The organism is Enterococcus sp. LJL128 (assembly GCF_056924295.1).
On the sequence record NZ_JBXPBP010000021.1, the window covers coordinates 1 to 55296 of the forward strand.

General features: G+C 39.6%; 48 protein-coding genes. 9 read left to right on the forward strand and 39 right to left on the reverse strand.

Features of this window, described 5'->3' with window-relative positions; all coding sequences use genetic code 11:
* Window positions 1-134 (forward strand): IS3 family transposase (locus AC1Z3K_RS16965; RefSeq protein WP_461732511.1); only part of this gene is annotated, 134 nt, incomplete at its 5' end.
* A gap of 339 nt (window positions 135-473) precedes the next feature.
* On the opposite strand, the gene AC1Z3K_RS16970 is transcribed toward AC1Z3K_RS16965, so the two are convergent.
* The 8 genes from AC1Z3K_RS16970 to AC1Z3K_RS17005 form a co-directional block, all read right to left on the reverse strand.
* A complete protein-coding gene (locus AC1Z3K_RS16970) occupies window positions 474-968 on the reverse strand; it encodes a GyrI-like domain-containing protein (RefSeq protein ID WP_461733391.1) in 495 nt (164 codons plus the stop codon).
* Between the two features lie 50 nt (window positions 969-1018).
* A complete protein-coding gene (locus AC1Z3K_RS16975; RefSeq protein ID WP_461733392.1) occupies window positions 1019-2185 on the reverse strand; it encodes a M28 family metallopeptidase in 1167 nt (388 codons plus the stop codon).
* Between the two features lie 336 nt (window positions 2186-2521).
* Complete coding sequence (locus tag AC1Z3K_RS16980; RefSeq protein ID WP_461733393.1) at window positions 2522-3961, reverse strand: ABC transporter permease subunit; 1440 nt, start codon at window positions 3959-3961, stop codon at window positions 2522-2524.
* Entirely contained in the window at window positions 3958-4707 is a 750-nt protein-coding gene (locus AC1Z3K_RS16985; protein WP_461733394.1) for an ABC transporter ATP-binding protein, read from the reverse strand. Before AC1Z3K_RS16985 ends, AC1Z3K_RS16980 begins: the two co-directional genes overlap by 4 nt.
* Before the next feature lie 408 nt (window positions 4708-5115).
* On the reverse strand, window positions 5116-6411 hold the full coding sequence (locus AC1Z3K_RS16990; RefSeq protein WP_426081977.1) for a sensor histidine kinase: 1296 nt from the start codon (window positions 6409-6411) through the stop codon (window positions 5116-5118).
* 7 nt (window positions 6412-6418) lie between these two features.
* Window positions 6419-7153, reverse strand: a complete 735-nt coding sequence (locus AC1Z3K_RS16995; RefSeq protein ID WP_426081978.1) for a LytR/AlgR family response regulator transcription factor — start codon at window positions 7151-7153, stop codon at window positions 6419-6421.
* A 601-nt stretch (window positions 7154-7754) separates the two neighbouring features.
* Window positions 7755-10466 carry an FtsX-like permease family protein gene (locus AC1Z3K_RS17000; protein WP_461733395.1) on the reverse strand — a complete coding sequence of 904 codons (2712 nt, stop codon included), beginning with the start codon at window positions 10464-10466 and terminating at the stop codon, window positions 7755-7757.
* 14 nt (window positions 10467-10480) lie between these two features.
* Window positions 10481-11182 (reverse strand): ABC transporter ATP-binding protein, encoded by a 702-nt coding sequence (locus AC1Z3K_RS17005; RefSeq protein WP_426081980.1) that lies wholly within the window; start codon window positions 11180-11182, stop codon window positions 10481-10483.
* A 176-nt stretch (window positions 11183-11358) separates the two neighbouring features.
* Between AC1Z3K_RS17005 and AC1Z3K_RS17010 the strand changes: the two genes are divergently transcribed.
* Window positions 11359-11910, forward strand: coding sequence for a TetR/AcrR family transcriptional regulator (locus AC1Z3K_RS17010; protein WP_461733396.1), 552 nt, complete (start codon window positions 11359-11361; stop codon window positions 11908-11910).
* 170 nt (window positions 11911-12080) lie between these two features.
* On the opposite strand, the gene AC1Z3K_RS17015 is transcribed toward AC1Z3K_RS17010, so the two are convergent.
* From AC1Z3K_RS17015 to AC1Z3K_RS17050, 8 genes are all read right to left on the reverse strand, one after another.
* Window positions 12081-13061, reverse strand: coding sequence for a serine hydrolase domain-containing protein (locus AC1Z3K_RS17015; protein WP_461733397.1), 981 nt, complete (start codon window positions 13059-13061; stop codon window positions 12081-12083).
* A 211-nt stretch (window positions 13062-13272) separates the two neighbouring features.
* Window positions 13273-13659: a ribosomal maturation YjgA family protein gene (locus AC1Z3K_RS17020; protein ID WP_461733398.1), complete on the reverse strand. Its 387-nt coding sequence runs from the start codon at window positions 13657-13659 to the stop codon at window positions 13273-13275.
* A gap of 258 nt (window positions 13660-13917) precedes the next feature.
* A complete protein-coding gene (locus tag AC1Z3K_RS17025; protein ID WP_426081984.1) occupies window positions 13918-14838 on the reverse strand; it encodes an LCP family glycopolymer transferase in 921 nt (306 codons plus the stop codon).
* Between the two features lie 298 nt (window positions 14839-15136).
* A complete protein-coding gene (locus AC1Z3K_RS17030) occupies window positions 15137-15631 on the reverse strand; it encodes a hypothetical protein (protein WP_461733399.1) in 495 nt (164 codons plus the stop codon).
* Window positions 15632-15668: 37 nt separating this feature from the next.
* Window positions 15669-16403, reverse strand: coding sequence for an ABC transporter permease (locus tag AC1Z3K_RS17035; RefSeq protein ID WP_461733400.1), 735 nt, complete (start codon window positions 16401-16403; stop codon window positions 15669-15671).
* 614 nt (window positions 16404-17017) lie between these two features.
* Window positions 17018-17320 (reverse strand): hypothetical protein, encoded by a 303-nt coding sequence (locus tag AC1Z3K_RS17040; RefSeq protein WP_426081988.1) that lies wholly within the window; start codon window positions 17318-17320, stop codon window positions 17018-17020.
* Window positions 17321-17375: 55 nt separating this feature from the next.
* The gene (locus AC1Z3K_RS17045; RefSeq protein WP_426081989.1) at window positions 17376-17912 is read right to left on the reverse strand and encodes a thioredoxin family protein; all 537 of its coding nucleotides are present in this window, start codon (window positions 17910-17912) and stop codon (window positions 17376-17378) included.
* Window positions 17913-18017: 105 nt separating this feature from the next.
* Window positions 18018-18728, reverse strand: coding sequence for an ABC transporter ATP-binding protein (locus AC1Z3K_RS17050; RefSeq protein WP_426081990.1), 711 nt, complete (start codon window positions 18726-18728; stop codon window positions 18018-18020).
* A 97-nt stretch (window positions 18729-18825) separates the two neighbouring features.
* On the opposite strand from AC1Z3K_RS17050, the gene AC1Z3K_RS17055 reads away from it, so the two are divergent.
* Both AC1Z3K_RS17055 and AC1Z3K_RS17060 read left to right on the forward strand, forming a co-directional pair.
* Window positions 18826-19575, forward strand: coding sequence for a polysaccharide deacetylase family protein (locus tag AC1Z3K_RS17055; RefSeq protein ID WP_461733421.1), 750 nt, complete (start codon window positions 18826-18828; stop codon window positions 19573-19575).
* A 2-nt stretch (window positions 19576-19577) separates the two neighbouring features.
* Window positions 19578-20549: an ABC transporter substrate-binding protein gene (locus tag AC1Z3K_RS17060; protein ID WP_461733401.1), complete on the forward strand. Its 972-nt coding sequence runs from the start codon at window positions 19578-19580 to the stop codon at window positions 20547-20549.
* 211 nt (window positions 20550-20760) lie between these two features.
* Here the strand turns inward: AC1Z3K_RS17060 and AC1Z3K_RS17065 are convergent, their stop codons facing one another.
* Window positions 20761-21513 (reverse strand): MerR family transcriptional regulator, encoded by a 753-nt coding sequence (locus AC1Z3K_RS17065; protein WP_461733402.1) that lies wholly within the window; start codon window positions 21511-21513, stop codon window positions 20761-20763.
* Window positions 21514-21587: 74 nt separating this feature from the next.
* Here AC1Z3K_RS17065 and AC1Z3K_RS17070 point away from each other — a divergent pair, with 74 nt between their 5' ends.
* Complete coding sequence (locus AC1Z3K_RS17070; RefSeq protein ID WP_461733403.1) at window positions 21588-22952, forward strand: MATE family efflux transporter; 1365 nt, start codon at window positions 21588-21590, stop codon at window positions 22950-22952.
* 289 nt (window positions 22953-23241) lie between these two features.
* On the opposite strand, the gene AC1Z3K_RS17075 is transcribed toward AC1Z3K_RS17070, so the two are convergent.
* The 8 genes from AC1Z3K_RS17075 to AC1Z3K_RS17110 form a co-directional block, all read right to left on the reverse strand.
* Window positions 23242-25899 carry a cation-translocating P-type ATPase gene (locus AC1Z3K_RS17075; protein WP_461733404.1) on the reverse strand — a complete coding sequence of 886 codons (2658 nt, stop codon included), beginning with the start codon at window positions 25897-25899 and terminating at the stop codon, window positions 23242-23244.
* Between the two features lie 355 nt (window positions 25900-26254).
* Window positions 26255-26644 (reverse strand): DUF805 domain-containing protein, encoded by a 390-nt coding sequence (locus AC1Z3K_RS17080; RefSeq protein WP_461733405.1) that lies wholly within the window; start codon window positions 26642-26644, stop codon window positions 26255-26257.
* Window positions 26645-27388: 744 nt separating this feature from the next.
* Window positions 27389-27991, reverse strand: coding sequence for a YczE/YyaS/YitT family protein (locus AC1Z3K_RS17085; RefSeq protein ID WP_426081998.1), 603 nt, complete (start codon window positions 27989-27991; stop codon window positions 27389-27391).
* Window positions 27991-29421, reverse strand: a complete 1431-nt coding sequence (locus tag AC1Z3K_RS17090; protein ID WP_461733406.1) for a glycoside hydrolase family 1 protein — start codon at window positions 29419-29421, stop codon at window positions 27991-27993. The genes AC1Z3K_RS17085 and AC1Z3K_RS17090 overlap by 1 nt, the downstream gene beginning before the upstream one ends.
* A gap of 79 nt (window positions 29422-29500) precedes the next feature.
* The gene (locus AC1Z3K_RS17095) at window positions 29501-30301 is read right to left on the reverse strand and encodes a histidine phosphatase family protein (RefSeq protein ID WP_426082000.1); all 801 of its coding nucleotides are present in this window, start codon (window positions 30299-30301) and stop codon (window positions 29501-29503) included.
* Between the two features lie 21 nt (window positions 30302-30322).
* On the reverse strand, window positions 30323-30667 hold the full coding sequence (locus AC1Z3K_RS17100; protein WP_461733407.1) for a PTS sugar transporter subunit IIA: 345 nt from the start codon (window positions 30665-30667) through the stop codon (window positions 30323-30325).
* A gap of 20 nt (window positions 30668-30687) precedes the next feature.
* A complete protein-coding gene (locus AC1Z3K_RS17105) occupies window positions 30688-31974 on the reverse strand; it encodes a PTS sugar transporter subunit IIC (RefSeq protein WP_426082002.1) in 1287 nt (428 codons plus the stop codon).
* A gap of 24 nt (window positions 31975-31998) precedes the next feature.
* The gene (locus tag AC1Z3K_RS17110; RefSeq protein ID WP_426082003.1) at window positions 31999-32313 is read right to left on the reverse strand and encodes a PTS sugar transporter subunit IIB; all 315 of its coding nucleotides are present in this window, start codon (window positions 32311-32313) and stop codon (window positions 31999-32001) included.
* A gap of 189 nt (window positions 32314-32502) precedes the next feature.
* Between AC1Z3K_RS17110 and AC1Z3K_RS17115 the strand changes: the two genes are divergently transcribed.
* Window positions 32503-34422, forward strand: coding sequence for a BglG family transcription antiterminator (locus AC1Z3K_RS17115; RefSeq protein ID WP_461733408.1), 1920 nt, complete (start codon window positions 32503-32505; stop codon window positions 34420-34422).
* Window positions 34423-34571: 149 nt separating this feature from the next.
* Here AC1Z3K_RS17115 and aroD read toward each other — a convergent pair whose 3' ends face one another.
* The 5 genes from aroD to AC1Z3K_RS17140 form a co-directional block, all read right to left on the reverse strand.
* The gene (gene aroD / locus AC1Z3K_RS17120; RefSeq protein ID WP_426082005.1) at window positions 34572-35327 is read right to left on the reverse strand and encodes a type I 3-dehydroquinate dehydratase; all 756 of its coding nucleotides are present in this window, start codon (window positions 35325-35327) and stop codon (window positions 34572-34574) included.
* Window positions 35328-35354: 27 nt separating this feature from the next.
* Window positions 35355-36596: an MFS transporter gene (locus AC1Z3K_RS17125; protein WP_461733409.1), complete on the reverse strand. Its 1242-nt coding sequence runs from the start codon at window positions 36594-36596 to the stop codon at window positions 35355-35357.
* A gap of 11 nt (window positions 36597-36607) precedes the next feature.
* Window positions 36608-37486 (reverse strand): shikimate dehydrogenase, encoded by an 879-nt coding sequence (locus AC1Z3K_RS17130; protein WP_461733410.1) that lies wholly within the window; start codon window positions 37484-37486, stop codon window positions 36608-36610.
* A 69-nt stretch (window positions 37487-37555) separates the two neighbouring features.
* Window positions 37556-39607: an oxidoreductase gene (locus AC1Z3K_RS17135; RefSeq protein WP_461733411.1), complete on the reverse strand. Its 2052-nt coding sequence runs from the start codon at window positions 39605-39607 to the stop codon at window positions 37556-37558.
* A gap of 254 nt (window positions 39608-39861) precedes the next feature.
* Window positions 39862-41133 carry an MFS transporter gene (locus AC1Z3K_RS17140; RefSeq protein WP_426082009.1) on the reverse strand — a complete coding sequence of 424 codons (1272 nt, stop codon included), beginning with the start codon at window positions 41131-41133 and terminating at the stop codon, window positions 39862-39864.
* 130 nt (window positions 41134-41263) lie between these two features.
* Between AC1Z3K_RS17140 and AC1Z3K_RS17145 the strand changes: the two genes are divergently transcribed.
* Together AC1Z3K_RS17145 and AC1Z3K_RS17150 are read left to right on the forward strand one after the other, a co-directional pair.
* Window positions 41264-42160 (forward strand): LysR family transcriptional regulator, encoded by an 897-nt coding sequence (locus tag AC1Z3K_RS17145; protein WP_461733412.1) that lies wholly within the window; start codon window positions 41264-41266, stop codon window positions 42158-42160.
* A gap of 408 nt (window positions 42161-42568) precedes the next feature.
* The gene (locus AC1Z3K_RS17150; protein ID WP_461733422.1) at window positions 42569-45136 is read left to right on the forward strand and encodes an HAD-IC family P-type ATPase; all 2568 of its coding nucleotides are present in this window, start codon (window positions 42569-42571) and stop codon (window positions 45134-45136) included.
* Between the two features lie 530 nt (window positions 45137-45666).
* Here AC1Z3K_RS17150 and AC1Z3K_RS17155 read toward each other — a convergent pair.
* The 4 genes from AC1Z3K_RS17155 to mafR form a co-directional block, all read right to left on the reverse strand.
* Window positions 45667-46359, reverse strand: coding sequence for a hypothetical protein (locus tag AC1Z3K_RS17155; RefSeq protein ID WP_461733413.1), 693 nt, complete (start codon window positions 46357-46359; stop codon window positions 45667-45669).
* A gap of 94 nt (window positions 46360-46453) precedes the next feature.
* Window positions 46454-46933, reverse strand: a complete 480-nt coding sequence (locus AC1Z3K_RS17160) for a hypothetical protein (RefSeq protein ID WP_461733414.1) — start codon at window positions 46931-46933, stop codon at window positions 46454-46456.
* Window positions 46934-47359: 426 nt separating this feature from the next.
* Window positions 47360-47815: a hypothetical protein gene (locus tag AC1Z3K_RS17165; RefSeq protein ID WP_461733415.1), complete on the reverse strand. Its 456-nt coding sequence runs from the start codon at window positions 47813-47815 to the stop codon at window positions 47360-47362.
* Between the two features lie 771 nt (window positions 47816-48586).
* Window positions 48587-50044, reverse strand: coding sequence for a global transcriptional activator MafR (mafR, locus tag AC1Z3K_RS17170; protein ID WP_461733416.1), 1458 nt, complete (start codon window positions 50042-50044; stop codon window positions 48587-48589).
* Between the two features lie 603 nt (window positions 50045-50647).
* Here mafR and AC1Z3K_RS17175 point away from each other — a divergent pair.
* Entirely contained in the window at window positions 50648-51277 is a 630-nt protein-coding gene (locus tag AC1Z3K_RS17175) for a hypothetical protein (protein ID WP_461733417.1), read from the forward strand.
* Window positions 51278-51426: 149 nt separating this feature from the next.
* Here the strand turns inward: AC1Z3K_RS17175 and AC1Z3K_RS17180 are convergent, their stop codons facing one another.
* The 5 genes from AC1Z3K_RS17180 to AC1Z3K_RS17200 all read right to left on the reverse strand — a co-directional run.
* A complete protein-coding gene (locus AC1Z3K_RS17180; protein ID WP_426082031.1) occupies window positions 51427-52152 on the reverse strand; it encodes an ABC transporter permease in 726 nt (241 codons plus the stop codon).
* On the reverse strand, window positions 52136-53068 hold the full coding sequence (locus AC1Z3K_RS17185) for an ABC transporter ATP-binding protein (RefSeq protein WP_426082032.1): 933 nt from the start codon (window positions 53066-53068) through the stop codon (window positions 52136-52138). The genes AC1Z3K_RS17180 and AC1Z3K_RS17185 overlap by 17 nt, the downstream gene beginning before the upstream one ends.
* Before the next feature lie 82 nt (window positions 53069-53150).
* Window positions 53151-54104, reverse strand: a complete 954-nt coding sequence (locus AC1Z3K_RS17190; RefSeq protein ID WP_461733418.1) for a sensor histidine kinase — start codon at window positions 54102-54104, stop codon at window positions 53151-53153.
* A gap of 5 nt (window positions 54105-54109) precedes the next feature.
* Window positions 54110-54805, reverse strand: coding sequence for a response regulator transcription factor (locus AC1Z3K_RS17195; RefSeq protein ID WP_461733419.1), 696 nt, complete (start codon window positions 54803-54805; stop codon window positions 54110-54112).
* Window positions 54806-55097: 292 nt separating this feature from the next.
* The coding region (locus AC1Z3K_RS17200) for a hypothetical protein (RefSeq protein ID WP_461733420.1) at window positions 55098-55296 on the reverse strand (199 nt) is incomplete at its 5' end.

Sequence of the window (55296 nt, forward strand, 5' to 3'; positions counted from 1 at the left end):
ACATAGAGCCAAAATACTCTACCACTACTGTAATAGATATTGTCACAAATTACATTAAGAATTATAATACCCATAGAATTCAACGGAAGTTGGGTTATCTATCACCGATAGCCTATCGAAAACAGACCGTTTAATCGCCTCTCTTTTGCCCTCTCACTTTTGGGGGTCAGTGCCAAAACGCTTAGCATCAAGCACCAAATAAATACTTTTCAGCATCTTAATCTAGGGCATAAACGAAATCCCAGACTTTGGACATCCTTAAAACCGAATAAATGGTATTCCAAAAGCAGCTCCCTCGAAAACAAGCCGGAATATGCGAAAATGTGTATAGCCATTTTCGCATATTCCGGCTTATTGCTTGAAGCACATATCTTTTTCCCTAATCTTCTCTGCTACAGTTCTCAAACAATGACTTAATATCGAACAAGCAATGAGCATTATATTCCTTCATTTTTATTACTCACTGTGAAAAATCATATTTTTTCTACAGCTACAAAAATTTCAACATCCCCCTCTTGGGTATAAACTTCGATATCGGGTGCCCCAGCTGCGATATATCCTGTTTCATATCCGCTATTTCGTCCGCGATAGCCGGATGCTGGCATCCATTTACTAAAAATATCTACCTGTACTTGATCCATGTTTTCTCTTGAGCAAGGAAAAACGGCCCACTCAGCAGCAGGAACTGTATACTCCTCCATCCCTTCCGGAACAGGTTTAGATGTTGCGCAGGCAATAAAGTAGTCAAATACTCTGGCATCGTTTGCATCACTGTTATAGACACTTACACCTAGAAGTCCCGAAGGTATGGTATCCATTAGAGTAGCTAGCTGTATCTGCTGTTTCTGCTCCATCACTTCTCCCCAAAAAACAGGGATATCTTTCATGCCTTTTCCCCCTTCGGTAGTGGTTGTCAACTTAACTCCCACAACTCGAAAAGCGTCCATTTTTTCAATTCTGCACTCCATAGCCATTCCTTCTTTCTTTTTTATTAGATTTTTTACAATAAAGCGTATTTCTAAATGCAGCCCAGAAGAAAACTCACAGCTGCTTCAATCTTATCACTATCAACAATGGTCAAATTGTCTGCTGGTGTATGCATTACTGATTCCATAAGCATGAAGATATTTGATGCAGTAACAGCGACTGTTGGAATACCACATCCAGCAAATAACATGTGATCTCCCATCGGCCAAGGATCAATTTGCTCAACATCAGGAAAGTCACGGGCAAAGGAAGAAACAAGCTTCTCAAATTCTTCGCCGCATTCATAAAATGAATAAGAGGTTTTGCTATCCTGCATTCCCAGACCATCTACATTGAAAGCACAGATGAATTTATCTGGTTCCTGCAAATAAGTCGACATGTATGCCTTTTCACCAGGTGTAGAGTAATAATCTTCACCATTGAATAGGACAATTTCAATTTGATATGGAGTTACTATATTGGTTACACTGGAAGCCAGTACTAACAATGCTGCCACCCCGCTGGCATTGTCTAACGCACCTGGTGTATTAGGTTTTGTATCAATGTGTGCAGAAAATGAAATTTTTTGAGGTCCCTCTCCATAATGAGCAATTACATTTTTTCCATTGGATTCTTTACGCTCTGTAAAAAGTTGAAGTTTCGCAAACGTTGCTTCTCGCAAAATGTGGTCACTTTCTCCTTTTACAGCTGCACATGGAATATTGAAATCCCCATCCTGAATGATTGGCACTGCAACATCCGGTAAAAAACTCACCGTTATGATTGCTAATGGTTCCTTTTGCTCTAGCAGCCGAATAATTTCCTGATGCTTTTCGGGATTCCAGAAAGTAAAACTTTTAGGCATAAGCGGCTCTTCACACAGCTCGCCACTCATGATACAAATTTTTCTATGCAGTTCACTTGCTCGCAGACCTTCTATCGTATCCACATATACAATTTCACCTGCTACATCACAAGGTAACGAGTATTCTGCAGCTATGGTTTCTACTACCACACCATCGACCTCTAACCTTGCTCCTTCGTCTTTCCACGCTAGACAAGGAAATTCTTGTAATGTAACTTCAAACCCGATTTTCTCAAGCTCCGCTGCTGCATAGGCTACCGCTGCTTTGTTCGCCTCTGAGCCTGTCGGACGAGCACCAATATCCTCACACAGTCTCTTTAAATGCTTTTGGATCAACTTCTTTTTTACCGTCAATTTCCACACTCCTCTTTAAATATTATTTAAACTGCTTTTTAACCTCTTCAAACTTATCAAAAAGCAGATTTATTGCCATTCTCCTTGATAATTACAACAGTGGAAGCCAATATTTTTCCCCAATTGAATAGCCCTAATTTCGATTGCTCTGTTACCTTTTCACCCCTCACCACCTACCATTTTTATACACCTGCTATATTTATCGACCACAACTGTCACAGTTACTTTTCGAAACCTCCTTTTTTAGAACGTTTTACTAATTCCACACGATTAGAAGGCCGTTTTTCCCTGACAACATAGAGAATCTCCGAATCGGCTTATCAGTATCAAAATGAATCATAATTTTGTCATCAATTCATCACGACTGACATTTTTGACTCGGTTATATAGGAAAATGTTCACAAATAGTAGGACAATAAAGTAGACAAGTGACCATCCTAAACTGGCATTCGTTTGGTAACTAATGACTGTAGCTGGCATGAAGAACACGAAACCTAAAAAAGTAGAGTAGTATAGACCTTTTCGGGGAGTTTTAGCTTTCAAACTTAAAATGGTCGATACTAAAACCATACTAAAGCTAGTCGCAAGCCCCACACCGATAAGCAGCACAAGCTGACTGGGCGTGTAAAATAAAAGCTGAGTCCCTTCAATCACAGAAAATAGGTTTGCCGCAATCAGATGAAGTGCTGCAGATACCAACAACATCACGATGGATACAAAGCATGGTACTATCGCTTTGCCCCAAAACAGAGCAGACACCAATACAGGAGTAGAAAGGATTGTCTCTCCAGTATTATAGGCCTTTTCTCCGCCAATCGAATAGGCAATCAAATTGGTAGGTATCCGAGGCATAATCAAAATAAGCAACAGGACAGAATAACTCAAATCATTGAGCCCATACATAAGCCACATTGTTAATTGTAATCCTGCCGGGCATAGGGTAAGTATCCCAAATTGAAATTGCAGCATTTTTAGGCTTTTCAGGTAATGTAGCTCATGGAAAAAAACGGCTTCTACTTGATTACGTATTCGAGAATCTCCCAAATGTTTGCGACCCCTACTTGAAATCGTTATCATTTCATACTTTGACTGTTTCTCAATTTCAATAATCGAAGGTCTGTCTATATGGAGGATTTTCAAAACCGAGTATAGGATGACACCTCCAGATGAACAAAAGAAGCCGATAGAAATCACTAATAGCCCCCTCGATTGATTGATTTCATGATTCGTTAAAACTGTCAGTAAAATAACGAAAAAGAGCGAAAACACATAGCACAAAATTGTTGGCCTTCTTCCAGCTCGTTGAATTGTTTCTGCTTTTGAGCTACATAAAACGCCATAAAACGCAGCAACCAGTATCACAAATAAGAAGCCGCATAGAATGACTATCCAGCTTACAGGTGTCATTTCTTGAGACGTATCGGAAAAATTGCGAACGATAAAGATACATACTCCCATAGCTCCAGCATATACAAGCGCACAGATGACATTGTACAAGGCTTTACCAAGTAAAAATCCACTGGTAGATAGAGGAGTAGTCATAACAGATTCCAATGTTCCAGCTTCTCGTTCTCCTGCTATACTTTCAGCTGTCCATTGCTTTTGCATAGTAACACACATAAAAACTGCAAGCGTAAACTGCAACGCAAGCTCTTTGAAAAATAAAGGAAATACTCCGCCAATCCCCAGTATGCTTAGACCATAAAATATCAACAATCCCTTGTCTTTGAAAAACAGTTTTCTTTGGGTACGCATCACCGCTGATAGAACTTTCATGTTTTCATACCACTTTCCTGTGCCAAATACAGCTTTTCAAGATTAAAAGTGCCATTTTTCTGATAATTCGGATCATTTTCCAGTATGTCGATGTCACCGGTAAAAATATTACGTCCATGTCGAAAGATAATGATTCGATCACATATCTTCTGAACCTCAGAAAGGTTATGGGTGGTGAGTAAAATAGTCGCTCCACTTTCCTTTGCAAGTTTTTTGAGCATCTCACGTAATTCCAAAGTAGCCTCCGGGTCCAAGCCATTAGTGGGTTCATCCAGCATTAGCAGTCGTGGACGATGAAGCATGGCACGGATAAGTGCGGTCTTCTTTTTCATCCCTGTAGAAAACCCCTTGACCGGCAAATCACGCTTGTCAGCAATTCCGAACTGCTCTAAAGCCGAATTGATACGAAGATTCGCTTCGTTGCGAGGCATACCATAAATATCTGCAAAATACATCAAATTATCATAGACTGATAAAGGCTCGTATAACCCAACCTCTTCGCTTAGAACACCACACATCGCGCGTATTTGATCACCATTCTTTCTCGGATCTAGTCCAAATACAGAGATACTCCCTTTATCCTGTCGAACCAGCCCTAACAACATCCGCAGTGTCGTCGTTTTGCCGGCGCCGTTATGTCCAAGAAATGCACATACCTGACCTTCTTGTACAGTTATATCCAACCCATTGATAGCTTTGATATTGCCAAAATTTTTCTCGACCTGGTTCATTTCAATCGATTGCATCAAACTACTCCCTTCCCCAGGTAAAAACAAGTCTTTTATTCAGTAACTGTTTCTACAATGATTTACGTTTTGAGCGGATAATTTACTTATAAGATTGCTGAGTTTAGCGGCTCTTTAGTACGTAGTAGTATAACATAGCAAAAAAAGCAATTTGCAGTAATCGACATAAACAGAGGGGATTCCTGTCATAAACATCCAGCAAAAAGCTTCCTTCATACTTTCCCGTCTCAGACCTGCAAATAAAAAAACAGTTAAGCAACACGAGCTGCTCAACTGAAAAATTTGTTTCTTTTAATAGGTTATTTTTAATTTCGATCATTGAGTACAAAACTAGAAGCTTTACTTGTCCTATAATCTCATAGGAGTGCTTCCTCTAAATGGCTTTTAAACAGATATCTTCTTTTTCCACTACAAAAATAACGTAAATTCCAAGACAAAACGTTGATCCTCAAAGCGATATTGCAAATCACCACTGTATTTTTCTACAATTCGTCGGATTATTTTCATGCCAATACCATGATTTGTATAATCTTTCTTGCGTGTGCTGAGCGTCATTGCTTGACCATCTATGCTATTTTCACACCATAGAACCACTACATTGTTTCGTTTTACCATATCAAGTCTGATATAAGATGCACTATCGCAATGATAACAAGCTTCTAGCGCATTATCTAATATATTTCCTAATAAAGCGGCAAAGTCGGTATCTTCAATTTCGATTTCCCGAGGCAAATTGATATCAAACTCACAGGTAATCCCTGCCTCCTGTGCTTTTTTGCATACGGCAGTCAAAAGCCCATTGATACCAACATGCTCTGTAAAAAAATAACCTTCATTTTCATATAACTGTTCAATCAATGTATTGATTTGTTCACCGGCTCTCTCTATTAATCCGGACTTCATATAGGCATTCATAACAATCAACTGATTCTTGATATCATGTCTGATAGCACGGATTTCATTCTGATGAGCTTCCAATTCTCGATAATGTGCATCACGAAAGCTGTCAAGCTGCCGCTGTAAAGCGTACTTCTGATTTTGCTTATAGTACAGCTCTTGTCGTATATACACCAGCAAAGCAATCACGTTGATGGCCAAAAATATCAAACCGATATAAGAAAAGATATATGAACCGAATTGCAGCAGATAACTGCAGGCTATCATACTTAAAATAGGAACAGTCAGTTCCAACGGATAGGTTCTAGTTGCAACCACCTTAAAATCAAATTTACGATACGTTATCCGAATAACAACTACAAACATAAAACACAAAACACCAGCTAATATGTTGATTAGACTAAACAGTTCACTCTCCAAAGTGATATCACCCATGTTCGTTTGGTAAATGGACAACATAAATGAACTAGCAAGTATTTCAGAAGTAAAGATTGGGATAAAGAAAAGTACTGCCAAAAAAAATTTTTTTCTCATGTTCCCATAAAACGACAGAAGAACGATCGCAATCACAATATACGTATTAGATAAGGCTAAGAGAGCGCGAATAAAGCTGTAAATAGGAAAATTCGTATTCAGAAAAATCCCGATTTGATTTCTGACTGCACCAGTCACTAAAAGAATCAAGATAATCCAGCTAAGCCGCCACTCCTTTTTCCGGACTAAAAAAATGCTGCAGTAAAAATCAAAGGTCCACATTGTAAATGCTCCAAAAGTCACTCCTTGCAAATAATCAAAAAAAACTGCCATATCTTTTTTACACTCCTCGTATGAAGGCGCGATACCCAGAATGGAAGGACGCATGGTATCGTTTGCCGATAGCAATTTTCGTACCTGATTGCAGCTGTACCTGCCAACTCTCCAATAATGCAACCTGCTCCAGATTGACCACAAAAGAATTATGTGCTCGAGCAAAAGGAATCCCTTCCACCTTGCTCATAGTCTCCTTCAGCGAGCCATTATATTCCATTTTTTCCCCATTTGACATATGGATTACTATTTTCCTGCCAAGGCTTTCAAAATATTCGATCTGGGCAAGCGGGACTGAATAAATTCGTTTCCGTAGGGAATACGTATATATCGCTTTTCTTTGCCTTAATAGACGAATGGCAGAATGAAGTGTAGCAATAACAGATTCATCATTTAACGGCTTTACCAAGTAACCAAATGCAAGTACATGAAATGCTTGAGACATCCGTTCCACGTGACTAGTGATGAAAATGATTACTGCATCTTTATCCTTCTTACGAATCTGTTCGGCAGTTTTCATACCATCAATCCCCTCCATTTCAATATCTAGCAAATACACCTGAAAAGCATGATTACCACTGTTCAGATGAGCTAAGAGGTGTTCTCCTGAAAGAAATGAATGATAGGAATATTCATAATCTGTGCCTAAAAAAGCAATATCCACCAGATGGGCTAATGCTTCACAAATAATGTGTTGATCATCACAAATTGCAATATGTAATGAAGAATTTTTCTGTTCCATCCTCTATCTCTCCTTCATAGTATTAGTTTCTGTTCTCGTCAATCAAATAACTTCAATAGAAAATAGATAGAATGTTCTCTTAAGTATCAAGAAATCTGTACATAACTAACCGCTTCTGGAAAGCTTGTGAAAATACTTGAATCTCTGTACTCTTTTGGTATTTTTCTACTATGTAAGTATAACATTAACCATATTTACTATCATTCTATTTCTTATTCAAACATTCCTTTCTCGTTGCATATCTTCATTTTTAGAATCGATATTTTGTACTTAAAAATTACACTAAAAAACTTCAACATAAACAGCTTATATCCCATCACTATAACTAAAATGAACCTAAATTATTAACGAGTAAACGATACTTATATTTCCACAGTGTGTGTGACAAATTTTCGTTAACCTTTTTCATAAAGATTTCTCTTAAACTTTTTGATGCGGCGGCTGAGAAAACAACTTCAGCTAAACAGTTTAAGCGGCTTTTTTTACTATCACGCTGGAAGCTCTCTAGAGGGGTGTTTGTCACAATCTTGCATCACATACTAAAAAACCGACTATTCTTCCAATGTTCTCAGAAATAGCCGGTCTCTCCTATGCTTATTTTCTATTCATTTGCCTTCAAGGAGTCAATCATATCAATATGCTTCAGCTTGAAATGCGTGACAAGCATCACGATAATTGTAAAAGAAATAGTTAATACAGCAGAAATCACATAGGCTGGCCAATGAATAACCAGTGGAAAAATCAGATTTTCCATGGATGCCTGACGAATAATAAAGCCGGTCAGTACATATCCAATCCCGTATCCAACGACGATTCCCAACAATGTAAAAATAATATTTTCTCTAATAATATACATCGTTACTTCCTTATCAAAGAATCCCAGAACCTTGATTGTGGAAAGCTCTCTAACTCGTTCTGAAATATTTATATTCGTTAAATTATAAAGAACGACAAACGCCAAGGAGCCTGAAAGTACTACAAAAATCAGAACCACCGGATCCAAATTATCAATCATGCCCTTTTGCGTCTCAATTTGACTGGACAGGAAGCTGGTATTCTGTACCTCTTTGGTTTCCAATAGCTTGCCTGCTAAGGTATTTTCTTCTTTTACTGTCATTTTTTTAGTCTTTAAAAGAAAAGCATTTTTTTCAAAGCTCTGACCGACAGCTGTTTCATAGTAGTCTTGAGAAACATAGAGGAAATGGCCCAAATAATTCTGTGTGATCCCAGCAACCTTGATTTTAACAGGTTCCTGATTCTCATCAAAGAACGTCAGTTCATCGCCTACCTCTACATTAAACAGCTCCGCCAATTTTTCGGAAATGATTCCGCCGCTTTTCGGCAGAGAAAGCTTTTCTCCGGATAAGCTGCTTAAGTGGATATATTTTGAAAAATCAGCTTGATCTCCCGGCACCATCATCGTTACACTTTGTGTCGCTTGTCCTGCTTTTTTTAATTCCAGCAGCTGATTAACAGCCGGCATAAAAGAAGTAATTTTGGCTTCCTTATCAAGCACTGCTTCTGCCTCGTCTGTGTTTCCATCGTCTAAGGTGACTACTGCCTGATAATCAATGATTGGACCAAACTGTTTATCAGTTACTGCCTCCAATGAATTCTTAATCCCAAAACCAGCTACCATAAGACCTGTACAACCAGCAATCCCAATAATTGCCATGACCATTCGGGACTTATAGCGGAATAAATTCCGATAGCTTACCTTTTGATTAAAGCTCAGTCTAGACCAGAGAGGAGTGATGTATTCTAGAAAAATTCGTTTACCAGGCTTCGGTGCCTTAGGCTGCAGCAACGCCGACGGACGTTCAGTTAATTCCTTCAGCAGAACGAGCAAGGCAGAGCCTAAAGTTGCAAACAGAAACGCAATACTAGCCTGAATAACAGGCACAGCTTCATAAAAGATGTGAACATCTTTAAAATTATACTGATCGCTGGAAAGCTCAAACACGATTCGCGGTAAGGTGTTGGTTCCGACAACAACGCCTAATAGTACACCAATAATCGAGGCTGAAAGTGCATATAAGACATATTTTTTAGAAATCTCAAACTTGCTGTAGCCTAAAGCCTTTAAAGTCCCAATCTCTTTTCGATTTTCCTCTACCATTCGAGTCATCGTGGTGAAGGTAATCAGCGCAGCAATAAAGAAAAAGAAGACGGGAAAGACATCGGCAATAGCTGCGATACGGTCAGAAAGATCGCCGTATCCTTGAAAACCGATATTTTCTGTACGTTGATTATAGAAATAGGTAGGCGTTTTTAATGTCCGAAGTTCCTGCTCACCTTCCGCAACCTTTGCTTCTGCCTGAGTTAGCTCTTCCTGTTGTTCTTCTAAGAGCTTTTTGTTTTCATCCAGCTCATTTTGTCCAGTGATAATTTGCTGTAACGCAGCGGTCTTTTGTTCTTCAGGAAGAGGCAGCTGCTCCAGCTGTTGTTTCTGTTGATCCAGCTCATCTTGTCCAGCTTGAAGCTGAGTCTGCGCATCTGTCAGAGCTGTTCTTCCTTCTGAAATTTTTTCTTTGGCAGGTGTCAGCTCATCTTCAATTAAATTCTGCAGCTCCTTTAGACGGGCTTCAGGTCGACCGGAAAATTTTTTCTCAATCAGCTCCTGATTTTTCTGCATTTGCTCTTTATATTCTTTTTCATAAGTGTTTAACCCTTTAACATTATCAAAGGACAGATATAAAACAGCTTGTATATCCGCTGCAAAATTGGCTTTTGGCACATAGGCAAAATAATCTACATCTCCATCACCAATCGTGGTCATGCCCCGATCAGTCGTGTTGATGAACAATGGGGAATTTACAAAACCAACAATTGTATACTCCTTATTAGTTAGCTGTTCAGAATCATCAATTAAATAATTATCGCCAATTTTATAACCTGATTTTTCAGCCGCACTGTCCAGCACAACTTCTTTATCCACTTGAGGCAGCCGTCCTTTTACGACAACCAGCTGATTTTGTTTTTGCTCTTTATCATAGGAAAAAATCTGCACAACCTCATTTTTTTCGGGTTCTGCGTAGTAAAACTGCTTTCCTGCTTCTACTTCAATTCCAGAAATTCCTTTTAGTCGTTCTTCATCGGCTGCAGTCAATCCGCCAGTGGATAGGATCTGTAAGTCAGATAAGTGCTGCTTTTCGAAATATTGGCTTCCAGAAGTATTCAATACCGGTCCAGTCGTCTTCACTCCCACAAATAGAAGTGTTCCTAGAAAAATAATCAGAATAATCGCAATGAAGCGCCCTCTGGATTTTATTATTTCACGAAAAGCAGCTTTTAGATATGTTTTGTTTTTCATTCCTATTCAGCCCCTTACCAGATAATTTCATCAATCGACATCGGCGAATCATTGGTTTCGATTGAGCGGACTTTCGCATCATTGATGCGAATCACACGATCTGCGATTGGCGCTAATGCGGAATTATGAGTGATGATAAGTACTGTATTTCCTTGTTCTCTACTGGCATTCTGCAACAGCTTCAGGACTTGCTTCCCTGTCTCGAAATCCAGTGCCCCAGTAGGTTCATCGCATAAAAGCAGCTTAGGATTTTTTGCTAAAGCCCGGGCAATAGAAACCCGCTGCTGCTCTCCGCCAGAGAGCTGTGAAGGAAAATTGTTTAGTCGATGAGATAAGCCAACCTGGGCCAGCACCTCTTCCGGGTTTAATGCTGCTGGAGACACCTCTGTGGCCAGCTCCACATTTTCTTTGGCTGTCAGATTAGGCACTAAATTATAAAATTGAAAGACAAAACCGACATCTGTTCTTCGATAAGCTGTCAGCTGCTTATCAGAAAATTGAGCAATATCTGTTCCATCAACGATTACTTGACCTTCATCCGGCGAATCCATCCCGCCTAAAATATTTAAAACTGTTGATTTGCCAGCACCGCTAGGTCCTAAAATAATGGCTAACTCACCTTTTTCAATAGAAAAAGAAAGGTCTTCGTTGGCTACGATTTCCGTTTCCCCCATTTTGTATCGTCGATATTCATTCTTTATTTCAACATAACTCATTTAGGTATCCCTCTTTTAACACATCATGAAATAGACATGATGTTGATTTTTTAACATGATGTTAGTATACTCATTGTGTACTTTTGGAGCAAGCCTCAAATTTTAAAATTTTGTCATTAAATAGACAGATTCGAAAAATATGTTCATATAATTAAGAAGAGAGAGAAGGGATTGACATGGCTGGTACCCCTAATAACCGCCGGACACTATACACAAAAAAAGTCATCCGCAAAGAGTTTCTAGCTTTACTGCAAACCAAAGATTTATCAAGGATTACGGTTAAAGAAATCTGTGAACAAGCAGATGTCAATCGCGGCACCTTCTATAAATATTATTCTGATCCTTATGATTTGTTTCAGCAAATTGAGAACAATTTGATTGAAGAAATTATGAGCAGCATCCAAATCAATGAAAAGGCTCTGGATAGCTGGCTCGTCACTATTTTAACTATTTTAAGTGAAAACAAGGATGCCGTTCGTATTATTCTCAGCGGTAAAAATGAAAGCCGGCTGCTCAGTTCCATACTTGAACGGGTGCGTCCTCAAGCCTTTGAGCAATTTCGACATATCTTTGCTGACTCCTCTCCTGACAGGCTGGATTTGTACTTCACTTATTTCGTTGACGGAACAATTGGGCTTATCGAAAATTGGCTAAAACGCTATTCTTACCTAACACCTGAGGAAATCTGCACAATGATTCTGACTCTTTTCTCCACAAAGATTCAATAGCATGCGGGGAAGGACTGGCAAACTTTGGTTGTTGATCTTCCCTTTTGACAACATAAAACAGAGAAAAGGATTTTATTAATATCCTTCTCTCTGTTTTCGTTAACCTTCAAATAAATGGCGAACTTACCTATATTTCCGCCAATAAGCTTTTATTCTATCAGCAGAAAGCATTATTCCTCAAAAGCTGGTTCCACATATTTTTGGATAAAATCAATGCGGTCCTTGGCTTCCGGCATAAAGAGCGCCGTCATCGCAATCACCAAGTTTTTGCGGGAATTAACATAGATGATATTGCCGCCATCGCCCATTGCTGCGTAGCTATGAGCTGCTCCATCTATTACCCACCACAGGTAGCCGTAAGCCAGATTCGGCTCCAGCCAGCGGCTATGCTCTCTCGTGCTTTCCCCTATCCAGCCGGCTGGTATAATCTGTTGCCCTTCCCAGACACCATCATTTAAATAAAGCTGACCGATTTTTGCCATATCTGCAGTGGTTAACGTCAACCCCCAGCCGGCAGCATTCACTCCAGAAGCATCTGCCACCCAGCCACTGATATTCCGTGCTTCATAAAATGCAAGCTGTTCTTCCTGACTATGAAAAACCACGTCACTTTTTACTGAGATTCCCAAAGGTGCAAACAAAGCTTCCGCTGCAAAACTTCGTACAGATTTTCCAGTTGCTTTTATTAAAATTCCAGTTAAAATATCCGGTCCCACAAGAGGTGTATAGCGAAACGTCCCTTGTGAATCTTGACCGCCTAACAAATCTAAAGAAAATTTCACCCAGCTAGAGCTAGTAAAATACTCTGTATACGGTTCAGTCTGATGCTTATAAGGTGCAGTCATCGTCATCAACTGCTTCACTGTTATCTGTTGTATTCCTTTTTCCCCGTCCTTAACTACATATTCCGGGAAAAAGTCCAGTACTTTCTGATCGATACTTTTAATGTAACCTCTTTCTACAGCAATGCCAATTAATGCGGAAATAATACTTTTAGTCACAGAAAAAACATGAAGAGAGCTCTCAGCTGTACACTCATTGAAATACTCTTCGTATACGTTTTCGTCATTTTTCTGCACAATAATACCTGCTGTATTTCCGTATTCCTGATTGATTAATTCTCTTAAATTTGTTATTTTTTCATGCTTCATCCGAATTCCTCCTTTGATTGAAGGCGCCTTCTCATAAAGCATAACTTCATTAAAAATCCTTTTCAAGAGCTATTTTAAAATAAACTAAAAATATTTTTAGTTTGCTTAACCACGCAGAAAATTACCAAAAAAAACATTTTACAATGTTATAAATTAATTGTTTCCCTTTGACCTACCTCCAATAACTTTTTTATCTCTATCAATTTCTTTATTATTTTCGTTTTCCCAATTGCCAATCAATTAGAGTACCTGCACCAACACCTAGCGTATACGCCAGCATATCCGACCAAAGGAAGCCGTGACCTAAAACCAAACTCCCCAAAGTAGTCGTTCGAATTGTATTGATCCAATCAGCCTGATATAGCTGACTGATTTCAATCAACCAGCAAAAAAGTAGCGCTCCTATAAATAACACCAACCTTCTTTGTTTAGGAAAAAAGACACATCCTATTAAAAAAATCATTAGTGCCCACAGGCTGTCGCCTAAATACTGATTGACAAATGCTGGAAACAGCTGGGAAAAACGCCGTGAAAATAATCCCGCTCCCATCACAAGGAGTACGCCTATGCCGTAATAAATTCTATTTCTTTTAATCATTTATGCAACCTGCCTTTTTTCTTTCTACTCTTAAACTTTACTTTAGATTTAAGCCTTCAACAATCATCTCAATAAATGAGTACTGAATAAAATACAACTAAAAAAGAGCAACAGTCAAAAGCTTACGAAGTGCGTCCCCAGCCAGATTTAAAAATCTAACAATTAGTCCTCACTTCATTTTTCTTTTTGACTATCACTCTCTTAATTACCGTACTTTATTTTTCTTCGTCATTTAAAGCTAGACTCTTAGCAGTCTAGTTACTGCTCCATTTGCTTTTTCAGCTCATTCCGAACCCGTGTCAATTCTTCTTCTGTAATACGCTGGTAGGAAATTTCGTTCTGCATGAACCCTTCTCCTTTTAACTGATCCTGCTTTACAGCACTAAGAATCGAACGATAATCAAATGCGATGGTTTTCATCTCATCAAAGGTCAAGTCTGTTCTCATATGCTCGCCTAAAGCATCTAGTACATTCCCATATTTGGTAACTCCGGAAATAGTAAGAATCTTCCTCACCAGACCATCAAGCACTTTTCTTTGACGTTCCTGTCTGCCATAATCCCCGTTAGGATCATCATAGCGCATCCTGGAATAGGCCAGCGCCTTATCGCCATTTAAATAGACTTCACCGATATTGAAGCCATAGCCATCTTGAGTAAAGTTTATTGTATTACTGATATGAATGCCGCCTACAGCGTCAACTAAGTCCTTCAGCCCTGCCATATCAATCGAGACATAATGGTCTACTGGAATATCCAGCAGTTTTTCCACCGTAGCCATAGACATGGCTGCTCCGCCAAAAGCGTACGCATGATTAATCTTATCTTCCATATCCTTACCGACGATTTCTGTATACGTATCCCTCGGAATGCTGACGATTGTCGTCTGTTTCTGTTTAGGACTGACCGTTACAAGCATCATCGTATCAGACCGCCCCTGATCTACACGATCCTCAGTCCCATTATCAATACCTAGCAGCAGCACCGAAAATGGCTCCTGCTGTTTTAAATCAACTGGTTCTTCACGCTTTGAGCTATCATGCCGTTTCACTTCTTCATAGCTCTTACCTGCGGCCTTTGAAATATCTGAATAAAACTTAGCAGCCAATCCGGCAGTCGAAATAATCAACAGCACAAAAAAGCCAATTAAAATAACAACAATTTTCCCCTTCCTTGTCACTCCATATCCCCCTTAGTTCAATCAAAATTAATAAAAAAACGAGCGTTCTCTCTTATAATTCTACTTTTACCGCTGAAGGAAAGCAATAGCTTCTTAATTAGATATCTCACTAACCAGATACAAGACTAAAAAATAAATAACATAAAGAAAACAAAACAATCCTCTTGGAAACTCAAGAGGATTGTTTTATCTATCTAAAAACTATTTATTTTCGTTTTCAAGAATAATAAAATACTCATATTTTATTTATGCATATTTTTGGAAAAATGCTTTCTTTTTTCTATTACCCACTCAAGATTTATTGATCATTGCAAGCATGACAGCCATAAATACTCAATAATAATCCGTGGTAGGGACATGTAGGATACGCAGCTGCTGACAGAGCACTCTCCTCCTCAAAAGATAACCAAGTAATCTGTTCTATTGTCAGTTCTTCAAGCAAAGCAATTAGCTGATTGACTACAGGAAACAGCAGTTCCTCTGATGGACAATAATCTAAGCTTTTCCAGCCGATTCTTTTTTTTATGCTAGTTACTGCCTGCAGTAAAAAACGTTTATCCTCTTCGAAGGACTGCTCAATCCACGATAGTCCAGAAAGCTTCAACAGAATTGTTCCTAATCCGATGCAGCTTTGATCATTCTCTAAAATGGAAATCGTTAAGCTCTTTTGGGCAGCTGTTTCAGCTAGTGAAGATGCACTTAACCCGAAGGTCGTTAATAAAACAGCTGTGAGGCCATTTGACAGTTGTATGCTTTCTGCTTGATTTTCCGATAAAATGATTAAATTACTCATTCACTAATTCCTCCGGTAATTTCCATACAGACTGGGATCATTTATACGTACACATTTTTCTTTCCAAGCTATCAAAAAGACTAAAAAGAGCAAAGCCCAGCAGTCCTATCATTACAATTCCCGCAAACATTTCTTCGTAATTCATTTTTGTCCATGCACTCAAGATAAGATAGCCTAAGCCAAACGTAGTATTATAATTCTCTGCAAAAAATAAAGCAGCTAAAGAAATACCCGTACTTACTCTAAGACTCGAAATTAAAGCTGGAATCAGCGCTGGAAAAAGCAGCTGCTGAAAAACTTGAAGCTTCGTACTATGGTAGTTTTCCATTACCTGATAATAGCCTGCAGGAATTTGATTCACACTATCTCGGATTGAAACAATCACTTGAATCGATATGATTGAAAAAATCAACAGAACTTTAGACAGATTCCCTAGACCAAAAAAAATCATAAATACAGGTAAAAAAGCGACTTTGGGTAAGGGATATAAAAAATACAGGATGGGGCCGAACAAACGACCGAACCAGCGGCTGCGGCTAAGTAAAATACCTAGAGGAAGACCGACTATCAAAGCAAATAGCAGCGCCACAGAAATTCTAGCTGCACTAGCTCCTGCATGAAGCAGCAACGGCTGTTTTATTTCCCATATTTCTTTCATCACCTGCATAGGTGTTGGTACAGCTCGATTACCTGTTATGACTGCCAGCAGCTGCCACAGCAGACCGATAGAGACAATACCAAATATACTAGTGCCTACTCTTTGCTTGATCATTTTGATCTCCTTATAACTTTTATTTAAGATTCTATTTTTTACTCCTAGCGGCTTTTTTACAAGCTTTAACAACGTCCACTCAATCAATTTTAATCAGCACACTTACTATGCGAAACGATAAGAAAGTACCGTAAAACATCTACATTAGCTATTTACTCTCGATACTTTTGTCATTTGCTATCAGCATTTTTCAAATAAAAAACGATTGCCACATAAAGTGTAATACAGTTTGTTTTAAATCACCAGAATGTTTTAGCAAAAAAGTGTTGAACAGATGCTTACCTAGTTAGTAATTAAATATGTGTGCGTGACCTTCTCAATTTTCATTCTATAATCTAAATACAAATAAATAGTGTTCCAAATCCCCACCCATGCGTTGATAATTAGTGCAGAGCGGGAGTCGTAAACTTCATAACAACTCTTCTGGAAATCGTCGACCTTTTCTCGAACTCCACGGATGAAAAATTTCAACTTGCAGCTGTCAAATCCTTATTTTTATATAAAAAAACTTCCTGAAATGTGACAATCATTTATCGTCTCTTTTAGGAAGCTGTTTACTAAATTAAACAGTATTGAAGGTGTAGCCAAACGTAGTAACCTGTTATAAGGATAGTTTATTTAAAGAAACTATCTATAATCTCCTTAATTTTATCCCCTTGCTTATCTAATAGCAGATGTGCAGGTACTTTTATCTCCGGGATATTTTCATTATTTTCAATCGGCGGAAAAGGCTCTGGAACAACTAATGCATCAACATTTCCAGAGTTTTGAGCTTCTTCCCATTTAAAGGTGATTTCATAGGTATCATCTAAGGCTTCATGAAGCTTTTTTTCTAATTTTGAGGTGTTGGGAATCCCCCCTAAATAATTGACGCTCAACAGCTGCTTAGCATATAAAACAAATGCGATTTTTTTCATTAATAATCCCTCCTAATAATTTTTTACTATTGCAACACTTAGACTTTCTACAAAATCATTTTATTTCATCAAGGATTTCTTGGTTGTCAATCAGCCAACTCTCAAAGCTTTCTTCTGAAAGCCCCTCTGAAGCATCCCATTCAATCTTACTAACGACTTTTTGTTCTTTGTAGATAATAAATGCAGGTGTTTGCATAAACTCGTATTTTTCTTTAAAAGCCAGCCATTTTTCTTTATCCTCTCGCAGATAGGAGCCTTCAACATAGAATAATTTATTTGCCAGCTGATACTCTCTCATTTTCTGCTCCAGAACTGGATAAAAAATCGAGCAATCCGGGCACTCTGCATTACCAATGTAAGCAAATACCAAATCTTCGGAATCAACTTTTTTCTCAAAGGATTGAACAGGGTAAGAAATTAAGTCTTTAAAAATCAAACGATTACTTTGTTCGACTGCCAACTGATCGCTCAGATAATCTGCTTCTGCTCTTTTTTGGCTAAACAAAATACCAAAGGTAATGCCGATTACTGTGAGAATTGTACCGATAAAATACATACTTTTCTTAACTTTATACTCTTCCTTAGTTTTCATTATATAATTCTCTAGGTGCTGCTTTTGGGCCTCCGTTTATTCGAGTTTTAGGAGTAGAAAGAGGTGAAGATTTATTTATACCCGCTCTCATTTTACACAGTAAATTCAACTTTTCAAGAATTTTCTGAGTGTAATACAATAGTTATAGAAATCAACAGAATCTCGCCGGTTGACTAAGTGAAAAACCGGATTTTTATGAACAGATATCCCGTCTCTATCCATAATCAGAATGGTCTCACCTAAAAATGCCGCTTCTTCTATATCATGGGTGACAGTAATCAATGTATTGCCTCTTTTCTTTTGCTCAGACAAAATGAAGCCCTGTGCTCTTTCTTTTGTTTCCTGATCAAGAGAAGAGGTCGGCTCATCCAATAGTAGAAAAGCCGGTTCCGTAATCAATCCTCTAGCCATTGCCGTTCGCTGCTGCTGTCCGCCGCTCAACTGTCCGGGAAAGGAGTTAGCAAGGTCCGACAGCTCCAGCTCTTCCAGCAGCTTAGTTACTCTTTTTGTTCGTTCTGCTTTTGATACTTTTTTTAATTTCAAGGGCATTTCAACTGTTTGATAGACTGTCTGCCAAGGGAACAGCTGCAGATCCTGAAAGACAATTTCAATATTGCTTTCGGTAAGTCCATCATACTGAATTGTCCCTGCTAATGGCGTTTCAAACCCTTTCAGCAAAGACAAGAGTGTACTTTTTCCAATACCTGATTTTCCCAGTAAGGCATAGGTCCGACCTTTTTCAAAAGTAAAGGTTAGCTTATCAATCACACGTTTGTCTTTATAATCAAAAACAATTTCTTTTAATTTGATTTCCACGTTCATTCTCCTTTTGTGACTATTCTCACAACTGCTTCTACCTCATTCTGTGGTATACTGTATCCGGTATTATTTTGAAGAAAGTTAGGTGAAGCTAGTGTTTAGAACACTTGTATTCCATGAAGTCCGGCCTGCTGAAGAACTAACAGACAGTCCCCGTCCTATTTTAGTTAGCGACGGTTATCAAGACGCTCTGCCGCTGCCGCTTTTTGATAGTTTACCTCTATTTGAGGAAAAAATGAACTATCTGAAGGAACAAGGTTATCATACCTTAAGTATCGAGGAGGTGAAAGCTTTTTACGAAAAGCAGCAGCCCTTACCGGAAAAATCAGTTTTACTTACATTTGACGATTGCTTCCAATCTATGAAGGAGTACGTGTATCCTCTATTGAAGAAAACTGGATTCAATGCGGTCGTCTTTGCTCCAACCGGCTGGTTATTTGATAAGCCTGCTCCCTATCAGGCAGAAGTCTCGCGGGCATTAAGCAAGACAGAGCTAGAAGAAATGAAGGATGTGTTCGTTTATGCAAATCATACGAATCATTTTCATCAGCGCAGAGGACGAGAGCTTTCCAGGCCCATGTGGGAGACACCGGCAGCCTTTGCTGAAGATTTGGCTGAGTGTAATACCTGGGTTGATCTAAAAGATGTCTTTGCTTACCCTTTTGGTTTATATGACCAGACGACTGTTGATTCCTTAAAAAAACTGAATTACACATTAGCATTTACAACAATTCCCGGCATTAATACGGAAGCAACGTCACCATTAGAGCTGCGGCGCGATGTGATTCCGTATACGCTGTCGCTAAATGATTTTAAAAAAATGATGGAAACTAAAGGAGAATAAGCATGAAGAAAATTTTGAGCAGTGCACTCATTCTGCTGAGCTTGGCAGGATTGGCGGCTTGCGGTAATAATGACAAAGACACAGAAGCAAGTACCTCCTCCAGTGCCGCAGAAGCAAAAGTTACCGACCAGACACTGACGATTGGTGTTTTGCCTGCTGAGTCGGCCATTCCGATTATCTTAGCAAAGGAAGAGGGCTTCTTTGAAAAACTGGGCTTAAACGTAGAGATTAGCTCATTCGCTTCACCAAATGACCGTAATGTTGCAATTCAGGCAAAAGAGCTGGATGGTACAATCAGTGATGTGATGACGGAGGCAACGTTTAAAAAGAACGGCATCGATATGACTATTACTTCTGATATCTTAGAAGATTTTAAAATCCTGGCCTCTCCCGCTTCCGGTATTACGGATATGAAAGGTCTTAGCGGTAAAAAAGTTACCTTGGTTCCGAATTTTATTTTGGAATATATCATGGATGATTTTGCTAAAATGGATGATTTCACCTATGAAATCGTGGAAATTCCTTCTTTCTCAGCACGTTCTGAAGCTCTGCTGAACAACCAAGTAGACGGCGCTGTGTATACTGAGCCGCAGGCAAGCATGCTGGCGGATCAAGGTGCTATCGTTCTCGGCAGCTCCAAGGCTCAGGGAATTAAAGGTGGAACCATTCAATTTATGGACACCGCATTAAAAGACCGTCCGCAGGATATCGCAGCCTTTTATGAAGGGTACAATCAAGCAATTGACTATATGAATGACCATCAAGCCTCTGAATATGCAGATATTCTATCTGACTATCAATTTCCGGATGCGATGAGTAAATATCTAGATACACAGTCCGAAAAATATCCGTATGCGCAAGAAGTTCCCAAAGACCAGCTTGAGGCAATCATTTCTTGGACAAAGGAAAAAGGGCAGATTGAACAAGATTATACGTATGCTGAGCTGACAGATTTCAGCTACTTAAAACAATAAAAATTTTTAATTGAATGGTGTACCAAAAGCGTTTTTTCCTATTCCAAAGAGGTAGAACACTTCTGGTACACCGTTTGTTAACTATAGGGGATGAGGCAGACAGATGTCTCCCCTTATTTTTTTCAATACTGAAGAACTCTAAAAATAATTCATTTTTTATTTGTTCAACGCTGTTTATTTGCTGTTATTTGCCTAACCTGCCCACTTACAGCTAAGAGAGCCTTCGAGAAAGCTTAATAACAAACTTATCTGAATAACCAGCAAGCTCGCTGCAATAATCCTCATGGTACAACGGACCTATCATTTGATAGTCTGCTGTTCTGTTCAAAAATTCCGGAACACAGTTCATAATTTCTTCGTTGCTCAGTACATGAAGAATACTGACATAGCTTCCAGCCTGCTTGATATGATTACTCTTCTTTTTACTCACCTTTTGAAAAATAAAGGAATGTTTAGGAACCGCCATCTTTTGTTTCAGTTCCTTCTCTTCAAACAACACCCCATACTGATACCCATAATTCAAATAATTGACGGATACCGGCTGCCCGCTTTTATCTTCTACAAAATAGTATTCCTCTCGTTCAAGCGGTTCTTCAAATAATTGATCCGTTCCGATTGTTCGAAAATGATTGAACCGGTCGGTCATAAATCTCAGCTGCTTATTCATTGCTTTCAATTCTGACAGCTTATTTTCAATAACAAGCTGCTGCTCTTTTAAAAGCTGCGCTTTTTGCTCCATATCCTCAGACTGCAGCATTTCGCGGATTTCTTTCAATGAAAGTCCCAGCTCTTGAAACAGCTTAATCGTACTAACTGTATCGCATTGATACAATCCATAAAAGCGATACCCGTTAACATCAACAAAGGCAGGCGCCAGGAGACCAATCTTTTCATAGTGAAATAGTGTTTTCTTGGATACTCTGCATAGTGCTGAAAACTCTCCAGTAGTATATTTCTCTTTCATTCTTCTCACCTCTTGACTATTCCCTTAGGGTATACCTTATAACTAGTATATCAATAATAAAGCAGGTGAGCGATATGTCAACAACTGAAACAGCTTTAAATAAAAAACTCTTCTTTTTTTCTCTGCCGCTGATTGGCAGTCTGCTGACTCAGCAGCTGTACAGCGCAGCCGATATGGTCATTGTTGGACAGCTTCTAGGTGCAGCTGAACTGGCAGCTGTCGGCAATGCTAGTACGATTGTACTACTCTTCATTGTTATTTCAGGCGGAATCGAACTAGCAGTAGAGATTATCTTCTCCCGTTATCTCGGACAAAAAGATGAACGAAGTCTCGCTAAAGGCACAATGAACATCTTGACCTTTGGACTGCTCCTAGGTATTCTTTTAGCGGTAATCGGTGTTTTTGCCCTGCCTTCTCTTTTTGATTTATTGAAAATTCCGACAGAGCTAATTCCACTAGCAAGAAGCTACAGCCTCATCTATTTACTGGGTGTTCCTTTCATTTATGTTTATGATATTTCCCGGGCAATGCTGATTAGTTTAGGTGAAGCAAATAAAAGTTTTTATCTGATCTTATCTTCTTCACTGTTAAATATTTTTTTGAATATTTTCTTCCTTCAAGTTCTACATTTAGGCGTTGCTGGCGCTGCCTGGGGAACCATTCTTTCCCAAGGTCTTTTAATGTGTGTTAGTATCCGACTGCTTTATCAAAAATCCCGAAAAAATCCTTATTTTAAATTCAGCTTTGTGCTGGATTTTGCACAGCTAAAAGAATTAAGCCATATCGCCGTTCCATCTATTTTTCAGCAGTTTGTTATTACAGTCTCTTCCATGTTCCTTCAGGCATTTGTTAACCCTTTTGGCAACGAAGTCATCATTGGCTTTATAGCAGTAACGAAGGTATTATCCATTTCTCGAATCGTGATTTCAGGCTTTTCTCAGACTTTGTCCATCTTTTCCGCCCGGATGTTTGCAGGAAAAAAATTGACGCAGCTTAAACAAACCTATACATTTTTAACTAAGATTTCTCTACTTTATTCGGGTGTTGTCATTATTATTTTTTTCCTCCTTTCCCGTCCCCTTTGTGACTTGTTCTTTGACAGCAGCAGTCATTCAGCCGGATTCCATTTTTTTAGAACCTATTTACTTTTTTCTTCCGGATCACTGCTGATGACCGTTTTCAAATTTATGAATGAAGGTCTTTTGAGAAGCAGTCTACGGATGAAGGAATATCTTCTCTGTAATCTTGGGGATTTACTTATTAAAATTGGCGGAACCTGGCTGCTGCTTCAAGTAGTAAGTACGCAAGCTTTCTGGCTTGGTGAATCATTGGGCAGAGCCTTTTCCATGATTCTCTCCTTCTATCTCATTTTCCGTTTTCAAAAAAATGAGCTTCTACCCTCACCAAAAAAGACAGGTTCGTATTCTGTCGAACCGTAGTTTTTTTATGAGTACCCTATGCTTTTCTGTCTTACAACTACTATGCGCCATAATAATAAATAGGGGCTGTGACATTAGTATGCCTCAGCCCCTTAACAATGGAAGCAGCACTTTAACTGCAGCTAGTAACAGGAGTGTGCCCTTCGGAAATAAGAGCGGCTCCAGGAAGATATCACTCAACCTCTACTCAATTCCCGCACTATACTTCTTGGTAATTTTCTTCTCATCAGTGTTTTTCCTCAAGGCAGAATCCTTCTGTCACTTCCGCATTTTTTCGATACGCCTTTTATTACTTTTGAATGGCCTTAAGGATTAGCTTAGTAATCTCCATCAAAACGACTGCGCCAATTGCCAGCCCTAAACAAATCATGATTTGATTAAATCCAAAATAAGCGGGAATCGCAAAAATTTCTCTTAAGCCGGGCAGCAAAGTCAAACTATATAATCCGCCACAGACCACAATCGCTAGTAGAACCATCTTATTTGAAAACAAACCCGCCTGAAACGCTGTTTGAGTATTTGATCTGGCTGGTAGCGTTTGTAGGGTACGGCTTAAAATTAAGGTGGAAAAAGCCATTGCAACCCCCATCTCTGGGGAATGCTGCATTCCCAGCCATTGAGCAGTGATTACGCCGCAGGCAATGATAATTCCCCGATATGCAACTGAAATCAACGTCCCCCCAGCGAAAATACCAGCATTGGGATTGACTGGCTGGCGCTTCATAATGGTTGGCTCAGCTTTTTCCATTCCTAATGCAATCGCTGGTAGTGAGTCGTTCACTAGATTAATGAACAGTAGCTGCAGTGCGGTAAATGGATTTACCCAGTTTGCAATTAGTGCGAAGATGATTGCAATAATTGCACCCAGGTTTCCAGCGAACAAGTAAGCAATCGCCTTTTTAATATTATCAAAAACGTTTCTGCCAACCTCCACGGCACTAACAATAGAGGCAAAATTATCATCCGTCAAAATCATCGCTGAGGCATCCTTAGCCACATCTGTTCCTGTACCCATTGCAATCCCGATATCCGCCTGCTTCAATGCGGGCGCGTCATTAACACCATCTCCCGTCATGGCTGAGATATGTCCCTGCTGCTGCCAAGCCTGAACAATACGGATTTTATTTTCAGGGGAAACCCGGGCATAGACTGTCACCGATGATAAAATGGCAATCAGCTCTTGTTCACTCAAATCATCCAGCTCAGCACCCGTCAGCGCCCGATCTCCCTCTGAAAAAATACCAATATCCTGTGCAATTGCAACAGCTGTTGTCTTGTGATCACCAGTAATCATGATTGTTTTAATCCCAGCGCTTTTGGCATCCTTGACGGCTTGAAAAACTTCTTTCCTAGGCGGATCAATCATTGCCAGCAAGCCGACTAGAATCAAGTCGTTTTCATCAGAAAGCGTAATCGCTTCATTTTTTATCGGTTTATAAGCAAAGGCTAGAACGCGCAGCGCCCGCTGGGAGAACTGTTCATTTTGCTGTTGCAGCTGCTGCTTCATCTCAGCTGTCAATGGAACGACTTGCCCATTTAATAAAACCTGGCTGCTGCGTGCAAATACAATATCTGGTCCGCCCTTAGTCATTAATAGCAGTTCTCCATCAATGGTATGAAGTGTAGACATCAGCTTCCGGTCAGAGTCAAACGGCAGTTCTGCCATTCTAGGATAGTTTTCCCGTATTTCCTGATAAGGCTGATTACTCAGCTCACTGAAATCGATTAACGCAGTTTCTGTAGGGTCACCAAGTTTGCTGCCGTCTTCAGCGTAGACTGAATCATTGGCCAGAACACTAATTTCCATCAACCGTTTTTCATCTTCTGACCAACTATCAGGCATTGAATTAAAGGTTCCCGTTTGTCCATTTACTAAGTAATAATCCACCACAGTCATTTTATTTTGAGTCAGTGTTCCTGTTTTATCTGTACAAATAATGCTGGCAGAGCCCAAGGTTTCCACTGCCGGCAGTTTTCGGATAATGGCATTCTTTCTTGCCATAGTCTTCGTTCCAATCGACAGAACAATGGTTACAATAGATTGCAGCGCCTCCGGAATTGCTGCAACCGCAACCGCTACAGCAAACATAAAGGCTTGAACGATATCTTCAGTCATATTGCCTGAGCTATTTCCTAAAAACAAACGAGCCAGCTGAATTCCTAGAATAACAAGCGATAAACCTAGAATTGCCAGACTAAGCTTTTTACTAAAGCTGTCTAATCCTTTTTGCAGAGGGGTTTTCGGTTCAACTGCTGATTGCAGCAGCCCTGCTACTTGGCCAATTTCTGTCCGGCCTCCCGTTGCCGTTACTAAAAACTTGCCTCGTCCATACGTAACAATAGTTCCGCTGTGCACCATGTTTATCCGGTCGCCAATCGGCACATTGCTCTGAATTTCTCTCACTTCTTTTTCAACGGGTACAGATTCACCTGTCAGCATACCTTCATCAATTTTCAAAGCACCTGTTTCCAGCAGCCGTCCATCGGCGGGCACATAGTCCCCAGCTTCTAAAAGAACCAGATCACCAGTGACTAACTCTTTTGCCGCCACAGTTTGTTCCTGTCCATCCCTTAATACACGGGCATCAGGAGCCGACAAGCTTTTTAATGCCTCCAATGATCCCTCTGCTTTCTTTGTTTGAACCACACTAACCACTGAGTTAAGGAGCAGGACAGCAAAGATAACCAATGATTCTACATAAGAGCCCATAACCATTTGAACAACGGCCACAATTAATAGAACAATCACCATCGCATCCTTAAAGGTTTCAAAAAACAGCTGCAGGCTGGATTTCTTTTTTGCCTCTTCCAACTGATTAAAGCCGTCTTCTTCCAGCTTCAATTTGACCTGAGCTGAAGACAGCCCTTTTTCGCTGCTTTCTGTTTCTTTTAGTAATGTACTCAGACTCTGTCGGTAAGCACTCTTTTGCTCTTGTTTGTCAGTCATTCTAATTCCTCCAATAAAGTAATTGTTTAAACTCTGTACGAATCGATTCCAGCAGTCCTACATTGTTCTCCCCTTTCTAAATCAAAAGAGACCTGAGACAAGTAATGTTTTACTTGTCTCAGGTCTCACCATTTCATACAATACCAGAAGACCATCTTCATGGTCGACTTACTGTTGATATTATCGCAGCATACTTCTACTGCTGGTTACTCCCCCGAGGGAATCATTCGATTGATAATCAGTTTACCTGAACAGAAATAGTTTTGCAAGTAGTCTGTTTAACAATTTTTCATAAGGTATAAATTTTCCTCTCCATAACAAGCGCTACATCAGAAGATGGGTTAGCCTAAACAGCTTAGGATAATTCCGATTGGTTCACCTGCCAGCGGGAAATCGACTTACTTGGCAGTACTAAAAAGATAAACATAATAATTGGTCCAAAGAACGGTATGATATACAGTAGAATCCACCAGTTGCTCCTGTTCGTATCATGGAGACGGCGTGCCCGAACAGTAAAATTAGCTAGCCAGACAGCAAAAGACAACCCCATAAAAATAAATGCATAAATGTTTAATTTCGTAAACTCCTGCGTATCAAAATTATAATACTGAGTAATATTTGTCAGTAAACCGTAAATAAACAACACAAGATAATTCAGTAGCTGCGGCCACCAATATTGCCCTCTAGTTGCTCTGGCATCCATCACTGTGATATTGCTCCAATATTCTTTATATGCCTGTATCATTGTGAATCCCCCCTTGAAAATAACATATCATCATTTTCAAAGTAGCTCAATTAATAGGCTTAACAAGTTGGGACGATAAGTAAATGCCCAACTTTTCTTTCTCTAAAATTCGGTTATTCGTTCCGCTAGCATCACTTTCTAAGTGCTAAAAAAACTAAGCGTTAAAGTTTTGGGAAATGAGATGAACTACCTCAAAATAGGAGAAGCTCCAGATGTGTATCAATCAGCAGCTACTCGGTTTCCTTGTAGTGTTTCTTGATAATTTTCATATGCGTCTTCTTAGTGCTGAGAAATACAGTTAGAGACGAGCTGATATTGAACAGTACTTGCTTAGTTCCCGGTATGTAACACTTTTGCCTCGTCCTTTATTTGCCTATTCTATTTGGCAATAACGGAGTTAAGGGAGAGCTATAAGAATTTTTTGCTACCCCAAAATTACTTGAACCTTTCTTTCTTTTTTTCCGAAAACAGTTCTCTATAGTTTTTTCTGCATAGAGAACTACAATAATAAGCAACCCCAAACTGTTTCATCCATTACAAATATTTGCCTATTTTTTAGCTAATCCTGCTCACCATGCATTTGGTTAAAGATGAATACAGAAACAATTTCTTCAAAAATAAACTGAAAGGAGCTGTGACATTAGTATGCCTCAGCCCCTTAACACCGGATAAACGATGTTTCAGCTTATTTTTTCATGACTAAACCCTTCCATCCCATTATTGACTTTGGCCAGCTGAGTACTTTTATTCCTTAATAGCGGCTAATTTGATGCTGCAATACTGACTGGTTACCTTCAACAATGGCCCAATCAACAAAATACCAACTAAAGGTCCCAACATTAGTTTGCCTCCTAAAAGCATACCGCTTATAAAACAGATTAAATCAAGCACAATTCGAACTTTGGCTAAATCAATCATTCGCTTGCTACTCAACGCAAAGCACAAAGCAATATAGCTCTCTTTGCCAACATTTGCTGCAGCTGCCATTCCTGATCCGATACCAATAAATGAAACTCCTATAAGTACAAGAAGTAATTTAAAAGGAAAAGCTAGTTCTGGAAAAGCTGCCTGACGAATGACTAAATCTGTGCAAATACTTGTTGCTATTGGATTCAACACAGTTGCCGGCCCCAGCTCCTTCTTATCAATAAAGAAAACCAGTACCAAACAGCAGCTAGTCACTAGTAAAGAAGCTTGTCCAACTGTTAGCGACAGCTTATCAGCTATTCCTTCCCATAATACACCTAATGCATCCGCACCCAAGCCCGTAAGTACACATAATCCTACGCCAATACCGACTATGGAAGATCCGGCTATTGAAACAAAATACCGTATTATTCGCTTCATTAATCTAAATCTGTACCATCAGAAGCAATAACCTTTTTATACCAATAAAAAGAATCTTTTCTGATACGGCGGCATTCTTTCTCATTTTCATCAGTACGGTCAACATAAATTAACCCGTAGCGTTTCTTGTAACCATTGCTTGTAGATAGTAAATCAATTGCCGACCAAGGCATATAACCGATAACCTCTACGCCAATATCCATAGCGCGTTTCGTTGCTTGTATATGCTCTCTTAGATAGTCGATGCGATAGTCGTCGTGAACTTTTTCATCTTCGGTTAATTCATCATAAGCACCAAGCCCATTTTCAGTAATCATAAAAGGAATTTTATAGCGTGTATAAAGGTCACGGTAGACATATTCCAAGCCGATAGGATCGATTGCCCAATCCCAGTCCGTTGTCCGAAGCTCAGGATTTGAGCACATTTGGTAGAAACCGGGATGGGTTTCAAAGCCGGACATTTCGCCTTTTTTACCGCTTAGATTATAGCCCGACCAGCTTCTTTCAGCACCTTCCGGACATGCATGTGCACACTGACTATCATAATAATTGATTGCAAAGAAATCGGAAATATTCTCTGCAAAAAATGCTTCGTCTCCATCTTCTATCTCAGGTGCAAGCCCTGCCTCTTTCAAATAGTTAAGTGCTGCAACATTATAGTACCCCTTAAAGTAGACATCTAGATAATAGGCATTTCTCAAATCATTGGCATTCAATGCTGCCAGCTGATCTTCCGGCTTACAAGTTCTAGCATAAACCGGCGCATACCCTAAGGCAGGTCCAGCCAATCCGCCAGCCTCATGAATATATTTTACTGCTGTTGCCTGTGCTAAGTTCATATGATGATTAATTTGATAACGCAATTGATTATTATTCTGATATTCAGGAAGAACATAACATTTTTGTGTCCAGTACTGGACAATGATACTTTGCTCATTTAGAGTAATCCAATACTTGATGTCATCCTTAAATTCATTCACGACATATTTAGCAAAAATTTCAAAATCCTTAACAACTTCTCTCGAAAGCCAGCCCCCATATTTTTCGACCAACGCCCAAGGCAAGTCATAGTGATACAGCGTAGGTATTGGTTCAATCCCATTTGCTTTCAGTTCAGCAATTAAGTCACGATAAAATTGAACCCCAGCTTCATTTACTTGATCGCCGCCATTTGGAAAAATACGTGTCCAGGCAATGGAAAAACGATAGCTTGTAAAACCCATCTCCTTAAATAAAGCAATATCTTCTTTATACTTATGATAATGATCACTGGCAACAGAAGCATCAGCAAAGCCGTACACTTCCTGTCGTTCCTTATTAATGATATCTTGCTGAGACAGCCCTTTACCATCTGCTTGCGCTCCGCCCTCCACTTGATAGGCACTAGTTGCTGCTCCCCATAGGAAGTCTTTTGGAAATTCTTTTTTCATTATATTTTCTCCTCATCTTTTTTATAAAAAAACTGAAGGATGAGTCAATAACGGACTGCTTCAGATTTCTGACTATTCTTTAGTCCAACTGGTCAATAAATGTTGTATCACCAATTGTTTCAATTGAATATTTATCGTTCTTATACGTCAGTGTGGTCACACTGCAATTGGCAATTTTTTCGCCTTTATACTCGCCTGGAGCAACTACTTCTAAAAGAATGGGGATCAGCCCTCCAGAAGAGACAACGAGCACATTGCCGCCACCCTTGCGTTGCGCTTCTTCAAGCATTTCTGTCATTACTTTCTCAGCGCGTTCTTCCATTTCACCGTAAGTTTCTGCTGCTTGCTCAGGATCAACCTCAGCGACTTTATCAGCCAACTCCTGCTCTGTCAGTGTTTCCTTTAAAAAATCCCACAATTCATCACTATCTGTCGGATAATCCAACTCTAAGGCTTCGGCTACAGCTATATTCATCGCATCGTTGGATTGACCTTCAAAGCTGCCAAAGTTTTTTTCTCTGAAGCCCTTAAGCTCGGTAACTTCAGGCACTTCAGCACTATTTTCATTTAGTATTAATTTAGCGGTATTTTTTTGACGAGCCAAGTCACTAGAAAATGCTGATGAAAATTTAACATCTTTTAGTCCCTCTCCTACTGCTGCTGCTTGAGCCTCACCGGTCTCTGTTAACGGGCTGTCACTATATCCTTGTACCTGATTCATCGTGTTGAACCAGGTTTTTCCATGTCTAACCAGATAAATCCTAATTTCTTCTGTCTTTTCTTCTGTATCTTTTGAGGCAGTTGTTTCTTTTGTAGCAGCACTGCTGCACCCTGCTATTAGAAAAATTGCTGCTATTGCCAGCCAAACTGTTTTTTTCACTTTTATCCCCCTTTACTATAGCTACTCATGTTCTATTACTATTTCAAAAAGATCAATCAATTCACGAGTCATTGTCACCTCGCTGGAAATGGTCATAAGATGATCCTGTGCATGAGTGAATAAGAGACACGGTTCATAACTCTTACCCGCTGCTTCATTTTGAATCACTGCCGTTTGCGACTGGTGAGCCAACACGATATTCTTCTTTGCTTCAGTCAAACAAGCTCTTGCACCGGCAAAATCTTTCTGTTTCGCACATTTTACTGCTTCCTGTGCCTTTGTCCGACCATTTCCTGCATGTAGAATAATCTGCATAGCTACTGAAATCAATTCATTTTCTTCTTCAACTTGTTTTTTATGTTCCATCTACTTTCACCTCATCAATTTTACGAAATTACTTCTGCACCAGCAGTCACTTCCTGTGTCTGTTCCTTTATTGCTTCTTTCTCAGCTTTTACCTCTTCTGCCAGTAATTCTTTCTCATATACTTTGAAGAATGGATACCAAATGGCTAAATAAATTAGGAACAGTACTATATACCAAATAACAGCTCGAAAATCCTTAGTTAAAATTACACTAGAAACCGGTGCTGGAATTTGTGCAAGCTGCATCAATTCAGACGGGATATTGAGCAGACCGCCTCTCATTGCAAACCAAACGACGCAGCTTCCCACAATTGAATTAATCCACATTGGCATCATCAATAAAGGATTCATAACGATTGGTGTACTGAAAGCAATAGGTTCATTGATATTAAATAGAGATGGACCAATACAGATACGTCCAAGGGTTTTTAATTTTTTTGCTTTGGAAAAACACATTAACAAATTCAAAGTAAGGGTCGCTCCAGTCCCGCCCATCATAATCAGACCAATACTGTAAACTGTCTCATTTGTCACTATATTTAGCGGGCTATTTCCTTGCTGAACAGCTAATGTGTTAGCCGCAATCCCAGCTATAAAAATTGGGTTTTGAATTGCTGACCATAACCATGTAGAAATCCCCATAGAATAGAAAAATGCTGGTATCAATACTAAAAGAATCAGCCCCGGAAGAGATTGTCCAAAGTTCTGTATCGGTTCAAACAAGCTTAAAATTACTTGGAAAATATCAATTTTCATTCCAAATATGAGTGTTGACCACAATGCTAAGCTCAAAAAAATGGGAATGATGTTATTAATCCATTCAATAATAAAGTCCGGAAGCTCGCTGTTTTGAAATAGCTTTAACTTGCTGTAAAAATGAAAAATGACACTGACAACCGCCCCGGTAATCACACCAATTAAAATACCAGTAGGACCAATGCGTCCCATATCATAAACTCCTTCTTCTGATGCAATTGGATGGAGACTCATCATCAGAGAACAAATTGAAACAATTCCAGCAGTAATTGAATACCCGGGATGCTTGAATTTTTCCATGTATTGATTTGCTACCATAAAAGCTGCAATTAATCCAATCATTCCAAAAGAATAATTTGATATGTTTCCAAGATCAGGCAGTTCTTGAATGTATGAACGGAAAACATTGTAGAAAAATACGATTGATCCAGTCATGATGAACGGAATTAACTTTTGCATTGCACTGGAAAGTCCAGCGACAGCAGGCTTTTGTGTTAGAACCTTGGCTTTCGGTGCAAAAGAATTTGCCAGCCAATCCATAAATTTTTTCATTATTGCTCCTCCTTTTCTAAAAAATCAGCCCTTTAACTTCTGAATAGCAAAGTCGATTAGCCCATCACCGTCCAGCATACCGTAAATATCTTGGGGAATAACATCGACCACAACATTGTAAGGCGCTGCCTGCTCTGTCATTTCTTCTTTGAATGCTGCGTAATGCGGACCTAATAATAAAATGTCAATAGAATCTAAATATTGAGCGATTTCACTTTCACTTCGTGCTTCAATAGTTCCAGATATCCCTCTTTTTTTGGCAGCTTTCCTCGTTTTTTGTGCCAAAAAACCACTTGACATTCCCGCACCACAGCAAAGCATCATATTGATTGTTTCCATAATTAATACCTCCCATTTTTCAGCAGCTTTCCGTTTTGACCAGCTGCTTTTCTGTACCTCGATTATTTCTTTTTTCCGGCTTTTTCTCAACTGAACATTTGCACTCCCCTAGTGCAAATTTCTATTTAAAATCGCTTTCATAACAGCTATACTAAATTAAAGATACTTATCAGAAAGGGACTGTCCCAAATGAAAAAAAAGCAGGAACAACTTTTAACTTTTTTACTTCAACAAAAGCAACCTACATCCTCCAGAGTTTTGGCGAATGTTTTAGATGTTTCTATACGGACAGTCAAAAATTATGTTTCTGAGCTAAATCATACTGGCAGTCAACCGTTGATTTTTTCGTCAAATCTTGGCTATACAGTAAACCGCGATTACGCCCGACAGCTGCTTAACAAAAAAAAAGATACAGGGAATTTGCCCCAAACTTATAAAGAGAGAGCCTTCTATATTATAAAAAAAATCCTAATTGATCATCAGCAGCTGGATACATTTGATTTAACAGAAGAATTATATGTCAGCTATTCCACTTTAAAAGGGGATATTTCACGGATGAACAAGTCGTTTGAAAAATATAATGTGCGGTTCGCGATAAAAAATGATTTGATTCAAATCAGTGGGGAAGAAAAAGAGAAGCGGCGGTTAATATCATATATTATTTTTGAAGAGATGCCTTATCATTTTATGAATCAGGAGATTTTAAAACAGAATTTTGCTCCAGAAGATGTGGTTAAGCTATCTATTATTATCCAAGCTACCATGAAGGAATCTAACTACCATCTAAATGATTTTTCCTTCATGAATTTGATGCTCCATCTGCTGATTCTGATAGAATCCGTTCGAAACGGAAAATCTTTGGTTTCCAGAGACTGGTTCAGCTCATGGCTGAGGCAAGATAAAGCACAGCTTGTTACCTGTCTCATTGAAGAGCTGGAAAACTCCTTTGATTTGCAGTTGAATGAACTGGAAAAAGAAGAAATACACATGCTTTTTCAAGCAAATGCCAACTACATTCCATCGAACAACATTAAAGAGCTGGAGCAGATTGCCGGCGCCGATATACTAACTGCGATGAATACAATCCTTCATAATGTCCATCAAACTTTTGGCATCAACTTAAGTAGCGAAAGTTTTATTGTTCCGTTTGCACTACATTTAAGTGGTTTATTCTCAAGGGCAAAACAAGATTCGTTCCTAAAAAATCCGATGTCGGAATCATTAAAAAAGGATTATCCGATTGTGTATGATATTGCTATATTTATTTCTCTACAGCTAAGCGAACATTTTGATATCAAAATTACAGAGGACGAAAGCGCCTATATCGCTTTGCATATTGGTGCAGAATTAGAAGGACAAAAACGGAATTTTTCAAAGATAAGGACTGTTGTTTTATGTCCTAAATACATGAAGCTTGATGAAAAGCTCTATAGCAGGCTTTCACAGCATTTTGGTAATGACTTAAATATTCTAGCTGTTGTTTCTCAGCTCTCTGAAAGCGAGACACTCACTTTTGATTTACTAATTACAACAGTGCCTGTTCCAAAAACCGGAAATTATAAAATACTAAATATTTCTCCATTTTACACGGAAGAACAACGGCTCATGCTTATTAGCGAAATCGCAACTATACGATTAAATCAAAAAAAACAAATTTTAAGCAAAAATTTTGATGCCTACTTTAGTAAAAAATTCTTTTTTACTGATTCTAATGCAGAGCAGCCGGCTGCATTGATTAAGCAGATGTGTCTTTCTCTTGAAACAGAAGGAATTGTTACAGAAGAGTTTTACCCTCACGTTTTAGAAAGAGAAAATGCTTCTTCTACTGCTTTTGACTCAATTGCTATTCCTCATTCAGTTTATATGGATGCAGCAAAAACAACTATTGCTGTTTTAATTAATCCAAATGGGATTAATTGGAATGGACACAAAGTATTTGTGATATTACTGGCAGCTATCAACGACTTGGATAGGCAATGCTTTACAGATATTTATGAAGCACTAGTATCACTTTTCGACTATCCTGAAGTTTACTCAGAGCTTCGTTCCGTAAAGAGTTTTGAGGAATTTCGATTATTCATTCAATCCAAAGCAAAAAAAGGGGGGTGACATTTCTATGTCTTCCCCCTTAAAGCGAAATGAACAGCATTTCATAAGCAGCTTTATAACAAAAAGATAGGTTCGCTAAAAATAGCATAACTTTTCTTATTTCTTCTCAATGCCTCAGATGACTCCACATCTTATTTAACTGCTGATAATTATTTTATTTTTAATACCTCTAAAGTTGCTGCTAGTTGATTAACCGGTACCTGCCCTGGTGCTGATGCCTTTGCAGCAGCACCAAAAGTTGCATCCGAGCCAAACACCTGACCAGATACGCGGCTGACCATTCCTAAAGCACCCATTGACATCGTAATCAGCGGACGATCAGAGTATAGACGCTTCATTTCTTCTGTTGCTGCTAATAAGGTTAGAACATCTGCTGATGTTTGGGGCATCACTGCAATTTTACAGATATCTGCTCCCTTATCCTGCATTGCTCTTAAACGTTTGACAATCTCTGCTTTCTCTGGCGTAGCATCGAAGTCATGGTTACACATCACAACCCTCACGCCTTGCTTGTGTGCTTTATCAATTATGTTTTCAACTTCACGCTCTGGCATGAACAGCTCCACATCCAGCAAGTCTGCTTGCCCCTGTTCAAGTATGTTCGTATAAATAGTAAAGTAATCTGCCTCTGGCAATTCCAGCTCGCCGCCTTCTTTTTTTGTACGGAAAGTAATTAATAACGGTTTATTTAATAGACTGTGTACTTCTTTTGACAGCTGCGCTGCTTTCCCGGCTTCTGTTACTTCTTCATAAAAATCAATACGCCACTCAACAATGTCGCAATCCAGCGCTGCTACCTGTTTTGCTTCATGAATAATCTCTTCTTTTGTTTTTCCAACAAGAGGAACAATTATTTTAGGAGTACCTTCACCAATAACCACATTTCCTACTTTTACTGTCTGCATACGTAAATGCTCCTTTCTACAACAGTGTTAATTCACTTCTGCATTTGTTTGACCAGCTGACAACTCTGCACCTGTACTGCTGGTATCAATAGTTTGACGATAACGGATAAAGATGACGATTGCAAGTAAAAATCCAATCCCGGCAATAATCGTATCAAATAGCATAATTCCCCGCGGATTACTGCTGGCAATTCTTCCGGCAGCTACTGGAATCGCAAAAGAAGCAATACTTCCAAATGTGTAGAAAATTCCAGTAATTGTTCCTTTACCAGCTGGGAACATTTCCCCCATAACAGTTAGTCCCAGCTGCATAACGCCGCCCGCTGCAAAGAAGCCGACAAAGACAGCCCCTACTGTTAGAACCATTGGCGAAGGAAACAGCCACATAGCTGTGATTGAAAGAAACGACATCAGTGTATACGGCAGGACTAGATTGACTGGGCGAACCTTAGCCGCAACAACAGCTGTAACCGCCACACATACTAGAGAACCTGTAGAATAATAAGAGACTAATAATTTTGCTGCATTTTCAGACATCGACGCTACCTCTTCACCATATAGTGAAATATACTGGCTAATCAGATAAAACGTTGCCTGAGAAATAAATCCGTAAATAACAAACGCTACACCTTCAATTTTCATATTCGGTTTACTTTTGAATTTTGTAGCAGTAACCGGTTCTGGTTTAGCAGTACCTTCTGCTTTATTATCAGCATCTGGAAATGGTAATTTCAGCAGGAACACTGCGTTCAGTGCCAATAATAGAATACAAACGATAAAGGACCAGCCAAACCATAAGCCGTTGCTGCCTAAGAAAGCAATAATAAACGGCAGTGCAAACTGACCAATCTGAACAGCCGCTTTAATCAGAACATTGGCAGTTCCAGCTGTTTTAGGAAAGGATTCCATCAGCGCAGGATACGTACCAGAATCCAGACAAGAGTTGGCGATTCCGGCTACTACACCAAAAATCATTGCAACTAGTACGCTTGGGCTGAATAGTATGCCAACAAAGAACAGAACATAAACCAGCATCCCCAAGTACACAAACGGTTTACGACCAAACTTGTCCGACAGCCAGCCGGAGATCAAAATAGCGACTAGACGGCCAATCCCTAACATTGCTACAACACTGGATACTCCTTCAACATTGGTATTCCACTGAGCGGCCAAGGCATCCTTGTTCTGCATGATAATCAAAACACCCATCCCGTGGACGATGTAGTTGATATAAAGAGCAACCGCTGTAGGCATATATTTGTTTTTCATCTTTTCTCTCCTTAGTCCTTAAATAATAACTCTCTAATATAATTGACAGGCATGTCTTCTCCTGTGAATAGTTTGAAGGCCTCTGCCCCTTGATACAGCATCATACCCAAACCATTGATTACTTTTTTCGCGCCATTATCTTTGGCAAATTTTAATAATTTTGTCTCTTTCGGAATATAAACCACATCGAAAACGACCAAATTTTCATGAATCATTTCTGGATCATTAATTAGGCTTTCCTTTTCCAACGGCTTCATTCCTACGCCTGTTCCATCGATATAAATTGCACTTTCAGCAATTGATTGTTTAAATGCTGCCTGATCCTTTAGAGAGGTTAAGGTTGCAACACAATCAGTATTTTCGTTGATTTTTTTGACCGTTTCTTTGGCATTTTCAAAGGCAGCATCTTCAATATTGAAAATACGCAGCTCCTTCACGCCATCAAGTGCTGCCTGAATAGCAATTGCTGTTCCTGCCCCACCAGCTCCTGTCATCGTTACAATCTGGTCTTTTACCTCTACACCTTCTTCTTTCAATGAACGCATCGCACCTGTACCGTCGGTAATATGCCCAACCAGATGGCCTTTGCCATCCTTATTCACAACGGTATTGACCGCTCCACACAGCTTAGCTGCAGGAGACAGCTCATCCAGATAAGGGATAATTGCCTGTTTGTTTGGCATAGAAACGTTTGAACCGCGAATTCCTAGTGCCCGAATTCCCTGTACTGCATCCTTCAGCTCTTCATTGCCGACTTCAAACGCCAGATACGCGTAATCCAAACCTAGCTTAGCAAAAGCTTCATTATGCATTGTTGGAGACAAGCTGTGTCTGATAGGTGTTGCGATTAAGCTAATTAATAAGGTATGTCCATCCAATCTTTCTGTCATGCTCAGTTCCTCACTTGTTGTTTTATTTTTTAACTGCCAGCAGTGTTGCTGACTGCTGACAGTATATTCCTAGACTACGTGAAATGTCTGTTCCTTGTTTGCAGCTGAGCTTCTACTCATTCTGCGTTCTGCTTTTTCAATTGTTTTTAAGATATCACGGGCTTCTCTGGTTCCTTCCATGATTCGTCTTGCTACCTTGCTATCGCCGATATTAACTAATTCTGTTTCATTTTCCAGTGCATATTGCTGCAGCTCCGGCAGCAGCGGCGCTTCTGCCCGCATCCCCAGACAAACAAAACCTAAATCAAAGAATAATTCTTTTATCTCACCATTCGGCAGCTCTACTGTGAAATGATCTTTGCTTACCTGAGTAAGCTTCGTTGATGTATAAACCTGAACATCATAGTCTCTAACAATTTCCATCATCGCCAGCTTTGTAATCAAATCAAGGTCTTTGCCCAGTTCCGGCTGCATCTCTACGATACTCACCTTTTTAGCGCCGCGTTCTGCATAGTACTCAACCACGTCCAGTCCAACAGCTCCGCCGCCAATCACAACTACTTCTTTGCCTTCAAATTCCTGAAAGTTATCCATATTATTCAATAAATCGAAAATGGAAAAGACCTGACGGCTCTCGTCCGCTAACACTTCATGCAGTCCATTAATCGGCGGAAGCAATGGCGTTGCACCAGTGGCATTTACAATAACATCTGGATTGCTTCCATGGATATCCTCCATCGTAAAACGGTGATTCAAATGAATGGTTAGGTTATCCAGCTCCGCACAGCGGTTTTTCAAATAGATAATAAAATCATCAATTCGTTTTTTGTCAGGGAAACGTGCAATTTCATGCCCTAAACCACCTAAATAGCTTTTTTGCTCATACAGTTCGACTTCCACACCAATCTCGGCAGCTGTAGCCGCTGCTTCCAAGCCAGCTGTACCGCCGCCAATGACAACCATTTTCATTGGATTTTCTATCGGCTGTTCCTTGTACTGATCTTCATAGTAAAGGTCAGGGTTAATGGTACAGCGGATAGGACGGGATTTATTGATGCGGTGATCCGCACACCCGATGTTGCAGGAAATACATTTTCTTAACAAGTGCTCCTGACCGCTTTCAACCTTGCTAATCCAGTTTGGCTCAGCAATCAGCCCTCGGCCCATTGCCAATAAGTCAGCGTCGCCATTTTCCAGTATTTCTGCCGCCCGCTTCGGGCTGCGAATATTACCAGAGGTTACAATAATCTTTTCAGGATAGCGCTCTTTCACTGCCTTTGCCATATAAGAACGCCAGCCGTCTTCAAGATTCATCTTATCAATCTGGTACTGTAAATTATCGTTTAAAGCAGCAGAAACATTTAAAATGTCTACGTCATCAACAAAATAGTTTAAAATGTCAATAGAATCCTCTAGTGTATTGCCGCCCTCTAAAAGCTCGTCTGCACTAAAGCGCAGCGAAATTGGGAAGAAGGGCCCTACAGCTTTGCGGACAGCCTCGACAGCCAGCTTGGCAAATCGCGCCCGATTTTCTGCTGTGCCGCCGAATTGATCTGTACGTTTATTGTACAAAGGAGACAAAAACTGACTCAACAGATAAGAATGTCCTGCATGAATCTCCACACAGTCAAAGCCAGCTTTCTGTGCTCTTGCAGCTGCTTCGGCGTATTTATCTATAATGGTATAAATTTCCTCTTCGGTTAGCGGTCTTGGCGCCGGATTACCTGTTTTACTTGGAACATTGGAGGAGGATACAGCCTGTACGCCATTCAGACGCAGCCCATATGCTGAAGCTCCGGCATGATTAATCTGAACAGAGGTAGCAGCGCCATAGGCATGCATCGTTTCATTAAACTTCCATAAACCTGGTATGTACTGGTCATTATCAATTCGAAGCTGAGAAGTTCCATTTGTTCCCATTGGATAGTCAACACAGACATTTTCTAGCGTAATCATCCCTGTGCCGCCCTTGGCTCTTTGTTCGTAGTATGATAAGTGTTCTTTATTAAAGGTTCCGTCCATGTTGGCAAAATTCGTCCCCATAGGCGGCATAATCACTCGATTTTTTAATGTCAGACGCCGAATCGTCAACGGTTCAAAAATTGTTTGATACTTATCCATAGTTGTCCTTCTTTCTTCAAATTCATTGTTTCACAATCTAGTCACCTATAGTTTAATACAGCTATTCCATAAAAACTAATACTTTATTTCCTGATAATTAATCAATTTTTTTTATCAATAATCAAAAAAAAGAAGTGACATTCACATGCCTCCTCCTTTAAAACTTGAATATACAGTGTACCCAAAACTACCTTACTTTCTAAAGAAGTAGTTTTGAGGCATAAGGCGGAACAGCTCTATCACATCCGCCTCAGTTATTCACTTACCTTTATCTGTAATACCTGACCTTCCTTATTCATCGCTTTATACCGAACAGCAATCACTATTGTTGCCCCCAATCCGATTAACGTCAGGACGGCATCGTACCAGAAGACTAGCTGAATATCCTTCTCTGCCATCACTCCAGTTAGGTAGGGCGTAATCATTACGGAAACCGAAGTTGCCAAGGAGTATAAGCTGGTAATCCTTCCTTTTTTCTGCGGAAAAAATTCTAAAATCAGCGCTAGCCCTAGCTGCCAGATACCTCCTGCAGCGAAAACACCTACACAGAGAGCGGCAATTACAACAACAATAAAGCTTGGATATAGATTCATGTAAATAAGCGCTAAAGCGGTAATCCCTGTACAAAAAACCATTAAAGCGGCAATATTAACCCCCTTTTTAACAATTGCAGAGGTTAAAAAAACGGAGACAAAGGAACCGATACTGTAGATACTAACAAAAGTCAGACTGTCCTGCTGATTAGCAATTCCTGTTTGCTCAGCAAAGGTTGGAATCCACAGGATAAAAATATTAAACATTGAAACGGACACAAAAGAGAAGGCCATCAATGCAACCCCATCAATTTTAAAACTGGCTTTTGAGGTACAGAGCTGCTGTGCCTCCACCAGTGTTTCCTCGTCTTTTTGTTTTGACAAATCAATAGTAGACAATGGGGGAAATGCTTGAAACCATAAGAAAATAACATTTAAGAATAAACAAACAATACATAAAACAAACGGCCAGCCGTAATAAAGCTCCTCAGTAATGATGACTCTAGTCATCAGCGGCAGCAGAAACTGTCCCAACGAAATAAAGGCTTTATTCAACACGCTTAATGAGCTGTTGTCTTTCTCGCTGGGGTAAGACTCTACCAGTGTTGGATAGGTACTAGTGTCCAAAAAGGCATTGCTGAAGCCGCCAAACAAGGCAATGACCATCGCAGTTTGATAATTTGTGCTCAGCAGCATACCGGAAAAGAAAATAAAATATGAGAAAATCGCAATCATCACTGTTTTTTTACGTCCAAAGCGGTCAGAAAAATAACCAGAGAAATATAAGCTGATAATTCTGCCCAGTCCAATGGCACTGATAACTAAGGTTACCTGAGCAGTGGAAGCCTGCCATTGCTTCGCCAGTGCTGACATATTCTGGGAAATGATAATCGCTGCCATTCCCTGAAAAATATAATTAAAATACAAGCCTGCAACCAGCGGCAAGTACCGGTGTTTCCCGTTTATAGCCCTTCCTTTTGTGATGTTTTTCACTTTATATCCCACTTTCTTTTTCAATTCCTTTTTATTACATAGGATAACCCATTTTTTTGAAAAATACTAATGCTTTTTTGACCAGCAAATGATAAACTTCATTTATCATTACATAGGAAGTGATCCAATTATGAATCTGAGACATCTTGAATACTTCATCGCTCTTGCTGAATCAGAGCATATGCGCCTAACTGCTGAACAGTTAAATACCTCACAGCCAAACATCAGCCACGCCATTTCCATGCTGGAAGAAGAGCTTGGCGCAAAGCTTTTTGAAAAAAAGGGCCGCAACATCTACCTTACAAGATACGGGAAGCTGTTTTATCAACATGCAGTTTCCGGACTCCAACAACTCTATACAGGAAAACGCCTCATTCAGGAAATGGTGGATCCTCAGACAGGACATATTCAGCTGGGCTTTATTTATACGATGGGGTCTATTTTAGCTCCTCAGCTGACCAAGGATTTTCTAAGTATAGAAGAAAACCACAAAATTCAGTTCAACTTTTCTCAGGGAAACTCTCTTGATATTCTGGAACTGTTGAAAATAGATGAGATTGACATTGCCATCTGCTCCAAGGTCGCTGAAGATCCATCAATACAATTCAACCGTCTGGTCCAGCAGGAAATTGTCGTTGTCGTTCCAAATAAACATCCTCTCGCAAATAAAGATGAGGTTTCCTTAAAGGTCCTAACACAAGAAGCCTTCATCTACTATAATAAGCAAAGCGGCATCCGCCCTTATATTGACGAGGTGTTGGCAGCCCAGCAAATCAAACCGAAGATTGTTTTCGAAGCGGAGGAAGACCATAGTATTCTGGGATTTGTCGGCTGTGATTATGGTATTGCTATTATGCCGGATATTCCTTCAATCTCAGCCTACCCAGTCAAAAAATTACAGATTTCAGATACACTGCTGCCGCGCTATATTTATCTTGCTACAAAAAAAGACCGTAAGATGACGCCGGCAGTCCAGCGCTTCTATGATTACTGCCAGCAATCCGCTCAATATCTTATAGAAAATTAAAGCTGAGCTAAAAGTGTTTTGCTTCAAGAAATAAGCCGGACTACACTAAAAATGGTTCCATACACATTTTCAGTGTAGTCCGGCTTATTTTCAAAGAGACAGCTTTGAGACTACCGTTTATTCAGGTTTTAGGAGTAGAAAAAGTTGAAGATTTTTATGTCCCACTCCTGTTCGTCTTACCTACGCTTCTTACAGCCGCCCTCTCACCATTTTATTAAGCCAAACAGATTTTTTCATACCTCTCTGAAAAAGCTGACCTAAAAAATAGACATAATCCCCGTATACTACAACTATAGTTTCTGTTAAACAAATCAAATACACTTCTATTTTTCTATATCGGACAGCAAAGCTATGCTTCCTAGATAGAATAAGTAGGCAGACTATATAAAATTATAGGGGGAACAAATGATGAAATGGCATAATCTTACAATAGAAAAAACGACACAAGAATTAAACGCAGCAACCACAGGTCTTACGAAGCAGCAAAGGCAACACAAGCTGCAGCAGGAAGGGGAAAATATTCTTAGTGAAAAGAATCAGCTGAAGACCTGGCAGAAAGTCGGAAAGCATTTTACCGATTTACTGATGCTGGTCTTAATGGGCGCTGCTTTTCTCAAGGGAATAACCGGCAGCTATGCAGAAATGGGCATCATCCTTGCAGTAGTTGTTATCAACGGCTTAATCGGCTATTTTCAGGAAAGAAAGGCAGAGGAATCCTTGAACGGTTTAAAGCAAATGATGGGACAAGAGGCCGTTGTATTGTCCGAAGGAGGCCGACAAACCATTCCTTCTACTCAATTAGTTACAGGGGATATTGTTCTGCTCCATGCTGGAGATGTCGTCCCGGCAGATATCCGTATTCTGGAAACCCATGAGCTAATCATCGAGGAATCTGCCTTAACTGGTGAATCTTTACCAGTAGAAAAACAAACCGAGGAATTACCAGCAGATACGCCTTTAGGAGACAGAAGTAATCTGGCTTTTTCAGGCACACTCGTTCAAGCTGGTTCAGGTAAAGGTATCGTAGTAGAGACTGGCGATAAAACTGAGATTGGTCAAATTAATGCTGCACTACAATCCGTACAAAAGCAGACAACACCACTAATTAGAAAAATGAATCAGCTGAACAAACAGATTTTTAAAGGCTTGATTTTCTTTATCTTATTTCTGGTATTCTTTACAACCTTTAGATACGGAATGGATTTGAACCTGATTCTCTCCGCCAGTATTGCCCTGATCGTTGCAGTCATTCCTGAAGGTCTGCCGGCAGTTCTCACCATGATTCTTTCCATGGGCGTCAAGGAAATGGCACAGGAAAAAGCAATTGTTAAAAGTATGCCTGCTGTAGAAACACTCGGTGCAATGACGGTCATCTGCTCAGATAAAACAGGAACACTAACCAAAAATGAAATGACAGTCGTTGACCTGGTATTGCCCAAAGATATGGAAAAAACACAGGCGGAAGCTCAGTTGGCTGCTATTATGAACAACTGTCAGGAGCTAAAGCTCAATGAGGAGCAAACCATTGAAGAGTTGAGCGGCAATCCTACAGAGCTGGCTTTGCTGAAATATGCAGACAGCTTTTCAGCTCCTTTACTGGCGAAGCTGGATAAAATTCCCTTTAGTTCTTCCTACAAGTACATGGCCACCCTGCATGAAGCATCAACAGAAAACCATGTTATTTATATCAAAGGCGCACCGGAAGTTCTTCTTCAGAAAGCGAAATTAACCCCTTCAGAAAAAAGCTACTGGGAAAAAGAAGCTGCGGAGATGGCTCAAAATGGCCGCCGGGTTCTTGGCTTAGCTGTAAAATATCTTCCAGTGAATGAGGAGCTTTCCCACGAAAGCCTGGAAAATCTAACAATGGCTGGCTTAACTGGAATTATTGATCCACCGAAGGAGTCAGCCGTACAGGCTGTCAGAGAAAGCCTGCAGGCGGGTATCTCTGTAAAAATGATTACTGGTGACCACAAAGATACCGCTCAAGCCATCGGCAAACAGATTGGACTGCGTCACACCTCGCATGTTTTGGAAGGCAAAGACATTGATTACCTGACCGATGAAGAGCTTCAGAAGCAAGCCACAGCAATCGATATTTTCGCCCGGACAACACCCGAGCATAAGCTGAGAATCGTTACTGCCCTACAGAAAAACGGCGAAGTAGTTGGTATGACAGGTGATGGCGTCAATGATGCCCCTGCTTTAAAAAAGGCAGATATTGGTATTGCTATGGGAATCAAAGGCAGCGAAGTAAGTAAACAAGCAGCAGATATGGTGCTGGCCGATGATAACTTTGCGACAATCACACGGGCTGTTAAGGAAGGCAGACGGATCTTTGATAATCTGAAGAAGACCATCAATTTCTTCCTGCCAACAGCTTTAGCACAAGGATTAATCGTCATTTTTGCCTTAATGGCTAATCGGCCGCTGCCGTTGACACCTGTTCAGATTTTATGGGTAAATATGGTAACCACCATTACACTTTCATATGCACTAGGCTTCGAGCCGGCTCATGAGCAGATCATGAAGCGGATGCCAAGAAATCCAAAGGAGCAAATCCTCTCAGCCTACAGCCTATTCCGTATCGTATATGTTTCCTTGCTCATCACAGTACCGGCGTATCTGTTAGCCATGCAAGCAGATAGTCTGGCTGTTCAGCAGACCATGCTTCTGCAAAACATCGTTCTGGCACAGGCCTTTTACATGATTAACTGTCGGGAGCTGCTTGACCGGTCTCTTAATAAAAGCCTCTTCAAAAACAGGGCCCTTTTTATCTCTCTTGGCTGTTTAGCATTCTTACAAGGTGCCGTGCTGCTCTTACCAATGGCTCAGCAAATACTAGGCACAACTAGCTTGACTCTCACTCAACACCTGCCAATTCTACTAAACACTATCGGCATTTTCCTGATAGTTGAAGCAGAAAAGTTTGTTTCTAAGAAAATAGCGAAGAAGAAAAGGAAGGAAGCAGTCGTATAGTCATTCAGAATAAGATAGTACATCCTTGTAGAAAAGAACTTGATATATTCAGCACATCCCTTTAATAATGGAAAGAGGTTGAGACAGAAATGGTTAGCTTCAAGCACCAAGTAGGTACTTTTCAGCATCTGCTCTACTTACGCAGTAAGTAATCACAGTGATTCAAAGCAATAAGCAGGAAATTACGAAAATGACAGTCAACATGAAGGTAAACCATTCGACGTTGACTGATTCCTACCTGGTGCACCACAAAGTTTTGCTAAATTCCGGCTTATTGCCGAAGAATTTGCTCCTGCGGTTACTCGTCGCAGTTAAGTACTTTGCTTGTGCTCCTGCGATTACTCGTCGCAGTTAAGTGCTTTGCGTGTGCTCCTGCGGTTACTCGTCGCAGTTAAGTGCTCGTATGTATTACTGTCTCACCGTTTATTCGGATTTAAGCATACTAAAAGTCTGGGAATTTAGTTATGTCCCAGACTATTTTTCATTTCAAAAAAGCGGTGCTTCTCTTTTTCTACAGAATTATCCAAAGCTTATATCCCAAAATGAACAATAATTTTATTTTCTGCTGCTGCAGTTTTTAGAATACTTTCCAGTGTATCCCACTCTTCACCGATAAAATATGCCGCCTGCTCAGATTCATTTCCATGTAAATAATCGGCAATTACTTCAAGAAAATGTTGCGCTATTGCTGGTGTGATAACCGTTATTCCATAGTAGTTAAAGCCTGGTCCAAATTCCTTAGCCGTCTGCCAATACATCTCAATATTCTTAAATACGTTGTAGTTTTCCATAATAAATTGATCTTGAATATCAATCGTTTCATTTCGAAACGCCCAAAAATCTTCATCTTCTGATAGCGTATCCCGCAATGCAAAATTATGAATTAAGCCCCCGTAACTGGGGCTGCCATCCAAATGTAATACCTGCTTTTTATCAGCCAATGCTGCATTCAAAAAGTTCATAAATTTTCTATACTCAGCTTCATTCTCGGCGTTCAACGTCAGAATTGCTTTCAGCCGTTTAATATTTTGCTCGTCCAATACTGTCCCGTAACGACTTAGACCAAAAACCGTTTCATCAGAGGAGTATTCAATGAATTCATCGTTTTTCAGACTAGGTTCTATTTTTTTTATCAGCTTGTCGGAAATTCGGATAAAATCTTCCTCTTTGAAACAGCTACAATCAAAGTGTCCATCATAAAAATGAAATTTGTGATTTAACAATCGCAGTCCTCCTTATTCGTAATATAAGTCAATGCTTCTTTTATCCCCTGTAAAATAACCTTTGAAATAAGCCGCATTTAATTTTTCAAATATTCTATACTAGCAATTCTTTTTTTAGAATACTAACCCCATCAGAAACAACATTTTTGATATCATGCATCTCCTCACCGCTCCATGTAGGTACATACTTTTCACCGGATGTGTTAATAGCGGGAAGGTTATTCCCATAAAATAATTTTTCGTATATATGATGAAAATTATCCGTTCCTAAAAAAGGGAAAGCTAGTGAATTCGAGATATCTAATGAAATATTCCAAAATAAAAGGACTTCTTCACAGTCAACATGCATTAATCCATTTTCAAGCTGCTTTTCTAAATGTTCAATATTATACGTAGTTACGCCAGTTCCAAGTGACAGTTTTTTCTCTTTCACATATGCTTTCAACTCAATAATACTATCAAATTTAATTAATTTACCTTCTTCAATTATTAACCCATCCGTATCATCTGTATACCACAAACAAAAAAATGAACGGTCTGCAAACTGAAATTCAACAACATACAACTGTTCCATAATGGGTTCTCCTTATAATTAAACTTAGTCATTCAAAACCTCGTCTTCATCAAAAAATTGTTATCTTAAACTTCGCTGCGCTTTCATTGTTGGAAATAGTATAGTAATCAACTTCCCAGCGATTATTGTATTTATTGATGAAGGACAAATCAAAATAGCTATATTTCACACATTATTTCTTCATACAACTTCATAATCATAGAAACCATGCTTTAAGTCAATAGAATATTTTCAAAAAATAAATTTATTTTTTAAAGTTATTAATTTACGAACAAAAAAACAAATAGACCGTACAATCAACAGATTATTTTTACATATAAAAAGAGCTGATTAAAAACAACTATCAGCTCTTGTACCTGTATTTATGCTATTGTCTCCCATGAAAATTACTTCTTTGCTATCAAGAATATGCAGCTGCTAAAAAGCTCATCGCTCCGCTAAATATTCCTCAAGCGCCTTGTCTAATTCGTCTTGCCGAGATACCAACAGGCCTTTAATATCGGCAACAGTCATTCCATTGGGATCTGTTTCGGAATCAACCTCTACGGTTGTCTTTACGCCTTCTATGATAGCGCTCCCCTTAAGAACAGTATGGTCATCCAGCAAAACAATCCGCTCTTCATCCTTGTATTGGTGCAAAAATTCAATTATTTCTGCTGTCGTTAAGTAACCAAATGCTTGATGAATGCCTTCACTGTCTACCTCAGAAAAAGACAGTGTGCGGGATTCTACCTGTTTTTCTTCCTTAACAGGTGATAGCTGACTGCTTTCCTGTGAACTCCTTTTAGTTTCAGCAGGAACTGGGCTTTTATTACCTCGAACGAAAACAACAACAATAACGACTACCGCAAGCACCAATATACTCCCTAATCGCTTCTTCATACTAAGTCCTCCTTTTTAAGTAAGTAGTTAAATAAAAGATTCTACAGTTATCATCATAAAAATCTTCAGATAAGTCAATAGCTTTATTTAGGCCTTTTCATTTTTAAATAGGTAAACGTTTGCTGATTTAAAGCAAAAAAAGACTGTGACATTAGTATGCCTCAGTCCCTTAAACCTGGATAAACGGTGTTTCAGAAGTAACTCCTTTGACAATAAGGTGAAAATTCGCAAAAAGTTTGTGGAACATCAGGTAGGAATCAGTCAACAGCGAATGGTTTGCCTTCGTGTTTCCTGTCATTTTCGGAATTTCCGCCTTATTGCTTAGAATCACTGTGATTGCTCTTTTGAGCAGAGCAGATGATGAAAAGTACCTACTTGGTGCTTAGAATCACTGTAATTGCTCTTTGAGCAGAACAGATGATGAAAAGTACCTACTTGGTGCTTAGAATCACTGTAATTGCTCTTTGAGCAGAACAGATGATGAAAAGTACCTACTTGGTGCTTAGAATCACTGTAATTGCTCTTTGAGCAGAACAGATGATGAAAAGTACCTACTTGGTGCTTAGAATCACTGTAATTGCTCTTTGAGCAGAACAGATGATGAAAAGTACCTACTTGGTGCTTAGAATCACTGTAATTGCTCTTTGAGCAGAACAGATGATGAAAAGTGCCTACTTGGTGCTTAGAATCACTGTAATTGCTCTTTTGAGCAGAGCAGATGATGAAAAGTACCTACTTGGTGCTTGAAGCTAACCACTTTTCATAACCTCTTTATAAATACAAATATTGGACAGCTTCTCTGATTGTCTGCAGCTCATTTTGGGTAGGAACAGAAGAAATATAAATAACTTGCTGGGAATAGTTATGCTTCAACGGCTGATTGGATAGGATGATATCCGCTGGTTTCATTTGAGACACATCCAGTTCATCTGTATTCAAGGCTTCAACATGTACCCGGCTGCCAATCATATCCTGCAGCTCCTGTAGAAGGAAGCTTTTCCAAGCTGGTTCTCCCTGAAAAATGAAATATGCTGTAATCCGACGCGGAGCTACTGAAAATATCGCTTCCTGTACCAATAAGGCTGCTACACTGACAACATAATCCGAATGAGGCAGCCGTTCCAGTAAGCCCTGTTTCTTCATTTCATCGTAAACAGCTTGATAGAGTGCTGGAAAACGTTCCTGACTAAGTAGAAGAATTTCCTGATACTCCAGTAAAAATTTATCAGACAAGCGCTTGGATTCATAGTATTTCAGCAGAAAAAGCACCAGATTGTCCAATAGAGAAGAGTCTGAAAGCTTATTTTGTTGGAAGGCGGAACTAAAACGCTGGATGAAATGCTCACAGCCAATAAACAGTGATTCATAAGCTTCCTTCAGTGTTTCTCTCATCTGGTCAGTCAAAGCATTGTAATTCCAGCTTTCCAAAAAACAAAAGAACGCATAGAAGTGCTCCTGCTCTTTTCCCTTTAACCGGATTCCTTCCAATTGATACAAGTGCTCTAACTTTTCCTTATATAGTGTAAAAAGAATATCTTCTGTATTAAAGCGAAATTCTTCAATTAGACAGCCCGCCTTAATTCGGATGGTATTAATAAAAAACCAACAGGTTCCAAATATCTGCTCGGTTGATATACCCAGCATCGTTTTATCCAGCTTTGCCAAAAAGTCGATATAATGTCTTTCATGAATTGAGTAGTCCTCAAAGAAAAAGCTATCATGAGTAAATGGCACTAGCAGCCGATGATAAAATACCCGAATACTGGATTCCTCCCCCACCCATTCAAATGCAGACTGAGAAAGATTAATTTGCAGATGAATACTTTTAAGAGCCTTGTTCAGCTTGCCCACCTGCCGCTTCAAGGTTTCGTAGGATAAGCCTTTATCGTTTAAAAAGGATTGAACAGGTACCTCTTTTACTGTGAGTAATTCTTTTACAATTAAAATACCTATTGAATCCTTCATAAAGAATTCCCATACCTCATTAACGGTCCCTAAATTATCCGATACAAGAGATAGACCCGAATTACCATCTGCCTCCAGCTGCCAGCCTTCCGGCAGTTCCATACGCAGGCTTTGAAGATCATTGAAGACTGTTCGTTCAGAAACCTGCAGTTCCTCAGCCAGCTCTTTGGCTGTCAACTGCTGATGATTGATTAGCTTTTCCAGAATCGTAATCTTTCTTCTGATATCCTTCTCGGTAATCAAGCGTTTAGCCATTGCATACATCGTCTTCCTCCTCATTAGAAAGAGTTTGGGACATAAGTAAATGCCCGAACTCTTCTTTCTCTAAAATCCGAATAAACGGCGTTCCAAAAGTAGCTCACTACACTTCGTTCCGATAGCATCAACTTCTAAGTGCTAAAAGCACTAAGAGTTGAAGTTCTCGGAAATAAGCCGAACTATCTCAAAAATATGAAAAGCTCCAAGTAGGTATCAATCAACAGCTACTCGGTTCCCTCGTAGTGTTTCTTGACAATTTTCGGATAATCCGTCTTATTGCTGTGAAACACAGTGAAGGATGAGCTGATGTTGAACAGTACCTCCTTGGTTCTCAGAGCTAAACACTTTTGGCTCGACCTCTCTCAAGCACTTAGTGCTGAAAATCGCTTGCTCGTGAAGCTAGACATTAGCCAAATGCCTCCCTTGCTTTTCCTTGATATTAGTGTGTTTACACCTGTAAATAGCTCTTATTCTCTTTACCAGCAAAAAACAAAAACAGCTGCTCATAAAAAGTATACGTTTTTTTATTCCTTTCCTCAATTAACACCCCTTTGATTATTTTCAATGGTACAATAATAAAAAATGGCTACTGAGTAAAAGGAGGAACTGATGGTCTTCTCATCTATCGAGCTAACCCCAAACAGGCACTATAATCAGACGCTTCGAATCAACGAACAGCTTCTGCCGGAGTTATTGTATAACCTCACTAAGGATGAGGTTATAACTCAGCTGTCTTTCGTCTGGAATCAAAAGCTCTACTCGCTTCAAGAAACGAACTACATTCAAAAGCAGCTAAGAAATAAAGCCGATGGAAATATTCCGTTATTATTATGTCCAGATGACTGGGATTTTTCCTGCACAATTGTTGTTGTAAAAGTTAAACACTATGCAGACCATACCTGTTGGGAGAAAATCGGCTACGTTAGTCGAGAAAACTATTCTTTTGAAAAAATGATGCGTTCCGGCTATATGGATTATTCCACTTGGACCGCTGGTGATTTTGAAAACTATTCAGAAGACTATTTTTTTAAATCAGCACCCGATATCAAGTGGGATACGCTGTGGTCCCAAGTCTGGCCGGAAGAAGAGCGCCGCAGAATCTGGAATTATCTTCACCCCTTCTTTAATGATGACCACAATATTAGCTGGTTAACTGACTTAAACTGGATCTTTGAACGCTCGTTATACGACCACTTCATTCACCAGGTAACCACACTTTGCCAAAACGATTCCTTATGAAAAGTTAAACAAGCTCATTCAGCGCTCGAGCAATACATGCGAATCAGCCTCATGATAGATGTCTGTCTCATGAGGCTGATTCGTATTTATTCGGTTTTAACGGCTGGCTCATACGATTAACACATTCCCCATTTCAAAAAATGAGCTTTTTAGATTTCCTGCCGTTTAAAAGCAACAATAGTCAGAAGCAGCCCTGCAATGGCAGTTGTACTCACTGACAGCCAAGCTATCCATAACTCGCTTCCGCTTAAATCAATGGCTGTTAGAGAAAATGCCGCAGACCAAGGAATAATGACTGGCCAGCTTCCCGGCAGGCTGACTCCTATTACAGTCAATACAGCCAGCAAGATGCCAACCAAAATGGTGGGGTAGAAGAGCTGTCTCTGTCGAACGCCTATCCAGCCTAGCGGTAGTAAAACGAATGCGATAGTCACTGTAGAAATCAGAAACTTGATTGAAATGTCTGCAAAGCTTAAATCCTGCAGATCAAAAATTTGGCGATAGCCCAGATAAACTACAATAAAGGTAAAGAGATATATTAAGCAGTGCAGCAGGAGCCAGACAATCAGTTTAGCGACAATAATTTTTGTCCGCGGCACTCCTGTAACTAGGAGATTTTTAATGGTTCGATCACTATATTCCCGATGAATCAAGTAACCCAGAACCATTGAGCTGAGAAAGAATATGACTAGGAAATTACTAATCCTCAACATCTCAATCAGCCAGTCTTCTTGATTGATTCGTTCAACTCCAGATGGAAAGGCCACATCTTTTAGTACAGCCAGCAATGTAAATAGGAAGCTGCTGCTGAGACAGACAATAATCAGCGAGTTGCGTTTCAGCTTTAGGAACTCTGTTTTAATGGCTGAGAGCATGCGAATCACCTCCTAAAAGCTGATTGAAATATTCTTCGAGATGGAAGGTTTGATGAGACAATTCAGAGACAGCAATTCCACTTTCTACAAAGATTTTAGTAATTGCAGCCGGATTGATTTCTGCTGCATAGATATGCAGATAATTTTTTCCAGACACCTCGTAATCATGAATGTCCAACCGTTCTTCCAACAAGAACGCTGCTTGTTTTAAATCATTGACTCTAACTTTCAAAAAATCTCTTCGGCTGCTTTTAAGCTCCTCTAAACTGATCTCTTTCACTAAGCGTCCCTTATTCAGGACACCAATCGTATCAGCCATTTGTTCAATTTCAGAAAGAATATGACTGGAAATCAAGATAGTGGTCTTATATTTCTGATTTAGAAATATGAGCATCTCTCTAATCTCCCTGATACCTATCGGATCCAAACCGTTAATCGGCTCGTCCAATATCAAAAGCTCTGGCTCATGGAGTAGGGCTGCCGCAATTCCCAGCCGCTGCTTCATCCCCAGTGAAAAGTGCTGAAACTTCTTTTTCCCGGTTTGATCCAAACGGACATTTCTCAACGTCGTTTCAATAGCACCCTTTTGTGCGACGCCTCTCATTTCAGCAAAAATTTTCAAGTTTTCATAGGCAGTTAAATTTCCGTAAAAGGCTGGCTCTTCAAGCAAGGAACCGGAACGGGTATAGATCTCTCTGTTGTGATGGTTCAACAATTCATCCATAAATACGATAGTTCCAGATGTTTTTCGCTGCAGACCAAGAATCAGCTTCATCAAAGTTGTTTTTCCTGCCCCATTGGGTCCTAATAAACCATAAATTTTTCCAATCGGCAGATGTAGATCCACATGATCTAAAATGAGCTGATTATTTATTTGCTTTGTCAGGTTTTTGGTTTGAAGCATCCATTTGCTCATAATTCTTGCTCCTTTCCTGTTAATTCAAGCATAGCACCTAAATCTTACAGACATCTTACTCAAATCATAATAAATACTGATTTTAGCTATCTGTATTACCTGAATCCTTGGAAAGGCAAACCTCAAACAAGCTGCCTAAGCCTGCTTCACTAACAGCTTTGATGTCTCCATTCATCCGACTAACCAGCTCCTTAGCAATCGCCAGTCCCAAACCAGAGCTGGAGGCTGAACGAGCCGGATCACATTTATAAAGCTTTTGAAAAATAAACGGTAAATCCTTGGAGGAAATTCCAATACCATTGTCTTGAACGCCCAAATAAACAGTCTTTTCATCTTCTTTTAAATACAGATGCAGCGCTGTAGCCTGACTATGCATTAGGCAATTCTTTAACAGGTTTTCCATTACACGCGTATACGCCAGCTCATCCAGCGACAGATAGACGGCCTCTTCAGGAATATCGATTTGATAGTTTATTTCAGCTTTTTCAAACAAGGGAATCCACAGGGCAGCGATTTCTCTGGTTAGCTCGCCCAAATCAAAAGGTTTTCGTTCTTCCAGCTCAACCGGCGTCTCTTTACTGTCCTCTAGTTTAAACCATAAAAAAATCTGATCTGTCAGCCGCTGCAGCTGCTGAGCTTTTTTTAGAATTAAGGGCAGATACTCATTCATCAGCTTTTGCTCATCCAAATATCCTCCTTCCAACGCTTCCAGATAGCCAATCAAAGAAGTCAGCGGTGTTCGAATATCATGGGAAAGATGACTTAAAAAGCTTTTTTGAGACTGTTCAATCTGTTCCAGCTCATAGATCCGCTCATTTTTTTGTGCATTCAATTGATTAATTGAGAAAGCTATATCGGCTAGCTGTTCATTTTCAGCCAGAATAATTTTCTGTTGAGAGCTTTTTTCACTGGCTAAATTCGCCAATACACGATTAATTTGTTCCAGCTGCTGGTTCATTTTCCGACGATAGGCTGCATGATACAGGAGACAACCTAACCCAAGAATCACACCAGCAGCCGCAAGATATATTGTCATACTGGTCAGCTCCCCTCTGGTTTGAACCGGTAGCCAACACCCCAAACCGTTTCTATATACTGTTTATTCTCTGCTTCCTGATTGATTTTTTGGCGAATTCGGCTAATACAGGTCATTACTGTATTATCAGATTCTAAATATTCTTCCTGCCAGACCTGCTGATACAACTGCTGCTTCGTAAAAACCTGTTCTGGATACTGCAGGAAAAAATGCAGCAGCTTGTATTCAAATTCTGTCAGCTCTAATACACTTTCATTTAATCGAATACGGTGGAATTTAGGCTCAACTTTAAATGCGCCAACTTCCAGCACCTGCGCTGCTGTCTGGCTGTTATTATTAAACTGAGTCGAACGGCGAATTTGAGATTCTACACGGGCAACTAGCTCATGAATACTAAATGGCTTGGTTAGATAATCATCTGCACCCAGCCGAAGACCGGAGACCTTATCTGACTCATGCTCTTTAGCTGTCAGCATTAAAATTGGCACTACACTATTTTTTCTTATCTCCCTCAATACATCAAAGCCGCTTAGCTTAGGCAGCATTACATCTAGAATAATCAAGGAAAAGTCTTTTTCTCCGGCAAGCGCCAAGCCTGTTTCTCCATCAGCAGCAGAAGTTACCTGATAGCCCTCCGCCTCTAAGCACTGCTCCAATAACCGACATAGCTCACGATCATCATCAATAATTAATATCTTCATTCTAATCCCCCTTACGTTGACTAAGACCTAGCTTAAAACTCCACTAAAATCTCTAAAAATTCATTTCCTCAATAGTGTCCAAGTAATCCTTAGCTAAAGCTTCTATATACAAAAACTATCTGTCAAATCGTTAAAAAAGATAACTTCGCCGTCCCTAGTTTGCCATTTAAAGTCTTAAATAGCATAATTCTTATTCCAATAATTGATATAACGGATTTCACGTTATATCAAGTTTAGATACCAACAAACTGAAACGATTTTGCATACATACATCTCCTAATAAAGATTTTTATCAACTCTGCAGCTCATTCGCCAGTAACTGTTGTGTCCGTTTATCATCATTATACAGCATACAAAAAGGGAGTGGGACATAATCCACTCTCAAAAAGAAAACAAGCTCGATTTTGATGATGAATGTCAAAATCGGGCTTGTTTTTTCTTCTTCCCTTCTCTTTCTCTCCATATATTTTCCTAATTTTCTTAGATTTAGT

Coding starts and splice junctions, on each gene's coding strand:
- AC1Z3K_RS17195 (WP_461733419.1), bottom strand. CDS start 54,805: ATGAAGATATTAATTATTGATGATGATCGTGAGCTATGTCGGTTATTG.
- AC1Z3K_RS17060 (WP_461733401.1), top strand. CDS start 19,578: ATGAAGAAAATTTTGAGCAGTGCACTCATTCTGCTGAGCTTGGCAGGA.
- AC1Z3K_RS17150 (WP_461733422.1), top strand. CDS start 42,569: ATGAAATGGCATAATCTTACAATAGAAAAAACGACACAAGAATTAAAC.
- AC1Z3K_RS17075 (WP_461733404.1), bottom strand. CDS start 25,899: ATGACTGACAAACAAGAGCAAAAGAGTGCTTACCGACAGAGTCTGAGT.
- AC1Z3K_RS17135 (WP_461733411.1), bottom strand. CDS start 39,607: ATGGATAAGTATCAAACAATTTTTGAACCGTTGACGATTCGGCGTCTG.
- AC1Z3K_RS17105 (WP_426082002.1), bottom strand. CDS start 31,974: ATGAAAAAATTTATGGATTGGCTGGCAAATTCTTTTGCACCGAAAGCC.
- AC1Z3K_RS17080 (WP_461733405.1), bottom strand. CDS start 26,644: ATGATACAGGCATATAAAGAATATTGGAGCAATATCACAGTGATGGAT.
- AC1Z3K_RS17130 (WP_461733410.1), bottom strand. CDS start 37,486: ATGACAGAAAGATTGGATGGACATACCTTATTAATTAGCTTAATCGCA.
- AC1Z3K_RS17010 (WP_461733396.1), top strand. CDS start 11,359: ATGGCTGGTACCCCTAATAACCGCCGGACACTATACACAAAAAAAGTC.
- AC1Z3K_RS17165 (WP_461733415.1), bottom strand. CDS start 47,815: ATGAAGAAGCGATTAGGGAGTATATTGGTGCTTGCGGTAGTCGTTATT.
- AC1Z3K_RS17185 (WP_426082032.1), bottom strand. CDS start 53,068: ATGAGCAAATGGATGCTTCAAACCAAAAACCTGACAAAGCAAATAAAT.
- AC1Z3K_RS17145 (WP_461733412.1), top strand. CDS start 41,264: ATGAATCTGAGACATCTTGAATACTTCATCGCTCTTGCTGAATCAGAG.
- AC1Z3K_RS16980 (WP_461733393.1), bottom strand. CDS start 3,961: ATGAAAGTTCTATCAGCGGTGATGCGTACCCAAAGAAAACTGTTTTTC.
- AC1Z3K_RS17125 (WP_461733409.1), bottom strand. CDS start 36,596: ATGAAAAACAAATATATGCCTACAGCGGTTGCTCTTTATATCAACTAC.
- AC1Z3K_RS17160 (WP_461733414.1), bottom strand. CDS start 46,933: ATGGAACAGTTGTATGTTGTTGAATTTCAGTTTGCAGACCGTTCATTT.
- AC1Z3K_RS17045 (WP_426081989.1), bottom strand. CDS start 17,912: ATGAAAACTAAGGAAGAGTATAAAGTTAAGAAAAGTATGTATTTTATC.
- AC1Z3K_RS17020 (WP_461733398.1), bottom strand. CDS start 13,659: ATGATTAAAAGAAATAGAATTTATTACGGCATAGGCGTACTCCTTGTG.
- AC1Z3K_RS17065 (WP_461733402.1), bottom strand. CDS start 21,513: ATGAAAGAGAAATATACTACTGGAGAGTTTTCAGCACTATGCAGAGTA.
- AC1Z3K_RS17015 (WP_461733397.1), bottom strand. CDS start 13,061: ATGAAGCATGAAAAAATAACAAATTTAAGAGAATTAATCAATCAGGAA.
- AC1Z3K_RS17035 (WP_461733400.1), bottom strand. CDS start 16,403: ATGATCAAGCAAAGAGTAGGCACTAGTATATTTGGTATTGTCTCTATC.
- AC1Z3K_RS16990 (WP_426081977.1), bottom strand. CDS start 6,411: ATGGCAGTTTTTTTTGATTATTTGCAAGGAGTGACTTTTGGAGCATTT.
- AC1Z3K_RS17115 (WP_461733408.1), top strand. CDS start 32,503: ATGAAAAAAAAGCAGGAACAACTTTTAACTTTTTTACTTCAACAAAAG.
- AC1Z3K_RS17030 (WP_461733399.1), bottom strand. CDS start 15,631: ATGAGTAATTTAATCATTTTATCGGAAAATCAAGCAGAAAGCATACAA.
- aroD (WP_426082005.1), bottom strand. CDS start 35,327: ATGCAGACAGTAAAAGTAGGAAATGTGGTTATTGGTGAAGGTACTCCT.
- AC1Z3K_RS17090 (WP_461733406.1), bottom strand. CDS start 29,421: ATGAAAAAAGAATTTCCAAAAGACTTCCTATGGGGAGCAGCAACTAGT.
- AC1Z3K_RS17040 (WP_426081988.1), bottom strand. CDS start 17,320: ATGAAAAAAATCGCATTTGTTTTATATGCTAAGCAGCTGTTGAGCGTC.
- AC1Z3K_RS16985 (WP_461733394.1), bottom strand. CDS start 4,707: ATGCAATCGATTGAAATGAACCAGGTCGAGAAAAATTTTGGCAATATC.
- AC1Z3K_RS17110 (WP_426082003.1), bottom strand. CDS start 32,313: ATGGAAACAATCAATATGATGCTTTGCTGTGGTGCGGGAATGTCAAGT.
- AC1Z3K_RS17005 (WP_426081980.1), bottom strand. CDS start 11,182: ATGAGTTATGTTGAAATAAAGAATGAATATCGACGATACAAAATGGGG.
- AC1Z3K_RS16970 (WP_461733391.1), bottom strand. CDS start 968: ATGGAGTGCAGAATTGAAAAAATGGACGCTTTTCGAGTTGTGGGAGTT.
- AC1Z3K_RS17085 (WP_426081998.1), bottom strand. CDS start 27,991: ATGAAGCGAATAATACGGTATTTTGTTTCAATAGCCGGATCTTCCATA.
- AC1Z3K_RS16995 (WP_426081978.1), bottom strand. CDS start 7,153: ATGGAACAGAAAAATTCTTCATTACATATTGCAATTTGTGATGATCAA.
- mafR (WP_461733416.1), bottom strand. CDS start 50,044: ATGTATGCAATGGCTAAACGCTTGATTACCGAGAAGGATATCAGAAGA.
- AC1Z3K_RS17175 (WP_461733417.1), top strand. CDS start 50,648: ATGGTCTTCTCATCTATCGAGCTAACCCCAAACAGGCACTATAATCAG.
- AC1Z3K_RS17180 (WP_426082031.1), bottom strand. CDS start 52,152: ATGCTCTCAGCCATTAAAACAGAGTTCCTAAAGCTGAAACGCAACTCG.
- AC1Z3K_RS17000 (WP_461733395.1), bottom strand. CDS start 10,466: ATGAAAAACAAAACATATCTAAAAGCTGCTTTTCGTGAAATAATAAAA.
- AC1Z3K_RS17190 (WP_461733418.1), bottom strand. CDS start 54,104: ATGACAATATATCTTGCGGCTGCTGGTGTGATTCTTGGGTTAGGTTGT.
- AC1Z3K_RS17100 (WP_461733407.1), bottom strand. CDS start 30,667: ATGGAACATAAAAAACAAGTTGAAGAAGAAAATGAATTGATTTCAGTA.
- AC1Z3K_RS17070 (WP_461733403.1), top strand. CDS start 21,588: ATGTCAACAACTGAAACAGCTTTAAATAAAAAACTCTTCTTTTTTTCT.